At 68.3% G+C, this 57,405-nt stretch carries 46 protein-coding genes and 1 riboswitch (2 of these 47 cut by a window edge); of the genes, 31 read left to right on the top strand and 15 right to left on the bottom strand.

What is annotated here, in order from left to right; genetic code table 11:
• The 3 genes in view from tatA to tatC are tightly spaced (at most 15 nt apart) and all read left to right on the top strand, a layout consistent with a single transcriptional unit that may run on beyond the window.
• Positions 1-196 carry the 3' portion of a Sec-independent protein translocase subunit TatA gene (gene tatA / locus Q5Z10_RS21040; RefSeq protein WP_303637277.1) on the top strand. 32 nt of this gene lie to the left of the window's left edge, so 196 of the gene's 228 nt are visible here — the last part of the coding sequence; its start codon lies off the left edge, out of view; the stop codon is at positions 194-196.
• A gap of 15 nt (positions 197-211) precedes the next feature.
• Positions 212-688 carry a Sec-independent protein translocase protein TatB gene (gene tatB / locus Q5Z10_RS21035; RefSeq protein WP_303637276.1) on the top strand — a complete coding sequence of 159 codons (477 nt, stop codon included), beginning with the start codon at positions 212-214 and terminating at the stop codon, positions 686-688.
• Positions 685-1,434 carry a twin-arginine translocase subunit TatC gene (gene tatC / locus Q5Z10_RS21030; RefSeq protein ID WP_303637275.1) on the top strand — a complete coding sequence of 250 codons (750 nt, stop codon included), beginning with the start codon at positions 685-687 and terminating at the stop codon, positions 1,432-1,434. Before tatB ends, tatC begins: the two co-directional genes overlap by 4 nt.
• Positions 1,435-1,522: 88 nt before the next feature.
• Here the strand turns inward: tatC and Q5Z10_RS21025 are convergent, their stop codons facing one another.
• From Q5Z10_RS21025 to Q5Z10_RS21015, 3 genes are read right to left on the bottom strand one after another with little or no spacing between them, the layout of a single operon-like run.
• Positions 1,523-2,434, bottom strand: a complete 912-nt coding sequence (locus Q5Z10_RS21025) for a BPSS1780 family membrane protein (RefSeq protein ID WP_303637274.1) — start codon at positions 2,432-2,434, stop codon at positions 1,523-1,525.
• Positions 2,435-2,484: 50 nt separating this feature from the next.
• The gene (locus Q5Z10_RS21020) at positions 2,485-3,231 is read right to left on the bottom strand and encodes a glutamine amidotransferase (RefSeq protein ID WP_303637273.1); all 747 of its coding nucleotides are present in this window, start codon (positions 3,229-3,231) and stop codon (positions 2,485-2,487) included.
• On the bottom strand, positions 3,203-5,038 hold the full coding sequence (locus Q5Z10_RS21015) for a GspE/PulE family protein (protein WP_303637272.1): 1,836 nt from the start codon (positions 5,036-5,038) through the stop codon (positions 3,203-3,205). The genes Q5Z10_RS21020 and Q5Z10_RS21015 overlap by 29 nt, the downstream gene beginning before the upstream one ends.
• A gap of 82 nt (positions 5,039-5,120) precedes the next feature.
• Here Q5Z10_RS21015 and glyQ point away from each other — a divergent pair, with 82 nt between their 5' ends.
• The 6 genes from glyQ to Q5Z10_RS20985 all read left to right on the top strand — a co-directional run bounded on the left by glyQ (position 5,121) and on the right by Q5Z10_RS20985 (position 19,917).
• On the top strand, positions 5,121-6,032 hold the full coding sequence (glyQ, locus tag Q5Z10_RS21010) for a glycine--tRNA ligase subunit alpha (protein WP_303637271.1): 912 nt from the start codon (positions 5,121-5,123) through the stop codon (positions 6,030-6,032).
• Between the two features lie 70 nt (positions 6,033-6,102).
• Complete coding sequence (glyS, locus tag Q5Z10_RS21005) at positions 6,103-8,178, top strand: glycine--tRNA ligase subunit beta (protein ID WP_303637270.1); 2,076 nt, start codon at positions 6,103-6,105, stop codon at positions 8,176-8,178.
• A gap of 244 nt (positions 8,179-8,422) precedes the next feature.
• Entirely contained in the window at positions 8,423-10,219 is a 1,797-nt protein-coding gene (locus Q5Z10_RS21000) for an autotransporter assembly complex protein TamA (protein WP_303637269.1), read from the top strand.
• A complete protein-coding gene (locus Q5Z10_RS20995) occupies positions 10,216-14,076 on the top strand; it encodes a translocation/assembly module TamB domain-containing protein (RefSeq protein ID WP_303637268.1) in 3,861 nt (1,286 codons plus the stop codon). The genes Q5Z10_RS21000 and Q5Z10_RS20995 overlap by 4 nt, the downstream gene beginning before the upstream one ends.
• A 120-nt stretch (positions 14,077-14,196) precedes the next feature.
• Positions 14,197-16,344 carry a S46 family peptidase gene (locus tag Q5Z10_RS20990; protein WP_303637267.1) on the top strand — a complete coding sequence of 716 codons (2,148 nt, stop codon included), beginning with the start codon at positions 14,197-14,199 and terminating at the stop codon, positions 16,342-16,344.
• Positions 16,345-16,473: 129 nt separating this feature from the next.
• A complete protein-coding gene (locus Q5Z10_RS20985) occupies positions 16,474-19,917 on the top strand; it encodes a hybrid sensor histidine kinase/response regulator (RefSeq protein WP_303637266.1) in 3,444 nt (1,147 codons plus the stop codon).
• A gap of 50 nt (positions 19,918-19,967) precedes the next feature.
• Here the strand turns inward: Q5Z10_RS20985 and Q5Z10_RS20980 are convergent, their stop codons facing one another.
• The 3 genes from Q5Z10_RS20980 to acs all read right to left on the bottom strand — a co-directional run bounded on the left by Q5Z10_RS20980 (position 19,968) and on the right by acs (position 23,721).
• On the bottom strand, positions 19,968-20,543 hold the full coding sequence (locus Q5Z10_RS20980; RefSeq protein ID WP_303637265.1) for a manganese efflux pump MntP: 576 nt from the start codon (positions 20,541-20,543) through the stop codon (positions 19,968-19,970).
• An 89-nt stretch (positions 20,544-20,632) separates the two neighbouring features.
• Positions 20,633-20,722: riboswitch (yybP-ykoY riboswitch) on the bottom strand.
• A gap of 268 nt (positions 20,723-20,990) precedes the next feature.
• Positions 20,991-21,656 (bottom strand): response regulator transcription factor, encoded by a 666-nt coding sequence (locus Q5Z10_RS20975; RefSeq protein WP_006477308.1) that lies wholly within the window; start codon positions 21,654-21,656, stop codon positions 20,991-20,993.
• 121 nt (positions 21,657-21,777) lie between these two features.
• Positions 21,778-23,721: an acetate--CoA ligase gene (acs, locus tag Q5Z10_RS20970; RefSeq protein WP_303637264.1), complete on the bottom strand. Its 1,944-nt coding sequence runs from the start codon at positions 23,719-23,721 to the stop codon at positions 21,778-21,780.
• A 245-nt stretch (positions 23,722-23,966) separates the two neighbouring features.
• On the opposite strand from acs, the gene Q5Z10_RS20965 reads away from it, so the two are divergent.
• The 4 genes from Q5Z10_RS20965 (at position 23,967) to xth (ending at position 29,560) form a co-directional block, all read left to right on the top strand.
• Positions 23,967-25,394, top strand: coding sequence for a DcaP family trimeric outer membrane transporter (locus Q5Z10_RS20965; protein ID WP_303637263.1), 1,428 nt, complete (start codon positions 23,967-23,969; stop codon positions 25,392-25,394).
• A gap of 61 nt (positions 25,395-25,455) precedes the next feature.
• Entirely contained in the window at positions 25,456-27,117 is a 1,662-nt protein-coding gene (locus tag Q5Z10_RS20960) for an MFS transporter (protein ID WP_303637262.1), read from the top strand.
• Positions 27,118-27,289: 172 nt separating this feature from the next.
• Positions 27,290-28,696, top strand: coding sequence for a coniferyl aldehyde dehydrogenase (locus Q5Z10_RS20955; protein WP_303637261.1), 1,407 nt, complete (start codon positions 27,290-27,292; stop codon positions 28,694-28,696).
• Between the two features lie 96 nt (positions 28,697-28,792).
• Positions 28,793-29,560, top strand: coding sequence for an exodeoxyribonuclease III (gene xth, locus Q5Z10_RS20950; protein ID WP_303637260.1), 768 nt, complete (start codon positions 28,793-28,795; stop codon positions 29,558-29,560).
• Positions 29,561-29,637: 77 nt separating this feature from the next.
• Here the strand turns inward: xth and Q5Z10_RS20945 are convergent, their stop codons facing one another.
• Positions 29,638-29,889 (bottom strand): GlsB/YeaQ/YmgE family stress response membrane protein, encoded by a 252-nt coding sequence (locus tag Q5Z10_RS20945; RefSeq protein ID WP_303637259.1) that lies wholly within the window; start codon positions 29,887-29,889, stop codon positions 29,638-29,640.
• Positions 29,890-29,973: 84 nt separating this feature from the next.
• Between Q5Z10_RS20945 and Q5Z10_RS20940 the strand changes: the two genes are divergently transcribed.
• From Q5Z10_RS20940 to Q5Z10_RS20900, 9 genes are all read left to right on the top strand, one after another.
• Positions 29,974-30,573 carry a 4'-phosphopantetheinyl transferase family protein gene (locus Q5Z10_RS20940; protein ID WP_303637258.1) on the top strand — a complete coding sequence of 200 codons (600 nt, stop codon included), beginning with the start codon at positions 29,974-29,976 and terminating at the stop codon, positions 30,571-30,573.
• A 39-nt stretch (positions 30,574-30,612) separates the two neighbouring features.
• Entirely contained in the window at positions 30,613-31,251 is a 639-nt protein-coding gene (gene rsmG / locus Q5Z10_RS20935; RefSeq protein ID WP_303637257.1) for a 16S rRNA (guanine(527)-N(7))-methyltransferase RsmG, read from the top strand.
• A 111-nt stretch (positions 31,252-31,362) separates the two neighbouring features.
• Positions 31,363-32,160: a ParA family protein gene (locus Q5Z10_RS20930; protein WP_303637256.1), complete on the top strand. Its 798-nt coding sequence runs from the start codon at positions 31,363-31,365 to the stop codon at positions 32,158-32,160.
• The gene (locus Q5Z10_RS20925) at positions 32,160-33,083 is read left to right on the top strand and encodes a ParB/RepB/Spo0J family partition protein (RefSeq protein WP_303637255.1); all 924 of its coding nucleotides are present in this window, start codon (positions 32,160-32,162) and stop codon (positions 33,081-33,083) included. The genes Q5Z10_RS20930 and Q5Z10_RS20925 overlap by 1 nt, the downstream gene beginning before the upstream one ends.
• 96 nt (positions 33,084-33,179) lie before the next feature.
• Positions 33,180-33,914, top strand: a complete 735-nt coding sequence (locus tag Q5Z10_RS20920; protein ID WP_303637254.1) for a suppressor of fused domain protein — start codon at positions 33,180-33,182, stop codon at positions 33,912-33,914.
• Between the two features lie 46 nt (positions 33,915-33,960).
• Positions 33,961-34,926: an NAD-dependent epimerase/dehydratase family protein gene (locus Q5Z10_RS20915; protein WP_303637253.1), complete on the top strand. Its 966-nt coding sequence runs from the start codon at positions 33,961-33,963 to the stop codon at positions 34,924-34,926.
• Between the two features lie 90 nt (positions 34,927-35,016).
• Entirely contained in the window at positions 35,017-35,739 is a 723-nt protein-coding gene (locus Q5Z10_RS20910) for a glycosyltransferase family 2 protein (RefSeq protein WP_303637252.1), read from the top strand.
• A complete protein-coding gene (locus Q5Z10_RS20905; protein ID WP_303637251.1) occupies positions 35,739-36,080 on the top strand; it encodes a lipid-A-disaccharide synthase N-terminal domain-containing protein in 342 nt (113 codons plus the stop codon). The genes Q5Z10_RS20910 and Q5Z10_RS20905 overlap by 1 nt, the downstream gene beginning before the upstream one ends.
• 661 nt (positions 36,081-36,741) lie before the next feature.
• The gene (locus Q5Z10_RS20900) at positions 36,742-38,514 is read left to right on the top strand and encodes a DUF885 domain-containing protein (protein WP_303637250.1); all 1,773 of its coding nucleotides are present in this window, start codon (positions 36,742-36,744) and stop codon (positions 38,512-38,514) included.
• Between the two features lie 101 nt (positions 38,515-38,615).
• On the opposite strand, the gene Q5Z10_RS20895 is transcribed toward Q5Z10_RS20900, so the two are convergent.
• The 5 genes from Q5Z10_RS20895 to Q5Z10_RS20875 all read right to left on the bottom strand — a co-directional run bounded on the left by Q5Z10_RS20895 (position 38,616) and on the right by Q5Z10_RS20875 (position 45,214).
• Entirely contained in the window at positions 38,616-41,825 is a 3,210-nt protein-coding gene (locus Q5Z10_RS20895; protein ID WP_303637249.1) for an efflux RND transporter permease subunit, read from the bottom strand.
• Between the two features lie 10 nt (positions 41,826-41,835).
• Positions 41,836-42,999: an efflux RND transporter periplasmic adaptor subunit gene (locus tag Q5Z10_RS20890; RefSeq protein WP_303637248.1), complete on the bottom strand. Its 1,164-nt coding sequence runs from the start codon at positions 42,997-42,999 to the stop codon at positions 41,836-41,838.
• The gene (locus Q5Z10_RS20885) at positions 42,996-44,249 is read right to left on the bottom strand and encodes a TolC family protein (RefSeq protein ID WP_303637247.1); all 1,254 of its coding nucleotides are present in this window, start codon (positions 44,247-44,249) and stop codon (positions 42,996-42,998) included. Before Q5Z10_RS20885 ends, Q5Z10_RS20890 begins: the two co-directional genes overlap by 4 nt.
• 56 nt (positions 44,250-44,305) lie before the next feature.
• Positions 44,306-44,650, bottom strand: a complete 345-nt coding sequence (locus Q5Z10_RS20880) for a hypothetical protein (RefSeq protein ID WP_303637246.1) — start codon at positions 44,648-44,650, stop codon at positions 44,306-44,308.
• Positions 44,651-44,815: 165 nt separating this feature from the next.
• Positions 44,816-45,214, bottom strand: coding sequence for a RidA family protein (locus Q5Z10_RS20875; RefSeq protein WP_303637245.1), 399 nt, complete (start codon positions 45,212-45,214; stop codon positions 44,816-44,818).
• A gap of 109 nt (positions 45,215-45,323) precedes the next feature.
• Between Q5Z10_RS20875 and Q5Z10_RS20870 the strand changes: the two genes are divergently transcribed.
• A complete protein-coding gene (locus Q5Z10_RS20870) occupies positions 45,324-46,250 on the top strand; it encodes a LysR family transcriptional regulator (protein ID WP_303637244.1) in 927 nt (308 codons plus the stop codon).
• Here Q5Z10_RS20870 and Q5Z10_RS20865 read toward each other — a convergent pair.
• The gene (locus Q5Z10_RS20865; protein WP_303637243.1) at positions 46,216-47,430 is read right to left on the bottom strand and encodes a glycosyltransferase; all 1,215 of its coding nucleotides are present in this window, start codon (positions 47,428-47,430) and stop codon (positions 46,216-46,218) included. The two genes, Q5Z10_RS20870 and Q5Z10_RS20865, sit on opposite strands and share 35 nt — an antisense overlap.
• A gap of 282 nt (positions 47,431-47,712) precedes the next feature.
• On the opposite strand from Q5Z10_RS20865, the gene rpmB reads away from it, so the two are divergent.
• From rpmB to Q5Z10_RS20830, 7 genes are all read left to right on the top strand, one after another.
• On the top strand, positions 47,713-47,949 hold the full coding sequence (gene rpmB, locus Q5Z10_RS20860; RefSeq protein ID WP_005411638.1) for a 50S ribosomal protein L28: 237 nt from the start codon (positions 47,713-47,715) through the stop codon (positions 47,947-47,949).
• A 10-nt stretch (positions 47,950-47,959) separates the two neighbouring features.
• Entirely contained in the window at positions 47,960-48,127 is a 168-nt protein-coding gene (gene rpmG / locus Q5Z10_RS20855; RefSeq protein WP_170272460.1) for a 50S ribosomal protein L33, read from the top strand.
• A 208-nt stretch (positions 48,128-48,335) separates the two neighbouring features.
• Positions 48,336-49,754 carry a cardiolipin synthase gene (gene cls, locus Q5Z10_RS20850; RefSeq protein ID WP_303637242.1) on the top strand — a complete coding sequence of 473 codons (1,419 nt, stop codon included), beginning with the start codon at positions 48,336-48,338 and terminating at the stop codon, positions 49,752-49,754.
• Between the two features lie 34 nt (positions 49,755-49,788).
• Positions 49,789-51,210, top strand: a complete 1,422-nt coding sequence (locus Q5Z10_RS20845) for an FAD/NAD(P)-binding protein (protein ID WP_303637241.1) — start codon at positions 49,789-49,791, stop codon at positions 51,208-51,210.
• Positions 51,211-51,219: 9 nt separating this feature from the next.
• A complete protein-coding gene (gene uvrD / locus Q5Z10_RS20840; protein ID WP_303637240.1) occupies positions 51,220-53,412 on the top strand; it encodes a DNA helicase II in 2,193 nt (730 codons plus the stop codon).
• Positions 53,413-53,509: 97 nt separating this feature from the next.
• Positions 53,510-53,836, top strand: a complete 327-nt coding sequence (locus Q5Z10_RS20835; RefSeq protein ID WP_303637239.1) for a low molecular weight protein tyrosine phosphatase family protein — start codon at positions 53,510-53,512, stop codon at positions 53,834-53,836.
• Between the two features lie 178 nt (positions 53,837-54,014).
• On the top strand, positions 54,015-54,569 hold the full coding sequence (locus Q5Z10_RS20830; RefSeq protein WP_303637238.1) for a hypothetical protein: 555 nt from the start codon (positions 54,015-54,017) through the stop codon (positions 54,567-54,569).
• Between the two features lie 50 nt (positions 54,570-54,619).
• On the opposite strand, the gene Q5Z10_RS20825 is transcribed toward Q5Z10_RS20830, so the two are convergent.
• Positions 54,620-54,778 (bottom strand): hypothetical protein, encoded by a 159-nt coding sequence (locus Q5Z10_RS20825; protein WP_303637237.1) that lies wholly within the window; start codon positions 54,776-54,778, stop codon positions 54,620-54,622.
• Positions 54,779-54,851: 73 nt separating this feature from the next.
• A complete protein-coding gene (rtcR, locus tag Q5Z10_RS20820; protein ID WP_303637236.1) occupies positions 54,852-56,414 on the bottom strand; it encodes an RNA repair transcriptional activator RtcR in 1,563 nt (520 codons plus the stop codon).
• 213 nt (positions 56,415-56,627) lie between these two features.
• Between rtcR and Q5Z10_RS20815 the strand changes: the two genes are divergently transcribed.
• Positions 56,628-57,405 carry the 5' portion of an RNA-binding protein gene (locus Q5Z10_RS20815; RefSeq protein ID WP_303637235.1) on the top strand. Its footprint extends 770 nt past the window's final position, so only the first 778 of its 1,548 coding nucleotides appear in the window; its start codon is at positions 56,628-56,630; its stop codon lies beyond the right edge, outside the window.

Here is a 57,405-nt window from a genome sequence, read left to right as displayed (position 1 = left end):
CGTGCTGGCCATCGTCCTGCTGGTGTTCGGCACCAAGCGCCTGACCAGCGGCGCCAAGGACCTCGGTTCTGCGGTCAAGGAATTCAAGAAGGGCATGCGCGACGAAGACAAGCCGAACGCGCAGCTGGGCGACGAGTCGCGCAGCCAGGACGCCGCGCGCACCGCGCAGGACGAGCACGACCGCAACGCACGTTGATCCGGAGCGGTCGCGGTGTTTGATATCGGCTTCAGCGAACTGCTGGTGATCGCAGTGGTCGCCCTGGTGGTGCTCGGCCCCGAGCGCCTGCCCAAGGCGGCCCGCTTCGCCGGGCTGTGGGTGCGCCGTGCGCGCAACCAATGGGATTCGGTCAAGCAGGAACTGGAACGTGAACTGCAGGCTGACGAGATCAAGCGGCAGATGCAGGACGTGCGCCAGGGCATGCAGGAGACCGAGAACCAGCTGCGCGCCAGCGGCGAAGCCGTGCGCCGCGAGGCCGAGCAGATGCAGCAGCACAGCGACACGCTGACCCGCGAGGTACGTGCGCCGGCACCGGCGGACCTGCCGCCCCACCTGGCCGACAGCCCCGTTCCTGCACCGGCCGCGCCGGAAGGCGGCAGCGTGGCGGCGCCGGAGACCGGCAGCGCCACGACCGCACCCCCCGCGCAGACGTCGGCCGACGTGCCTGCCCTCCAGGAGCGCCGGCCATGAGCGATCAGGACTTCGGCGAAAGCTCGCTGGTGGAACATCTGGTGGAACTGCGCGGGCGCCTGGTGCGTGCGCTGCTGGGGCTGGGCGTGGTGCTGCTGGGCCTGTTGCCGTTCACCCAGCGGCTCTACAACGCCCTGGCCGAACCGCTGGTCTCGCAGCTGCCGAACGGGCAGACGATGATCGCCACCAACCCGGCCGGCGCCTTCTTTGCTCCGCTGAAGCTGACCTTCTTCGTCGCCCTGTTCGTGGCGGTGCCCTGGCTGCTGTACCAGCTGTGGGCGTTCGTCGCGCCCGGGCTGTATGCGCGCGAGAAGCGCCTGGCGGTGCCGCTGCTGGTGTCGTCGGTCCTGCTGTTCTACACCGGTTGCGCGTTCGCGTACTTCCTGGTGTTGCCGGCGGTGTTCCACTTCCTCACCACCTTCAGCCCGGACGTGATTGCGATCACCCCGGATGCGAACGCCTACCTGGATTTCGTGCTGGCGATCTTCTTCGCCTTCGGCGGCAGCTTCGAGCTGCCGGTGGCGATGGTGATCCTGGTGCTGCTGGGCTGGGTGACACCCCAGCAGTTCAAGGAAGGCCGCGGATACGCGATCGTCGGCATTTTCGTGGTGGCGGCGGTGCTGACCCCGCCGGACGTGGTGTCGCAGCTGATGCTGGCGATCCCGATGTGCCTGCTGTACGAACTGGGCATCCACGCCGCGCGCTGGCTGGTGCCATCGTCGGTGGTGAAGAAACCCGCCGCGTGATGCGGCCGCGCCGGGCCAGGCCCGGCGTTGCTGAAGCCGATGGAGTCTGCGCCCGCCGGGCATGGCCCGGCGCCACCGCGCGACCGGGTCAGGCGTGGAAGATGTCGCTCGAGGTCGGGGTGGTCGGCACCGGCGGCGCGCCGCGGCTGCCACGGTGCACGAACATCTGCTTCCAGGCGGCATAGACCGCGCCGACATAGAGCGGCATCAGCACCGTGGTGAACGCCAGCTGCGCGATGAAGGCCGCCGCCAGCGGGCCGCCAAGCAGCATGCCGAGCTGGACCACGATCACGAACAGCACGTAGACGCAGAAGGCGGCGATCAGGCCGAGCAGGGTGAACACGGCGGTCGCGCCGATGTTCTCGATGCAGCCCTGCAGGCTCAGGCGCAGCGCGTGCATGCCGCTCTGGCGGTCGAACACCACCAGCGCCGGCTGGGTGAACATCGCCAGGGTCAGCGCGACGGCGGTGCAGAACACCAGCAGCATCCACAGTGCGATGCGTTGCGCCGGCAGGTTGGCCACCAGCTCGGCGGCGGTTTCCGGGCTGATCTGCTGCCCGCTGCGGCCCAGCTCCTGCATCTTGGTCATGGTATCGCTGAAGGCCGCAAAGCCTTCGCGGCCGATCATCAGGTACAGCAGCGCGCCGAGCAGGAGCACCGCCAGCACCTGGATCGCCAGCGGCACCAGCAGGTGGCTGACGCGGCGGTCGCGGATCGGCTGCAGCAGGTGCGAGGCCAGGCCCGGGCGGCCCTGGTCGATCTCGCCCATGGCGTACAGCATGCCGCCGAACATCACCGGCGAAATCACCAGCGTCATCATCTGCAGGGCCAGGCCGGCGGCACCGGGCAGCATCGTGCCCAGCAGGGTGACCACCCAGTTCACCAGCAACCAGGCCAGGCCGATCCGGGCCAACTGCAGCGGCGCACGCCGATACAGCGAGAACGTATCCAGCAACCACTGGGCGCCCGCCGAAGCTGGCAGCTTGCGAATCTCTTTCATGGACATCCGGGGAGGGACAGGAGGGGCCGGGCGGCTGCCCGTGCCGCCGATTATCCCTGTTTTGCCGCCGGCTGGGCTGAAGACAGCCGCGCCTGGCGGACAAACCGGCGCAACAGCTGGCGGGCCAGCGGCGCGGCGCTCACCGCACGCTCGATGCTGCGCGCGCAGCCACCGTGGCGGCCGATGCAGTCGGCGCGGGCGCGGATGTAGCCGCGCATGTGGTGGGTGGCGAACTCGGGATGGAACTGCACGCCCCACGCCTGGCGACCCCAGCGGAAGGCATGGCAGCCATCCAGCGGCGAACGGGCCAGCACCGCCGCGCCATCGGGCGCGCGCAGCACGGTCTGCAGGTGGGTGGCGTGGGCGGCGAAGCGGGTCGGCAGGCCCTGGAACAGCGGATCCTGCTCGGCCTGGGGATCCAGCGCCAGTTCGATGGTCCCCGATTCGCGCCCGGCCGGGTTGTAGGCCACTTCGCCGCCCAGTGCATGCGCCAGCAGCTGGTGGCCGTAGCAGATGCCGAACACCGGCACATCGTCGTGCGCGGTCTGGCGCAGCCAGGCGGCACTGCGCTCGCTCCATTCGGCGTGGTCGGTGACGAAGGCGGCCGAGCCGGTCACCAGCACCCCGGCGAAGGCACCGGCAGCGGGCAACGGGTCACCGTGCTCGACGTCGACCACCACCGTCTCGTGTTCCTCCAGGCCGGCGGCGACCCGGATCCAGTGCGGAAAGCGCCCGTACCGGCGCAGCGACGGCACGGGGCGGCCGGTTTCAAGGATCAGGAAAGGCGCTGGATTCATCCGGGGGCGGCAGCACTGACAGGACTTCCTCGATTGTAGTCAGCCCCTGCGCCACCTTTTCAAGCCCGGCCTGGCGCAGGGTTCGCAGTCCTTCAGCACGCGCGGCGCGGTTGAAAGCGGCCAGATCCATGTCCGCGCGGATCAGCCTGCGCAGCCGCGAACCCAATGGCAGCAGCTCATACAGGCCGACGCGGCCGAGGAATCCGGTGCGCCGGCACTCCAGGCAGCCGACCGGCCGGCAGGGCGTGGCGGCATCTGGATATGCCGCTTCGCTATCAGCGAGCACCGCCCAGTCGGCCCGGCCCAGCGTGTGCGGCTGCTTGCAGTGCGGGCACAGCGTGCGCACCAGGCGCTGGGCGAGGATGCCGTTGACGGTGGAGGCCAGCAGGTAGTGCGGCACCCCGATGTCGAGCAGGCGGGTGATCGCCGAGGGCGCGTCGTTGGTGTGCAGGGTGGACAGCACCAGGTGGCCGGTCAGCGAGGCCTGGACCGCCATCTGCGCGGTCTCCAGGTCGCGGATCTCGCCGATCATGATGATGTCCGGGTCCTGCCGCAGCAGCGTGCGCACGCCGCTGGCGAAATCCAGGTCGATGTTGGTCTGCACCTGCATCTGGTTGAACTCGGGCGCGATCATTTCGATCGGGTCCTCCACGGTGCAGACGTTCACGTCCGGCGTGGCCAGCCGCTTCAGCGTCGAATACAGGGTGGTGGTCTTGCCCGAGCCGGTCGGGCCGGTGACCAGCACGATGCCGTGCGGGCGCTCGACCAGCGCATTCCAGCCGGCCGCCTCCTGCGGGCTGAAACCCAGCTGGTCGATGCTCTTGAAGGCGGCATCCGGGTCGAAGATGCGCATCACGCACTTCTCGCCGAAGGCGGTGGGCATGGTCGACAACCGCATTTCCACCTCACGGCCGCCGGGCGAGCGGGTCTTGATGCGGCCGTCCTGCGGGCGCCGGCGCTCGGCCAGATCCATGCGGCCGAGCACCTTGATGCGGCTGACCACGGCGGTCATCACCGCCGGCGGCACTTCGAACACCTTGTGCAGCACGCCGTCGATGCGGAAGCGCATGCGCCCCATGTCGCGGCGCGGCTCCAGGTGGATGTCCGAGGCGCGCTGCTCGTAGGCGTACTGCAGCAGCCAGTCGACGATATGGACGATGTGCTGGTCATCGGCGTTGACATCGCCGGTACGGCCCAGCTCGACCAGCTGCTCGAAGCTGGGCAGGGTGGTGCTGGTCTCGCCCCGCACGTCGCCGCGCGCACCGCGCACCGAGCGCGTGACGCCGAAGAACTCCATGGTGTAGCGGTGCAGGTCGAGCGGATTGACCACGGCCAGATCGATGCGGCGCCGGGTCAGGTGCTGCAGGTCGCGCAGCCATTCCTGCGCCAGCGGCTCGCTGGTTGCCACCAGCACGCGTTCGGCATCGACCGCCAGCGGCAGGAAGCGGTGGCGGCGGGCGTAGGCGTGCGAGGCCACCGCGGTGACCGAGGCGACGTCGACCCGGGTCGGGTCGATGCGCAGATACCGGCTGCCGGTGCGCTGGGCCAGCCATTCGGTGAGGCGCTCCAGATTCAGCTCGCCCCCGTCGCTGGCGGCCAGCTTGAGATTGGACAGCAGCACCAGCGGATGCACCTCGCTGGCATTGCGGGCGCCCTGCGCGGAAAACCGTATGCGCTCGCGCTCCTGCGCGGCAACCACGCCGTCGGCCAGCAATGCGGCCGCCACCTGTTCGAACTGCAGGCGCCCGGGCGGCAGCGGTACCGCCCCTGTCTGGCCGGGCGTACCCGCAGGCAGCCGATGATCCATTACCTGCTCCTTCCGGGTACGGAATGCCCCGCAGGTCGGCCGTTATACTAGCGCACCCCTCTGCCGGCCAAGACTCGTCCGCATGTCCGCGACCCCGACCGTTCCGATCACCTTCCAGGGCCTGATCCAGACCCTGAACCAGTTCTGGGCCCAGCAGGGCTGCGTGCTCATCCAGCCGCTCGATCTGGAGGTGGGCGCCGGTACCTTCCATCCGGCCACCTTCCTGCGCGCGATCGGTCCGGAAGGCTGGAATGCGGCCTACGTGCAGCCCTCGCGCCGCCCGACCGATGGCCGCTACGGCGAGAACCCGAACCGCCTGCAGCGCTACTACCAGTACCAGGTGGCGATGAAGCCGGCGCCGGACAACATCCAGCAGCTGTACCTGGATTCGCTGAAGGCGCTGGGCATCGACCCGCTGGTGCACGACCTGCGCTTCGTCGAGGACAACTGGGAGTCGCCGACCCTGGGCGCCTGGGGCCTGGGCTGGGAAGTCTGGCTCAACGGCATGGAAGTGACCCAGTTCACCTACTTCCAGCAGGCCGGTGGCCTGGAGTGCCGCCCGGTGCTGGGCGAGATCACCTACGGTCTCGAACGCCTGTGCATGTACCTGCAGAACTGCGACAACGTCTACGACCTGGTGTGGACCTACGGTCCGGACGGCCAGCCGGTGACCTACGGCGATGTCTACCACCAGAACGAGGTGGAGCAGAGCACCTACAACTTCGAACATGCCGACGTGGAAGAAATGTTCCACCGTTTCGACGCCTGCGAGCGCGAAGCGCAGAAGCTGGTGGAAGTGAACCTGCCGCTGCCGGCCTACGAGCAGGTGATGAAGGCCAGCCACACCTTCAATCTGCTCGATGCGCGCCGCGCGATCAGCGTGACCGAGCGCCAGCGCTACATCCTGCGCGTGCGCGCGCTGGCCCAGGCGGTGGCCCGGGCCTACTACGAGCAGCGCGAGAAGCTGGGCTTCCCGGGCGCGAAGAAGGCCTGACGGCCGCTCTCCCCTTACTCCGGGGCGCCGGACGCGTCGCGCGCTGCGCCCCCACCACAGGATTGAAACGATGAGCCAACTGTCCCCCCTGCTGATCGAACTGGGTACCGAGGAGCTGCCGGTCAAGGCGCTGCCGGGCCTGGCCCAGGCCTTCTTCGATGGCGTTGTCGACGGCCTGCGCAAGCGCGGCGTCGCACTGGAACTGGGCGATGCCCGCCCGCTGTCGACCCCGCGCCGGCTGGCCGTGCTGCTGCCGGGCGTCGGCCTGGAACAGCCCGAACAGCACAGCGAAGTGCTGGGCCCTTACCTGAACATCGCACTGGACGCCGAAGGCCAGCCGACCAAAGCCCTGCAGGGCTTCGCGGCCAAGGCCGGGATCGACTGGACCGCGCTGGAGAAGACCACCGACAACAAGGGTGAGCGCTTCGTGCACCGCGCGGTGACGCCGGGTGCGCGTACTGCCGCGCTGCTGCCGGAGATCCTGCGTGAAGCCATCGCCGGCATGCCGATTCCCAAGCCGATGCGCTGGGGCGACCACAGCTGGGGCTTCGCCCGCCCGGTGCATTGGCTGGTGCTGCTGCACGGCGGTGACGTGGTCGAGGCCGAGCTGTTTGGTCTGAAGGCCGACCGCATGAGCCGTGGCCACCGCTTCCTGCACGACAAGACGGTGTGGCTGACCCAGCCGCAGGACTACATCGAGTCGCTGCGCGCGGCCTACGTGCTGGTCGATCCGGCTGAGCGCCGCGCCCGCATCGTGGCCGAAGTCGAAGCGGCTGCCGGCAGGGCCGGTGGCAGTGCGCGCATCACCGAAGACAACCTGGAGCAGGTGGTGAACCTGGTCGAGTGGCCGTCGGCGGTGCTGTGCAGCTTCGAACGTGCGTTCCTGGCGGTGCCGCAGGAAGCGCTGATCGAGACCATGGAGATCAACCAGAAGTTCTTCCCGGTGCTGGATGACGGCGGCACGCTGACCGAGAAGTTCATCGGCATCGCCAACATCGAATCGAAGGACGTGGCCGAAGTGGCCAAGGGCTATGAGCGGGTGATCCGTCCGCGCTTCGCCGATGCCAAGTTCTTCTTCGACGAGGACCTGAAGCAGGGCCTGGCGGCCATGGGCGAAGGCCTGAAGACGGTGACCTACCAGGCCAAGCTGGGCAGTGTGGCCGACAAGGTCGCGCGCGTGGTGGCACTGGCCGAGGTGATCGCCGCGCAGGTGGGCGCCGACCCGGTACTGGCCAAGCGTGCCGCGCAGCTGGCCAAGAACGACCTGCAGTCGCGCATGGTCAACGAATTCCCGGAACTGCAGGGCATTGCCGGCCGCCACTACGCCGTGGCCGGTGGTGAGTCGCCCGAGGTCGCGCTGGCGATCGACGAGGCCTACCAGCCGCGGTTCGGTGGTGACGATATCGCGCTGTCGCCGCTGGGCAAGGTGCTGGCGATCGCCGAACGCGTGGACACGCTGGCCGGTGGCTTTGCCGCCGGCTTGAAGCCGACCGGCAACAAGGACCCGTTCGCCCTGCGCCGCAATGCACTGGGCCTGGCCCGCACGATCATCGAAAGCGGCTTCGAGCTGGACCTGCGCGCGCTGCTGGCCAGCGCCAACGCCGGCCTGGCCGCGCGCAACGTGCAGGCCGATGTCGGCGAACTGTACGACTTCATCCTCGACCGCCTGAAGGGCTACTACGCCGACAAGGCCGTGCCGGCCACCCACTTCAACGCGGTGGCCGAGCTGAAGCCGGCCTCGCTGTACGACTTCGACCGGCGTCTTGACGCGATCGGCACGTTTGCCGCGCTGCCGGAGGCCGAGGCCCTGGCCGCGGCCAACAAGCGCATCCGCAACATTCTCCGCAAGGCCGAAGGCGACATTCCGCAGCAGATCGACACCTCGCTGCTGCAGGAAGACGCCGAACGCGCGCTGGCCGAAGCGGTGACCGCGGCCATCGACGACACCGGCGCCAGCCTGCACCAGAAGGACTATGTGGCGGTGCTGGCCCGCCTGGCGCGCCTGCGTCCGCAGGTCGATGCCTTCTTCGATGGCGTGATGGTCAATGCCGAAGACCCGGCGCTGCGCGGCAACCGCCTGGCCTTGCTGACCCTGCTGGGCGAGCGCCTGGGCAAGGTGGCGGCGATCGAGCATCTGTCGAGCTGATCGCTCACCGCAGGTAGCGCCGGGCCATGCCCGGCGGCTTTTCCGCGGGCCGCGCTGGGCGCTCGCCGGGCATGGCCCGGCGCTACCGGGCGGATGTCCATCGGGGTCATTGCCGGCATCGCGCGCGATGCCGGCATCGTCTTCCCCGCTTGCGATGATCGCCACAACCGGGCGTATTTTGACCGCCACTTAACAACCGATCGCCAATGGCGTGATGCATTTCGCATCGTCACCTCCGGTCGGTATGCTGTGCCGCATGCAGCCAACGAAATACGCCCTGCCCCTGATGTTCCTCTCGCTTGCCGCCACGTCCGTGGCCCATGCGCGCGGCACCATCGACAAGGTGGACATCCAGGGATTGGACAAGGGCGACGACGCCGCAATCATCGAGAACATCCAGGAATCGCTGTCGCTGTACGACACGATCGGCAAGCAGCAGGGCGAGTCACGCCTGGAATACCTGCTGTCCCAGGCCGAGCGCCAGACCCGCCAGGCGTTGGAGCCGTTCGGGTACTACAACCCGGTGATCAAGGTCGAGGCGCCACGCCAGGACGAGCGTGTCACCGTGCTGATCCATGTCGAAAAGGGTGAGCCGGTGCGGGTGCGCCGCGAGCACATCGACATCACCGGGCCGGCCATGTACGACCAGTACCTGCAGGACGACCTGGCCGCCTTCAAGCCGCGCAAGGGCCAGCGCTTCGAACACACCCAGTACGAAGCCAGCAAGATCACCGTGACCCGCCGCCTGGCCGAGCGTGGCTACTTCGATGCCGACTATACCCAGCGCCAGGTGCAGATCACCCGCGCCGAGAATGCCGCTGACATCGACCTGACCTGGGACAGTGGCCGCCGCTACAACATGGGCCCGGTGACCTTCGAGCAGGACTATTTCGTCGACAAGCTGTTCGATCCGCTGGTGTACTGGGAGCAGGGCAGCTACTTCCACGAAGGCAAGCTGGACCGGCTGCGCGAGTCGCTGACCAAGCTCGATTACTTCAGCGTGATCGACATCCAGCCGCGCCCGGACCAGGCCGACGAGAACGGCGAGGTGCCGGTCGATGTCAAGCTGACACGGGCAAAGCGCAGCATCTATTCCTACGGCCTGAGCTACGGCAGCGAGAGCGGTGCCGGTGTGCGCGGCGGCCTGGAGCGGCGCTACCTGAACAGCCGCGGCCACAAGATGAACACCCAGCTGGACTACGCGCAGAAGCGCAAGAGCCTGATCACCAGCTACCGGATTCCTGCGTTCGCCTGGCTGGATGGCTGGTATACCTTCGCCGCCAGCGCATACGACGAGCAGACCGATTACATCGACCTGCGCAACTTCAAGCTGATCGCCAGCCGCAGCGGCGAGATCAACGAGCACTGGACCGCGATCGCCTCGATCAACGCGCTGCGCGAGCGCTGGCGCTATGCTTCGGGCACCGAGTTCACCGACGCGGTCTACAACACCTCGACCCTGGTCTACCCGCAGATCGTTGCCGACTACGTCAACGTCGATGACGAACTGTTCCCGCGCAAGGGCATCAGCGGCACCGGCACGCTGCGCGCCGGCGTCGAGGGTGTGGGGTCGGATACCAGCTTCGTGCAGGCCAATGCGGTGTTGCGCTGGTACATCCCGGTGGGCCAGACCAACCGCCTGATCCTGCGCGGCGAAGGAGGCACCACCTGGACCAGCGATCTGGTGGCGATGCCGCCCAGCCTGCGCTACTTCGCCGGTGGCGACCGCAGCATCCGCGGCTACGCCTATCGTGAAGTCGGGCCACGGACGCCGGCACCGGACAAGTACGCGCTGGGTGCCAAGCACCTGGTCGTGGGGTCGGCCGAGTATGAGCACTACTTCAACGGCGGCCCATGGGGCGCGGCGGTGTTCGTCGACACCGGCAGTGCCTTCGATACCGACATCGACCTGCATACCGGCGTCGGCTTCGGCGTGCGCTGGAAATCGCCGGTGGGCCCGGTGCGCGTCGACATCGCGCACGGCCTGAACAACCCGGATTCGCAGTTCCAGCTGTACCTCAACATTGGAGCGGACCTGTGAACACGCCCGCACCGACGCCGTCGCCGAGCACGCCGCCGCCCCGCGTGCGCTTCTATCGCCGCCGCCGCTTCTGGGCATGGTCCGGAGCCGGCGTGATCGGCCTGGTGCTGTTGGCCCTGCTGGCGGTGTACTGGCTGCTGCAGACCGTGGCCGGCCGCGATGTGCTGCTGGCGCAGGTGGTGGCCCGGCTGCCAGTGGGTGCCAGCTTCACCTGGGACAAGGTGGACGGGCCGGTGGCAGGGCCGTTGACGCTGTACAACGTCGACTTCCGCTATGACGACATCCATTTCCATGCCGAGCGTGCGCACCTGGAACCGGACCTGCGACCGCTGCTGGGCCGCAAGCTGCTGCTGGACAGGCTGGAACTGACCAACGCCACGCTCAACCTGGCCAAGAGCGAGGAGCCGTTCACGCTGCCGTCGTGGCCTGATTCGCTGCCGCAGATCGAAATGCCGCTGGCGATCCAGGCCGATGTGATCGCCATCGACGGTTTCCGCATCAGCCAGGCCCATGAACCGGTGATCGACATCCGCCGCGTGCGCGGTGGCATCGAGATCGCCAATGGCGAGTTCCAGGCCCGGAAGCTGGTCGTGGACAGCGACATGGGCGATTTCACCGCGCAGGGTCGCTACATCCCGGCCGACGACTACGACACCGACCTCACCGTCACCGCGGTGCTGCCGGCACCACGTGGGCGTACCGCAGCCACGCTGGGACTGGTCGCGCGTGGCGACCTGGCGCACATGGAAGTGGCCGTGGCCGGCCGTGCGCCCAAGCCACTGCGCGCGATGCTGGTGTTCGACGGCCGTACCGACCCGACCTGGAATGCCACCGTGCGCAGCGAGGAACTGGACCTGGCGCTGCTGTCACCCGCGCTGGCCAGTTCGGCCATCGCGCCGCTGGCGCTGGACTTCACCGCATCGGGCAAGGGCGGCAACGCCAACCTGCGCGGCACGCTGAAGCAGGGCGAGCAGCAACTTGAACTGGCACCGTCGGTGGTCTCGCTGCAGGACCAGGTGCTGAAGGTCTCGCCGCTGGTGGTCCAGGGCCTGGGCGGCGAAGCACGCCTGGAAGGCACCGCCGATTTCAGCGAAGAAGGCCAGCAGAAGCTCAATTTCTCGGTGGTCGCGCACGATCTGACCTATGTCCCGGCACCGGACCCGAACACCGCCGGCAGCGCGCCGGTACCGGTGACGCTGAAGGAAGCGCGCTTCGGCCTGGCCGGAACCCTGAAGGCCTGGGCGGCGATCGGCCGCGCCGACGTCGAGCGGGAGAAACAGAAGGCACAGCTGCGCTTCGACGTGCGCGGCAATGACCAGTCCGCCGCGATCCGCGAGCTGCTGGCGCAGACGCCCGGTGGCCAGCTGCAGGTGGAAGGGCAGGTGGCCTGGTCGCCGCAGCTGGACTGGGATGCCAAGGCCACGCTGAAGGATTTCGACCCGGGCTACTTCGCACCGGGCTGGGACGGACGGCTGTCGGGCAACCTGGCCTCCAAGGGCCGCCAGCTGCCGCCTCCGGCCAATGCGCCGCCCGGCACCGCAGGCACACTGGAAGCAACCGTGGACCTGCCCGCGCTGAAGGGCACCCTGCGCCAGCGCAACGTCGACGCGCAGGGCAAGTTCGCGCTGCAGGGCGACCAGGGCCAGGGCGAGCTGAAGCTGGCCGTCGGCAGCAGCCGGGTGACCGCCTCGGGCAAGGTCGGCGATCGGCTGGACATCGAGGCGCGCTTCGAGCCGCTGCAGCTGAGCGATCTGCTGCCGGGCGCCGATGGCGGCCTGCGTGGCCAGGTGCAGGTGAAGGGGCCGCGTGACGCGCCGGACATCAGCGCCGACCTGGTCGGCAATCATCTGAACTGGGATGGCTATGGCGCCGCGGATCTGAGCATCAAGGGCCGGCTGCCGTGGCGGGGCGACAGTGGCACGCTGGCGATCCAGGGCCAGCAGGTCAACGCCGGCATGCTGCTGGAACGGCTGAACATCGATGCACAGGGCAGTGTGTCCAACCTGCGCCTGGCAGCGCAGGCCCACAATGAGCTGGGGGCCGTTGATCTGCAGGGCAGCGTGCGCCAGCAGGGCGCGCAATGGCGCGGTGAACTGGCCACGCTGCGCATCGCGCCGTCCAAGGGGGACGCGTGGGCGCTGCGAGCGCCGGCCGCATTCGCCATCAACGGCGGCACCTATACGCTGGGTGAAACCTGCCTGGGTGCGGCGACCGGCGGCGCGCTGTGCGCGCATGCCAACTGGCCGCGCGAAGGACTGGTGGTGCGCGGCGATGCGCTGCCGCTGTCGCTGGTGCAGCCGTGGCTGCCACCGCAGGCGGGCCGCCGCATCTATGTGCGTGGCGAGTTGACCCTGGATGCGCAGATCCGCCCGCGCGGCAATGCGTGGGAGGGGCATGTGGAAGTGCGTTCGGCCGAAGGTGGCATCCGCCTGGGCGAGAACCGCAACCGCGTGGGCGACAACCGTGGCGAACTGGTGCGTTATGACCAGTTCTCGCTGAAGCTGGACATGACCCCGGCCAGCATCAAGGGTTATCTGGGCATGGGCTTCCAGGGCAACGGCTTCGTCGATGCGAAGATGCAGACCGGCTGGGAAGCCAGTGCCCCGTTGAACGGCGAGCTCTACCTCAACATGTCGCGGCTGTACTGGCTGGAGCTGTTCTCGCCGGACATCGTGCGCCCGACCGGTTTGATCGAAGGTCACGTCAGCCTGCGTGGCACCCGCGGCCAGCCCTCGCTGGGCGGCGACGCGCAGCTGAGCAACTTCAAGGGTGAATTCCCGGCACTGGGCCTGACCTTCGACCAGGGCAAGGGCAGCTTCGTCGCCCAGCCCGACGGCTCGGCCAAGATCACCGCGCAGGCCAATTCCGGGCAGGGCACGCTGTATGTCGATGGCGGCCTGTCCTGGTTCGGTGATGCACAGCCGCTGCAGTTGAACATCCACGGCGAGAACGTGCTGCTGTCCAACACCAGTGAACTGCGCATCGTCGCCAACCCGAACCTCGACTTCACCCTGGCCCAGGCCGCGATGGAGCTGCGTGGCGTGGTGCACGTACCGGAAGCGGACATCGACCTGGAGCGCCTGGATCGCGGCACCTCGGTGTCCGAGGATGTGGTGGTGCTGGACCCGGCCGATCCGGAAGAATCGCGTACCTCGCCGCTGGACATGGAGCTGACCGTCAGCCTGGGCGACAAGGTGAAGATGACCGGCTTCGGCCTGAAGGGTGCACTGACCGGCAAGATGCAGGTGTGGGCCAAGCCTGGCCGTGAGATGACCGCCAATGGCGGCCTGGAAGTGAGTGGCCGCTACAAGGCGTACGGCCAGGACCTGACCATCACCCGCGGCAACCTCAACTGGAATTACAACGCCGTTTCCGATCCGCGCATCAACATCCGTGCCGAACGCCGGATCGGCGATGTCACCGCCGGCATCGACGTCACCGGTCGCGCGCAGCAGCCGCGTGCCGATGTCTGGTCCGATCCGGCGATGTCGCAGTCCGAAGCGCTGGCCTACCTGGTGCTCGGCCGCAGCATGACCGGCGCCAGCAGCGACCAGGCGCAGCAGGTCAATGCGGCATCGGCGGCGCTGTCGGCCGGCAGCGGCCTGATCGCCTCGCAGCTGGGTGCCAAGCTGGGCCTGGACGACGCCGGCGTAAGCCAGTCACGCGCGCTGGGCGGCTCGGTGATCGGTGTCGGCAAGTACATCTCGCCCAAGCTGTACGTGGGCTATGGCGTGTCGCTGGTCGGCGCGGGCTCGGTGATCACGCTGAAGTACCTGCTGCGCCGTGGCTTCGATATCGAAGTGGAATCGAGCACGGTGGAAAACCGTGGTTCGCTGAACTGGCGACGGGAGAAGTAAGGATGCGGCAGTGCCGGCCAGCGGCCGGCACCGCCGGATGCGTACCCCAACCATCGGCCGTTGCCCCATGCGGTCGCAGCGGCTATGGTCCCGGGCTGTTCTGTCGTACCGGATTGCCTCATGTCACCACGCAAAGCGCTTCCCACCGCCCTGGCCCTGGGCCTGACCCTTGCCGCCGGCGCCCACGCCGATGAAGGCATGTGGATGCCGACCCAGCTGCCGGAACTGGCCAAGCCGCTGCAGGCGGCCGGCTTCAAGGGCAACCCGGCCGACCTGGCCAATGTCACCGCGCCGCCGCTGAGCGCGGTGGTGCGCGCCGGTGGCGGCACCGGTTCGTTCGTCTCCGCCGATGGCCTGCTGCTGACCAACCACCATGTGGCGATGGGCGTGATCCAGTACAACAGCTCGCCCGAGCACGACCTGATCAACGGTGGCTTCATCGCCAAGGACCGTGCCGACGAGCGCCCGGCCAACCCGGACTTCCGCGTGCTGGTCACCGTCGGCTTCGACAAGGTGACCGACCAGGTGCTGGCCCAGGCCCGAGGCAAGACCGGGCGCGCCTACTTCGACGCCGTGGATGCGGCCAGCAAGCAGATCGTGGCCGAGTGCGAAAAGGACGGCAGCGTGCGCTGCTCGGTGGCCAACATGTACTACGGCACCGATTTCTACCGCATCGCCCAGCTGGAACTGAGCGACGTGCGCCTGGTGTATGCACCGCCGCGTGCGATCGGCAACTACGGCGATGAGATCGACAACTTCATGTGGCCGCGCCACACCGGCGATTTCACCCTGCTGCGCGCCTATGTTGGCAAGGACGGCAAGCCGGCCGCCTACAGCAAGGACAACGTGCCCTACCAGGCGCCGGCGCACCTGCAGATGTCGGTGGAGGGGCCGAAGGAAGGCGACTACGCGATGCTGGCTGGCTACCCGGGCATCACCTACCGCCACCGCACCGCTGCCGAATTCGCCGGCCAGATCGATGCCGTGCTGCCGCGCCGGGTCTCGGTGTTCCAGCAGATGATCGACACCATCGAGGCCGCCAGCGCCAAGGATGCGCAGGCGCGCACGCGCTATGCCTCGCAGCTGCAGTCGCTGAAGAACAACCGCAAGCGCGCCGCCGGTGAACTGGAAGGCCTGCTGCGCAGCGATGCGAAGGCCCAGCGTGCTGCCGACGAGACGGCGATGCTGGCCGCCACCGACCGCAAGTACCAGGCCGACATCAAGGCGCTGCTGGGCAGCCTGTCGCAGGGCGCGGCGGTGGGCGAGCGCGACCTGCTGCTGGAGCAGATGGCCGCGCAGAGCCAGCTGCTGCGCTCTGCGCTGCTGCTGGAGCGCCTGCGCATCGAGTCGGCCAAGCCCGACGCGCAACGCGAAAGCGGCTACCAGCAGCGCGACCAGGCGATGATCGAAGGCGTGCTCAAGCAGGTGCAGCGCCGCTACGCGCCGGAGGTCGAGAAGGCGCTGCTGACCACCCTGCTGACCCGCTACCAGCAGCTGCCGGACGCGCAGCGCGTGGCCGAGTTCGACGCCGCCTTCGGCCGCACCCCGGCCCAGCTGGCCAAGGCCCTGGACACCCTGTATGCCGGCACCCAGCTGGGCGAGGAGGCACAGCGCCTGTCGCGCTTCGCCGCGGCGCGCGAAGGCAAGGCGCTGGCCGCCGACCCGCTGATCGCCGTGGCCGGCCCGCTGGTGGCCGCGCAGCTGCGCATCGAGAACGAAAGCAAGACCCGCGAGGGCGAGCAGCTGCGCCTGCGCCCGGCCTACATGCAGGCGCTGTTCGCCTGGCGTGCCAAGCAGGGCCGAGCGGTGTATCCGGATGCCAACCGCACCCTGCGCATCAGCTATGGCAAGGTCGAGGCGCTGCACCCGCGTGATGGCGTGAGCTATTCGCCGGTGACCACGGTGGCCGGCATCGTCGAGAAGAACACCAATGCCTATCCCTTCGATGCACCCAAGCCGCTGCTGGCGGCGATCGCCAAGGGCGATTTCGGCAGCACCGCCGACCCGGCACTGAAGACCCAGACGGTCAACTTCCTGACCAACCTGGATACCACCGGCGGCAACTCGGGCTCGCCGGTGCTCAATGCCAAGGGCGAACTGATCGGCCTGAACTTCGACAGCAACTGGGAGTCGGTCAGCGCCAGCTGGTGGTTCGACCCGCGCTACAAGCGTGCCGTGCACGTGGACATGCGCTATCTGCGCTGGCTGCTGGCCAAGGTCTACCCGGCACCCGGCCTGCTGAAGGAAATGGGCGTCCCGGCCGAATAAGGCCGGTTGCGGGCGGGTACCCACCGCTTCCCGGTGGGTGCCCACCCACGGTCGTGACCCACCGTCATGACCTACCCTCACGGCCAAGGGTCGTGATCTACTGGCTCCTCCTCCGACGGAAACGCACGCGTGGTCTCCAGCTGGATCCTGCTGCTGGTCTCGGTTGCCTATGCCGCGCTGCTGTTCGGCGTGGCGTGGTGGGGCGACCGTCGGCCGATGTATCCGGACCGGCCCTGGCTGCGGCCGGTGGTCTACAGCCTGGCGCTGGCGGTGTACTGCTCGTCGTGGACCTTCTACGGCGCAGTCGGTACCGCCGTGCGCAACGGCGTGGGCTACCTGCCCATCTACATCGGCCCGCTGCTGCTGCTGCTGTTCGGCTGGCGCATCATCGAGCGCCTGGCGCTGATCGCGCGCAGCCAGAACGTGGTCTCCATCGCCGATTTCATCTCCTCGCGCTTCGGCCGCTCGCGGCGGCTGGCCGCGCTGGTGGCGATCATCGCCCTGATCGGCATCGTTCCCTACCTGGCCCTGCAGTACAAAGCGGTGGCGATGAGCCTGCAGGTGCTCACCGGCAACACCGGCCCGACCGGCTTCTTCAGCGACCCGGCGCTGTACGTGGCGCTGTTGATGGCACTGTTCGCCACCCTGTTCGGCACCCGCCAGGTCGATGCCACCGAACACCACCACGGCATGATGCTGGCGATCGCGCTGGAATCGGTGATCAAGCTGGTGGCGATGGTGGCCGTGGGCGTGTTCGCCTACGTCTGGCTCAGCGACCGCAATGAAGCGGTGGTGGAGTCGGTGCATACGCTGTTCACCGGCCTGCCACCGGTCGGCTTCATTTCGCAGACACTGCTCAGCTTCCTCGCCATCGTCTGCCTGCCGCGCCAGTTCCATGTGGCGGTGGTCGAGTGCGGCGATGTGCGCGATGTGCGCCGCGCCCGCTGGATGTTCGGCGGCTACCTGGTGCTGATCTCGGCGATGGTGCTGCCGATCGCCACCGCCGGCGTCAGCCTGTTCGGTACCGGCGGCAGCGTCGCCGACGACTCGATGGTACTGGCGCTGCCCCTGGCCGAAGGCCGCAACGCCCTGGCGCTGATCGCCTACGTGGGCGGCTTCTCGGCGGCCACCGGCATGGTCATCGTGTCCTCCATCGCGCTGGCTACCATGGTCAGCAACGACCTGGTGATGCCGGTGCTGCTGCGCCGCAGTGGCGACCACCAGGAAGCCGCCGACGTCGCCTCGCGCGTGCTGTGGATCCGCCGTCTGGCGATCCTGCTGCTGGCACTGATGGCATACAGCTACTACCGCAGCAGCAGCAACGACAGCACCCTGGCCTCGTATGGCCTGATGGCCTTCGCCGCGGTGGCGCAGTTCGCACCGGGCCTGATCGGCGGCCTGTACTGGCGCGGGGCCAGCCGTCGTGGCGTCGAGACCGGCATGCTGCTGGGCTTCGCCACCTGGCTGTACACGCTGCTGTTGCCGGCGATGACGATGGCCGGCTGGATGGACGCCGGGTGGGTACAGAATGGCCCGTTCGGCATCACCTGGCTGCGTCCGCAGCAACTGTTCGGCATGACCGGCTGGGATCCGCTGACCCACGGCACGTTCTGGTCACTGCTGGTCAACGCGGCGACGATGATGCTGGTGTCCGCGCGCTGGCGCCCGGGCGTGGACGAGCGCCTGCGCGCGGCACCGTTCCTGGATCCGTACGCCGAGCGCCCGTCGGTGGCCGGCGGCTGGCCTGGCCATGTGCACGTGGGTGATCTGCTGGCGCTGGCCTCGCGCGTGGTCGGCGAGCGCCATGCGCGCCGCTCGTTCTTCGAACAGGCACAGTCACTGGGCCGTGAGCTGCAATCCTCGGCACCGGCCGACCGGCCCTGGGTGCAGTTCACCGAGCGCCTGCTGGCTGCATCGATCGGCGCGGCCTCGGCGCGCCTGCTGCTGACCAGCCTGCTGCGCGGTTCAGGCATGGACCTGGGCGAAGTGGTGGCGGTGCTGGACGAGGCCGGGCAGGAGCTGCGCTTCAACCGTGAAATCCTCTCCACCACGCTGGAGAACATCAGCGCCGGGGTCAGCGTGGTCGATCCGGACATGCGCCTGACCGCATGGAACCGCCGCTACCAGGACATGTTCGGCTATCCCGACGGCATGCTGTACGTCGGCCGCCCGGTGGCCGACCTGATCCGCTACAACGCCGAGCGCGGCGAACTGGGCGAGGGCGATATCGAAGTGCAGATCAACCGCCGCATCGGCTACATGCGCGCCGGCTCGCCGCACGTGTTCGAGCGCACCCGCAGCGACGGCAAGGTGATCGAGATGCGTGGCCAGGCCCTGCCCGGAGGGGGCTATGTCACCAGCTACAACGACATCACCGACTACAAGCACGCCGAAAAGGCGCTGCTGGAAGCCAACGAAACGCTGGAACAGCGCGTGGCCGAGCGCTCGCACGAAGCGGAAGCCGCGCAGCAGTCCAAGACCCGCTTCCTGGCCGCGATCAGCCACGACGTGCTGCAGCCGCTGAACGCGGCACGCCTGTTCGCCTCCGCGCTGCGTGACAGCGACCACGTGAGTGATGAGCAGAAGCACCTGGCCGAGCGCGTGGACGCGTCGCTGCGCGCCGCCGAGGAACTGCTCGACGGCCTGCTGGACGTGTCGCGGCTGGATGCCGGCGGCCTGCACCCGGTCATCGGCGAGTTCGATGTGAGTGCGCTGATGCGCGAGCTGGCCGCCCAGTACACCCCGGTGGCCGCCGGCCGTGGCCTGCGGCTGGACCTGTCCGCGCGCGCGGCCTGGGTGCGCAGCGACCGCCGCCTGCTGCGCCGCGTGCTGCAGAATTTCCTGGCCAATGCGCTGCGCTACACGCGGCAGGGCCGCATCGTGCTGGCCGTGCGCCATCGTGGCGATGAAGTGGAACTGCAGGTGTGGGATACCGGTCCGGGCATTCCCGAGCACCACATGCGGCAGATCTTCGACGAGTTCCACCGCTATCAGCAGCCGTTCGACTGGGGCGAGCAGGGCCTGGGACTGGGCCTGTCGATCTGCCAGCGCATCTCGCGCCTGCTCGATCATCGCCTGAACGCCCGCAGTCGCGTCGGCACCGGTTCGATGTTCTCGATCACCCTGCCACGGGTGGCGCCGTTGCCGGGCTACACCGAACCGGTGGCGTCGACGCAGATGGCACCGCAGGTCCGCAGCGATTCGCTGGCCGGCCTGCGCGTGCTGTGCGTGGACAACGACGCGGAGATCCTCGACGGCATGCGCGCGCTGCTGGGGCGCTGGCAGGTGCAGGTGATCACCGCATCGACGGTGGACCAGGCTCTGCAGCGGGTGGCCGAACGGCCACAGGTGATGCTGGTGGATTACCACCTGCACGATCGCATGGACGGGCTGGATGCCCTGGTGGCGCTGCGCGAGGCGGCCGGCTATGCGCTGCCGGGCGCATTGCTGACCGCCGACGGCCGCGATGAACTGAAGCGGATGGCGCGCGAGCGCGGCTACCGCGTCCTGACCAAACCGATCAAGCCGGCCTCGCTGCGTGCGTTCCTCGGCGCCCTGCGCGACGCCCGGTAGAGCCACGCCCGGCCGAGATGCGGCGACCGCTGGCCACGGTGAACGACGCGCTACGCCGCGCCGTGCAGGTGTTCGTACAGGATCGTGGCGCCGATGATCACCAGGATCACGCCGCCGACGATCTCCGCACGCTTGCCGACCATGCTGCCCAGCACGCGGCCGAGCATGATGCCGGCGGTGACCATGGTCAGCGTGCACAGGCCGATGACGGCTGCCATGACGCCGATGTGCACATCGATGAAGGCCAGGCCGATGCCCACCGCCATCGCATCGATGCTGGTGGCCAGTCCGGTCAGAGCCAGCTTCCAGAAGCCGTGGTGCTGCGAAGGATCCCCGTCGTCCTCGCCGCTGTCCGGGCGCAGGCCGTTGTAGATCATGTGGATGCCCAGCGCGCCGAGCAGGCCGAAGGCGATCCAGTGGTCGAAGGCTTCGACGTACTGCAGGGCGGCACGGCCCAGCAGCCAGCCGATGACCGGCGTGATCGCTTCGATGACACCGAAGATGAGGCCGGCGCGCAGCGCATCGCGGAACACCGGCCTGCGCATGGCCGCGCCCTTGCCGATTGCAGCGGCGAAGGCGTCGGTGGACATGGCGAAGCCGATCAGGAGGATCGAAACAGGAGACATGGGCGGCAGCGCTGGGTCGGGCTAGGACGGACGCACGGCCTGCGCTCGCGCCCAACCTGACGTTGCGCGCGCGGGCCGCTGGTCTCGCCAACCATCATGGTTGTCCACGCCACGGCGCACTGGCCGAGTATGTTGACGTGGACGATTCCTGCGAAGGAATCCGGCTACTCCCCAAGGGGACGCGAAGCTTAGCACCGCGATTCGCGCGTGGCGCATTTCCAGGCAAACGCGCAGGCAGGGCTGGTTTGTATAGCGACGGCTATATCAGGGCCTACGGTAGCGCCGGGCCACGCCCGGCGAGCGCAGCGGTGACGCGGAATCCGGTAGCGCCGGGCCATGCCCGGCGAGCGCAGCGGTGAAGCGGAATCCGGTAGCGCCGGGCCATGCCCGGCGAGCGCAGCGGTGACGCCTTTTCAGGCAGATACCGGCCAGCGGCCGGCACTACCTTCAGTCTTCTTCCGGCGGCAGCACGATGGCGTCGTCGTCGATCGCCAGCTTGCCGGCCATCAGCACCGCCTGGGTGCGGTTGGTCACGCCCAGCTTGCGCAGGATCGCGGTGACGTGCGCCTTGATCGTCGCTTCGGAAACATTGAGGTCGTAGGCGATCTGCTTGTTCAAGCGGCCCGCGCCGAGCATCTGCAGCACGCGGAACTGCTGGGGCGTGAGTTCGCGCAGGCGCTGGCCGACTTCGCGTTCCTCACTGCCGGTCGGCGGCACGTTGTGCGCTTCCGGCGGTGCCCAGGTCTCGCCATCGAGAATGGTGCCCAGTGCATGCCCGATGGTGTCCGAGTCGGCCGACTTGGGAATGAAGCCCAGCGCGCCATGATCGAGCGCGCGGCGCATCACCGTCGCCTCCTCGCGTGCCGATACCACCACCACCGGCAGGTGGGGATGCAGCGAGCGCATGTGCACCAGCGCGTTGAAGCCCTGCGCCCCCGGCATGTTGAGGTCCATCAGGACCAGGTCGGCGTCGTTGTGCTGGTCGGCCAGCGCATACAGCGCTTCCACGCTGTCCGCTTCGAACAGCTGCACGCCCGGGATGACCCGCTGCACGGCCCCACGCAGGGCTTCGCGGAACAGCGGGTGGTCATCGGCAATCAGGAGGGTGGTCATGGGTCGAGCTTATCGATCAGGAAAAAGAGCAACGTGACGGCCGGTGCAGGACGGTCTGGACAGGGCCGGGTCCCTCCTCCCGGCCTTGTCCCCGGCGCGTCCTGCGCCTGCAGTCACGCCATCAACGGACCTTGCGTTCGTCCACCAGCGACGCCACCACCGACGGATCGGCCAGGGTCGAGGTGTCGCCCAGCTGGTCCGGCGCGTTCTCGGCGATCTTGCGCAGGATGCGGCGCATGATCTTGCCCGAGCGGGTCTTGGGCAGGCCCGGTGCCCACTGCAGGTGGTCCGGTGTGGCGATCGGGCCGATTTCCTTGCGCACCCAGGCCACCAGTTCCTTGTGCAGTTCGTCGCTGGGTGCCTCGTCGGCCACCAGGGTGACATACGCATAGATGCCCTGGCCCTTCACGTCGTGCGGGAAGCCGACCACGGCCGCTTCGGCCACCTTCGGGTGCGAGACCAGCGCGCTTTCCACTTCGGCGGTGCCGATGCGGTGGCCGGACACGTTGATCACATCGTCCACGCGGCCGGTGATCCAGTAGTAGCCGTCTTCGTCGCGGCGGCAACCGTCGCCGGTGAAGTAGCTGCCCGGGTAGGTACGGAAATAGGTATCGATGAAGCGCTGGTGGTCGCCGTACACCGTGCGCATCTGGCCCGGCCAGGAGTCACGGATGATCAGGTTGCCCTCGGTGGGGCCATCCTTGATCTCGCCATCGGCGTTGACCAGCGCGGGCTGCACGCCGAAGAACGGCAGCGTGGCCGAGCCCGGCTTGAGGTCCATCGCGCCGGCCAGCGGCGAGATCAGGATGCCGCCGGTCTCGGTCTGCCACCAGGTATCGACGATCGGGCAGCGGCTGTCGCCGACCACCTCGTAGTACCAGCGCCAGGCTTCCGGATTGATCGGCTCGCCGACGCTGCCGAGCAGGCGCAGCGACGCACGCGAGGTCTTCTTCACCGGCTCCTCGCCCTCGCGCATCAGTGCACGGATGGCGGTGGGCGCGGTGTAGAAGATCGACACCTTGTGCTTGTCGATCACGTTCCAGAAGCGCGAGGTATCGGGGTAGTTCGGTACGCCCTCGAACATCAGCGAGGTCGCGCCGTTGGCCAGCGGGCCGTACACGATGTAGCTGTGGCCGGTGACCCAGCCGACGTCGGCGGTGCACCAGTAGATGTCGTCCTCGCGCAGGTCGAACACCGCTTCATGGGTGTAGGCCGCATACAGCAGATAGCCGGCGGTGGTGTGCAGCACGCCCTTGGGCTTGCCGGTGGAGCCGGAGGTGTAGAGGATGAACAGCGGGTCCTCGGCGTTCATCGGCTCCGGTTCGCAGCTGGCCGGCTGGCTGTCGACCACATCATGGAACCAGCGGTCGCGCGGCGCCTGCATGTCCACCGCGCCGCCGGTATGGCGCACCACCAGCACGGTCTCGACGGTATTCGTGCCGGGCAGCTTCAGTGCCGCATCGACATTGGCCTTCAGCGGAATCCTGCGGCCACCGCGCAGGCCCTCGTCGGCGGTGATGATCAGCTTGCTCTGGCAGTCGCTGACACGGTCGGCGATCGAGTTCGGCGCGAAGCCTCCGAACACCACCGAATGGATCGCGCCGATGCGTGCGCAGGCCAGCATGGCCACGGCGGCGTCGACGATCATCGGCAGGTAGATGGTGACCCGGTCGCCCTTCCTGACGCCCAGGTTGCGCAGCGCATTGCCGAGGCGGCAGGTGCGCTCGTAAAGCTCGCGGTAGGTCACGTGCTGGGCCGGTGCATCGGGACTGTCCGGTTCGAACAGCAGCGCGGTCTTGTCGCCGCGCTTGTCCAGCTGGCGGTCCAGGCAGTTGACGCTGGCGTTGAGCTCGCCGTCCTCGAACCACTTGATGTGGAAATCGGCCAGGTCATAGCTGACGTTCTTGATCCTGGTCGGCTTGCGCGACCAGTCCAGCCGCTCGGCGGCCTTGCCCCAGAACGCATCCGGATCGGACACCGAGGCCTGGTACTGCTGTTCATAGGAGTTCTTGTCGATACGCGCCTTCGCGGCGAACTGCGGATCGACGGGGTAGAGATCAGCCATGGCACCCTCACTTGCACGTTGACTTTGTATGTGCAGCCGCAGCATTGCCGCGACCGTTCCCCCTCAGTTTGCCCCATCCACCCCCGGCCGCGTCACCACAGTGCTTAGACCATGGTCGAAAGTGAGCGCCCTGCAGGGCCGGCTTCGACCAATGGCCAATAGCCGGTGCGCCCGGACGCCCCGCAGTCTCGGCTCGACCGTGCCCCACGCGCGGCATCACCTTGCCACTTGGGAGAGAGGGCAACATGAGCCACCGTACGTTGAAAGCCGTGCGCAACCCTTTGGCGGCCTGCCTGTTGGTCGCCCTGGTCGCACCGGGCATGGCGTTCGCCGAGACCGCCAAAGAGAAAGCGCTGGAAGCACGCGTCGCCGAACTGGAACGCCAGGTCCAGCTGCTGCTGTCGTCGCAGCAGCAACAGCAGACCCAGATCGTGCAGACCCAGCAGGCGGTCACCGAAGTCCGCACGGTGCAGGCCGAGCAGAAGCCGGTCGCACAGGTGCCGGCCGGCAAGCAGCCGATCCAGGTCACCACCATCACCCCGGGTGCCGCGCCTGGCACCACGGTCAAGATCGGAGGCTTCATCAAGGCCGACTTCCTGGCCACCCAGACCAGCGACGGCCAGCTGGCCGACGATGCCACCGGGCGTGCGCTGTACCTGCCGGGGCAGACCCCGGTGGCAGGCGCCGGCGGCAGTGGCAAGCGCTCGGACGTGGACTACAACGCCCACGCCAAGTTCTCGCGCTTCAACCTGGGCATCGACAATGTGAGCGAGTCGGGCAACAAGGCCGGCGCATTCTTCGAGATGGACTTCTTCGGCAACTCGCTGGGCAACCAGACCGCCACCAACACCTACGGCGTGACCCTGCGCCATGCGTACATGTACTGGAACAACTGGCTGGCCGGCCAGACCTGGTCCAACTTCATGGATGCCGCCGCGCTGCCGGAAGCGGTCGACTTCGTCGGCCCCACCGATGGCGTGATCTTCGTGCGCCAGGCCCAGGTGCGCTACACCAACGGCGGCTTCAGCGTCGCGCTGGAAAACCCGGAAACCACCACCCTTACCGGCACCCGCAATCCGGTTACCGGCGCCTGGACCAATGCCAGCGCCAATTCCGATCGCGGCAGCCTGCCGGACCTGACCCTGCGCTACGGCTGGAAGGGCGACTGGGGCACCTTCGGTGTCGGCGGTATCGTCCGTCAGCTGAAGGTCGACAACCAGGCCACCGGGGCCAAGGCCGACAAGGTGGCCGGTGGCCTGACCCTGGGCGGCAAGTGGGTGATGGGCGACAGCGATTCACTGCACTACCAGTTCACCGGTGGCGAGGGCATCGCGCGTTACATCGGCCTGGGCATCACCGCCGATTCGGCCTATGACATTGCCCGCGATGAGCTCAACCCGACCGGTGTGATCGCCGGCTACGTCGGCTGGCGCCACGCGTTCTCGCCGAAGCTGCGCACCAACCTGATCTACGCGCGCAGCGACTACGACAACGACAGCATCCTCGGCCCGCTGGTGACCAAGAGCGTGCAGAGCATCCGCGGCAACATCTTCTATTCGCCGCTGCCCAAGGTCGATATCGGTGCCGAGTACATGTACGGCGTGCGTGAGATCGAGGATGGCCGCAAGGGTGACATCAACCGCCTGCAGTTCACCACGAAATACAGCTTCTGACTGAGTGCCGACCCACGGTCGGCACCTACCAACAACGATTGCTTCGGAGGGGAAGCGTCCCATGTCCAGTACATCCAGCACCGTCCACAAGGCGGGCACCCTGACCAAGGGCCACAAGAAGGTCATCTTCGCATCGAGCCTCGGTACGGTCTTCGAGTGGTATGACTTCTTCCTGTATGGCTCGCTCGCGGCCATCATCGCCAAGCAGTTCTTCAGTGGCGTCAATGAAACTACGGGCATGATCTTCGCCCTGCTGGCCTTCGCCGCCGGCTTCTTCGTACGCCCGTTCGGCGCGGCCTTCTTCGGCAGCCTGGGCGACCGTATCGGCCGCAAGTACACCTTCCTGGTCACCATCCTGATCATGGGCATCTCGACCTTCCTGGTCGGCGTGCTGCCCAACTACGCCTCGATCGGCTTTGCCGCACCGGTGATCCTGATCATCCTGCGCCTGGCCCAGGGCCTGGCGATGGGCGGCGAGTACGGCGGTGCCGCCACCTACGTGGCCGAGCATGCGCCGGACGACAAGCGTGGCCTGTACACCAGCTTCATCCAGTGCACGGCCACGCTCGGCCTGTTCATGTCGCTGCTGATCATCCTGGCCTGCCGCTACTTCCTGGGCAACGAGGCCTTCGAAGCCTGGGGCTGGCGCATTCCGTTCCTGGTCTCGATCCTGCTGCTGGGCGTCTCGGTGTGGATCCGCCTGCAGCTGAGCGAGTCGCCGCTGTTCCAGCAGATGAAGTCCGAGGGCAAGGGCTCCAAGACCCCGTTCCGTGACAGCCTGAAGGGCGGCAACCTGAAGCTGATGCTGCTGGTGCTGCTGGGTGCCGCAGCCGGTCAGGCGGTGGTCTGGTACGGCGGCCAGTTCTACGCGCTGTTCTTCCTGAGCAGCATGCTGAAGGTCGATGCCACCACCTCCTACCTGCTGATTGCCGCCGCGCTGGCGCTGGGCGTGCCGTTCTTCATCTTCTTCGGCTGGCTGTCCGACCGTATCGGCCGCAAGAAGATCATCCTGGCCGGCTGCCTGCTGGCGGCCGTCACCTACATCCCGATCTTCAAGGGCCTGACCCACTTCGCCAACCCGGCCATCGAAGAAGCCCGCAGCAGCTCGCCGGCCCTGGTGGTTGCCGACCCGACCACCTGCTCGTTCCAGTTCGATCCGGTCGGCCTGCGCAAGTTCACCAGCTCCTGCGACGTAGCCACCGCTGCGCTGACCAAGGCGGGTGTGCCGTATGACGTACAGCCGGCCGCTGCCGGTTCGCTGGCCATGGTGAACGTGGGCAGTGCCAGCGTCACCTCGTACGAGGCCGCCGGCCTGAGCAAGGAAGAGGGCAAGGCCAAGGCCGATGCGTTTGGTGCCGAGCTGAAGGCCGCGCTGACCAGCGCCGGCTATCCGGCCAAGGCCGATGGGTCGCGCATCAACTACGCCGGCACGATCTTCATGCTGTGGCTGCTGGTGCTGTACGTGACCATGGTCTACGGCCCGATCGCCGCCTACCTGGTGGAACTGTTCCCGACCCGCATCCGCTACACCTCGATGTCGCTGCCGTACCACATCGGCAACGGCTGGTTCGGTGGCTTCCTGCCGGCGATCTCGTTCGCGCTGGTGGCCGGTACCGGCAACCTGTACTACGGCCTGTGGTACCCCATCATCATCGCGCTGATGTCGGTGGTGATCGGCGGCCTGTTCCTGCGCGAGACCAAGGACGTGGATATCACCAAATAACGGTGATCGACATGGAGTGAAGGAAAGGCCGCGGTGCAGACCGCGGCCTTTTCGTTTCGGTAGTGCCGGGCGCTGGCCGGCAACTGCACGAAGTTGCCGAAGATCCATGAGGTTGCCGGCCAGCGGCCGGCACTACCGGCTGTCTCACGCGCGTACGCCGTATAGTCGCGGAATGACCACTTCAGCCGCCGAACTTCCCGCTGTTCTGCACACCCTGCGCAGCGCCTGGCAGGCCCAGCGCCCTTCGCTCGACCAACGCGAAGCCGACCTGCGCCGCCTGCGCGAGGCGCTGAAGCCGCGCCTGGACGAAATGGCCCGGGCCATCGCCGAGGACTTCGGCCACCGCGCCCACACCGAATCGAAACTGGCCGATGGCATGAGCGTGCTGTCGGCCATCGACCACCTGCGCCGCCATCTGCGGCGCTGGTCGAAGCCGCAGCGGGTCAGCGCCGGCTGGCGGCTGTGGCCGGCGCGCGCGCAGCTGCGCGCGACGCCGCTGGGCGTGGTCGGGGTGATCTCGCCCTGGAACTATCCGGTCACGCTGGCGCTGGTGCCTTTGGCTACCGCCATCGCCGCCGGCAACCACGTGCTGCTCAAGCCTTCGGAACACACGCCGCGCACCAGTGTGTTCCTGGCCGATCTGCTGGCCAGTGTGTTTCCGCCCGATCGCGTGGCGGTGGTGCAGGGTGGGGCGGACGTGGCCGCGGCGGTGTCCTCGCTGCCGCTGGACCACCTGGTATTCACCGGTTCTACGGCGGTGGGCCGCAAGGTGATGGCCGCCGCTGCCGAACATCTGGTGCCGGTCACGCTGGAACTGGGCGGCAAGTCGCCGGCGATTGTCTGTCGCGATTTTCCGTTGGAGAAAGCCGCCGCACGATTGGCCACCGGCAAGTGGTTCAACGCCGGCCAGACCTGCATCGCACCGGATTACGTGCTTATCGACACCGCGCGCCAGCGTGAGTTCGTGCAGGCGTTGCAGCAGCAGGTGCGCGAGCGCTACGGCGATTTCAGCGAGGCCGCTGACTACACGCGCATCATCAACGAGGGCCAGTACCAGCGCCTGCAGGGCTATCTGGCGCAGGCGCGCGAACGCGGCGTGCCGGTGATCCCGTTGGCGCAGGTGGACGCCGCGCGCGCCGACCGCGAGCGCCTGTTGGTGCCGACCGTGGTGTTGGACCCGCCGGACGACCTGGACCTGATGCGCGATGAGATCTTCGGGCCGATCCTGCCGGTGCGGGCGTACCCGGATCTGGATGCGGCGCTGGCCGACGTGCTGTCCCGCGACCGGCCGCTGGCGCTGTATCCCTTCAGCCATGACACGGCGACGGTGGAGCGCATCCTCGGCCAGGTGGTGGCCGGTGGGGTGACGGTCAACGACACCCTGCTGCACTTCGCCGCCGATGGACTGCCGTTCGGCGGGGTAGGGGCCAGCGGCATGGGCGCCTACCACGGGCGCGCCGGGTTCGATGCGATGAGCAAGCGGCTGCCGGTGCTGTGGCAGTCGCGCTGGGCCGCCAGCGACCGGCTGCGGCCGCCGTATTCGAAGATTGCGGGGATCTTGAAGCTGCTGCTGCGGTGAACCCACGCATGGCGTGGCTCTGCCGGGGCATCGCCGCCGGGCAGGGTCCGACGCTTCCGGGGCGCCCATCAAGGCTCACGCGGGTAGAATGCCCGCATGAAGATCGCCTCGTGGAACGTCAATTCGCTCAATGTCCGCCTGCCGCACCTGGAGCAGTGGCTCAAGGAGTTCGGCCCGGACATCGTCGGCATCCAGGAAACCAAGCTGGAGGACCACAAGTTCCCCGATTCGGCGCTGATCGCCGCGGGCTACCGCAGCGTGTTCGCCGGCCAGAAGACCTACAACGGCGTGGCGCTGCTGTCGCGTGAGCCGGCGCAGGACGTGCAGATCGGCATTCCCGGCTTCGAGGACGAGCAGAAGCGGGTCATCGCCGGCACCTTCGGCGACCTGCGGGTGATCAACCTGTACGTGGTCAACGGCCAGGACATCGGCACCGACAAGTACGACTACAAGCTGCGCTGGCTGGAGGCGGTGCATGCGTGGGTCGCGCAGGAACTGCAGCGCCACCCGAAGCTGGTGGTGATGGGCGATTTCAACATCGCTCCGGACGCGCGCGATGTGCACGATCCGGAGGTGTGGAACGAGAACCACATCCTGACCTCGACCGCCGAGCGCGGCGCACTGAACAAGCTGCTGCAGCTGGGCCTGCACGATGGCTTCCGCCTGCACAACGATGAGGCGGGGGTGTTCAGCTGGTGGGATTACCGGGCGGCCGGTTTCCGCCGCAACCTGGGCCTGCGCATCGACCTCACCCTGGTGTCGGACGCCCTGAAGGCCAGCGCCGTCGCCTCGGGCGTCGACCGCGAACCGCGCACCTGGGAACGCCCCAGCGATCATGCGCCGGCGTGGGTGCAATTGGGTTGACGGTAGCGCCGGGCCACGCCCGGCGAGCGCAGCGGTTCCTGCAACCCGCCGGGCATGGCCCGGCGCTACCGTTCAGATCACCGTATGCTCTTGCGGGTGAACAGGTTGACGATCGCCAGCAGGATCACCGCACCGATCAGCGAGAACAGGAAGGTGCGCAGGGTGATCGCTTCGTTGATGCCGCCGCCGAACAGCCAGCCGGAAATCAGCGCGCCGACGATGCCCACCACGATGTTGAGGATGATGCCCTGCTGGCCATCGCGCCGCATGATGATGCTTGCCAGCCAGCCGACGATGCCGCCGACGATCAGCCAGATGATGATGCCCATGATCGCTACTCCGGTGGGAAACCGAGATCAGTTGACGCGCACCGCCGTGAACCCGTTGTGCAATCCCGTGACGGGCGTGTGCGGATGAGCCTGCCAGCCACCCTCGAGGGCCCCTGGCGGTTTGGCCCGGTCACCGTCTGGCGGTGCCCGCACGTGCCCGGCCAGCGCGGCGAGCCACAGGCGCGGCAGGTACTGGCGCAGGCGCTGGGGGGCGAACCCGACCAGCTGCCGCTGCTGCGCGACGACAAGGGTCGGCCCGAGCTGGCTGGCGACTGGGCCCACTACGGCACCGGCTGGAGCCATAGCGGTGATGTGCTGCTGGTCGCGCTCGGCGAAGGCGTGCGGCTGGGTGTGGACCTGGAACTGCTGCGGCCGCGCGCGCGCCTGCTGGAGATCGTGCAGCGCTTCTTCCATCCTGACGAAGTGGCCTGGTTGCAGGGGCTGGATGAGGCCGCGCGTGAGCATTGGTTCTTCCGCGTGTGGTGCGCCAAGGAAGCGATGCTGAAGGCACACGGGCAGGGCATCTCGTTCGGCCTGCACCGCCTGCAGCTGGCGCCGGGGGCCGATGGCGCGCTGCACCTGCGCTGGTGCGATCCGGAACTGGGCGAGGCCGCGCGCTGGCACCTGCACGAATGGCAGGCCAGCGGGCAGTTCCGCGCTGCGTTGGCCTGGTATCCCCAGTGAACCGGCGAACCGTCGGCGAAAACCGGCGATAATGCCGGCATGAGCGAACACGATCTTCCCGCCGGCGTTGCCGCCACGCTGCAGCAGGGCCTGGCCAGCATGGGCCTGGCCGCCGACCTGGCCCCCCCGCTGCTGCGTTACCTGGCGCTGCTGCACCGCTGGAACGGCACCTACAACCTCACCGCCATCCGCGACCCGCAGGAGATGGTCACCCGCCACCTGCTCGACTCGCTGGCGATGCAGCCGTTCGTGACCGACGGCAGTCTGGCCGACCTCGGTACCGGCCCCGGGCTGCCGGGCATTCCGCTGGCGATCGCCTGCCCCGGCCTGCAGGTCACCCTGGTGGAGAGCAATGGCAAGAAGGCGCGTTTCATGCGCGAGGCCGTGCGCCAGCTCGGCCTGGGCAACGCCCGGGTGGCCGAGTCGCGCGCCGAAGCCCTGGACGAGCCGGGCCGCTACGACCAGCTGACCGCACGCGCGATGGATACCCTGGCCGGCATCGTCCGCGTCGGTGGCCACCTGCTGCGCCCCGGTGGCGTGCTGCTGGCCATGAAGGGCGTCTACCCGCATGAAGAGATCGCGGACCTGCCGGCCGGCTGGCAGGTCCGCGGGGTGACCCCGCTGAGCGTGCCCGGCCTGACCGGTGAACGGCATCTGGTCACGGTTACAGGCCCTTGACCCCGCCGCCGGCCCCTTGTGGAACAACGGGTTGGCGATCCACGATTTCCGCAAGCGGCCGGTTGTACGCATAATGACCGGTCCCAGCACACGTCGACGAGGCACACCCGCATGGCCCGCATCATCGCCATCGCCAACCAGAAGGGTGGCGTCGGCAAGACCACGACCGCCGTCAACCTGGCCGCTTCCCTGGCCAACGCACCCAAGCGCGTGCTGTTGGTCGACCTGGATTCGCAGGGCAACGCGACCATGGGCAGTGGCGTGGACAAACGTGAGCTGGCCGCCTCCACCTACGATCTGCTGCTGGGTGAATCCAGCGCTGCCGATGTACGTGTGCAGACCGCCGAAGGCTACGACCTGCTGCCGGGCAACATCGATCTGACCGCCGCCGAGATCCAGCTGATGGCGCAGAGCGAGCGCGAGCAGCGGCTGAAGCGCGCGCTGGCGCCGATCCGCGACGAGTACGACTACATCCTGATCGACTGCCCGCCGGCGCTCTCGCTGCTGACCCTGAACGCCCTGGCCGCCGCCGATTCGGTGATCGTGCCGATGCAGTGCGAGTACTACGCGCTGGAAGGCCTGAGCGCGCTGGTGGAAACCATCGAAGCGCTGCGCGCCAACCTCAACCCGGCGCTGGAGATCGAAGGCGTGCTGCGCACCATGTTCGACGTGCGCAACAACCTGGCCAACGCGGTCTCGGCCGAGCTCACCGAGCACTTCGGCGACCGCGTGTTCCGCACCATCGTGCCGCGCAACGTGCGCCTGGCCGAGGCGCCCAGCCATGGCCAGAGCATCGTCGGCTACGACCGCGCCTCGCGCGGTGGCGTCGCCTACCTCGGCCTGGCCGGCGAGATCATCCGCCGCAACAACGAACGCAACAAGGCCGCCAAGGCCGTGGAGACCGTCTGATGACCAGCAGCAAGCCGGCAGCCAAGAAGCGAGGCCTCGGCCGTGGCCTGGATGCCCTGCTGGGGCCGAAAGGCGCCGTCAGCCAGGTGCAGGCCAGCACCGCGGTGATCGAGCCGTTGCCCGGTGAGGTGCTGCGCAAACTGCCGGTGGGCCAGCTGCAGCCGGGCAAGTACCAGCCGCGCCGCGAGATGGACGAAGGCAAGCTGTCCGAGCTGGCCGACTCGATCCGGTCGCAGGGCGTGATCCAGCCGATCCTGGTGCGCCAGCTGCCGGCGGGCAACTACGAAATCGTCGCCGGCGAACGCCGCTGGCGTGCGTCGCAGCTGGCCGGGCTGGACGAAGTGCCGGTGGTGGTGCGCGAGCTGGAAGACCGCACCGTCATCGCGATGGCGCTGATCGAGAACATCCAGCGCGAAGACCTCAACCCGCTGGAAGAAGCCGAAGCGCTGCAGCGGCTGATCAGCGAATTCACCCTGACCCATGCCGAAGCGGCAGAAGCGGTCGGCCGTTCGCGTGCGGCGGTGTCCAACCTGCTGCGCCTGCTGGAGCTGCCGATCGCGATCCGGCTGCTGCTGGAAACCCGCCGTCTGGAAATGGGCCATGCCCGTGCGCTGCTGACCCTGGCCCCGGAGCTGGCCGGCAAGCTGGCCCAGGAAGCGGCCGATGAAGGCTGGTCGGTGCGCGAAGTCGAGCGCCGCGCGCAGGCGTTCGCTGCCGGCAAGGTGCCGAGCAACCGCCCGGTGGCCAGCCCGAAGGTGCAGCAGGCCGACATCGCTTCGCTGGAAACCGAGCTGTCCGAAGCGCTGGGCACCAACGTGGCGATCAGCCATGGCCGCGGTGGCAAGGGCAAGCTGATCATCCACTACGCCAATCTGGACACGCTCGACGGCGTGCTGGAACGGCTGCGTACGCGCCAGGGCTGAAGCCCGGCGCAGTGACGGGGGACGCGGCGCGCCGGGTCCTGCCGGTGACAGGGAACGTACTGCCGCGCGCGCCGCGGCTTCATCAGGGAGCAGGACATGAGCAACGAATACGGCGACGTCAGCCCGGACGGCACCCAGATCCTGGTGCACCAGCGCGAAAAGGACTTCGTGCCCGCCGTCGGCGAAGAGCAGCACATCGAGGCGATCAGCGCGCACATCGAGCGCCATCTCGGGCCGATCGCCACCGTCCTGCACGAGATCATTTCCGACCTGGTGCATATCGACGTACACGTGGTGCCTCCCAATGACCACTGCCCGCATGTGCGGCTGGTGACGTCGGGCATGAGTGACCTGCCGATGACCGTGCCCGCCGAGGTGGAGGCGGACGTGCCGCGCTACATGGAACTGATGGTGACCCTGCCGGCCGACTGGCCGATCTCGCAGGAGGCCTTCGAGGACGAACGCAACTACTGGCCGGTGCGCCTGCTGAAGGGCATGGCGCGGCTGCCGCACGAGTACGACACCTGGCTGGGCTATGGCCATACCATCCCCAACGGCCACCCCAGCGAGCCCTACGCGCCGGGTGCCGGCTTCGATGGTGTCATCGTGCTGCCGCCGGTGACTGCCCCGGAGGACTTCGCTGCGCTGGAACTGGAAGACGGCAGGACCATCTGCTTCATGTCCCTGGTCCCGCTGTACCCGGAAGAGATGGACCTGAAGCTGAAAAAGGGCGCCGAGGCCCTGCTGGACCGCTTCGATGCCAAGGGCATCCAGGATGTGATCGAGCCCGGGCGCGTCAACGTGGCGAAGAAGCGTTTCGGTTTATTCTGAGACCGGTAACATCAGCGGCCTGTACGACTGCTTCCAGGCCCCTGCCATGACCGTCCTGCTCACCGGCGCTGCCGGCTTCATCGGTGCCTACACCGCCCGCGCCCTGCTGCAGCAGGGCCAGCCAGTGGTCGGCCTGGACAACTTCAACGATTACTACGACCCGCAGATCAAGCGCGACCGCGTGGCCGCGCTGTGCCCCACGCTGGACCTGCGCACGCTGGACCTGACCGACCGCGACGGGCTGGCCGCGCTGTTCGATGAGGTGCAGCCGACGGCGGTGATCCACCTGGCCGCACAGGCCGGCGTGCGCTACTCGCTGGAAAACCCGCACGCCTACGTCGACAGCAACCTGACCGGCTTCGTCAACATGCTGGAACTGTGCCGCCACCGCGGGGTCCAGCACCTCGTGTACGCCTCCAGCAGCTCGGTGTATGGCGATTCGGCCACGCCGCCGTTCTCCGAAGACCAGCGCGTGGACCAGCCGCGGTCACTGTATGCCGCCACCAAGGCGGCCAACGAACTGATGGCCTACACCTATGCGCAGCTGTTCGGCCTGCCTGCCACCGGCCTGCGCTTCTTCACCGTGTATGGGCCGTGGGGACGGCCGGACATGGCGCCGTTGCTGTTCTCGCGCGCGGTGCTGGCCGGGCGGTCGATCGACGTGTTCAACGAAGGCCGCATGCAGCGCGATTTCACACATGTTTCCGACATCGTTGCCGGTATCCTCGGCGCCCTCGCGCATCCGGCCAGTGGTCCGGTGCCGCACCAGGTGTTCAACCTCGGCAACCATACGCCGGTCGAGCTGGAGCGCTTCATCGGCGTGATCGAGCAGGCGGCCGGCCGCCCCGCGCAGAAGGTCTACAAGCCGATGCAGCCGGGCGACATGGTGCGCACGATGGCGGATACACGGCGCGCGCATGACGCATTTGGCTACGATCCGGTGATGCCGATCGAACAGGGTCTGCCGCCGGTGGTGCAGTGGTGCCGCGAGTATTTTGGTGATCGCGCCTGAGGAAGGACCCTCACACCGCCGGATTCATCTTCGGATAACCTCGGCGTCGGAGAATGCGCGGTCTTTGTCCCTTCCCTGGCCGAGTCCCCCATGAGCCAACCCGAGCTGTCCGTCGTCGTTCCAGTGTTCAACGAGCGCGACAACGTCGCGCCGCTGGTGGCAGAGATCCTCGCCGCACTGCGCGGCCGGCTGCCGTTCGAGATCGTCTACATCGACGATCATTCGCGCGACGACACGCTGGCGGTGCTGCAGTCCCTGAAGGCCAGCACCCCGGAGCTGCGGGTGCTGCACCACGTCACCCAGAGCGGGCAGAGCACGGCAGTGCGCACCGGGGTCAAGCATGCGCGTGCGCCGTGGATCGCCACCCTGGATGGCGATGGCCAGAATGATCCGGCCGACATCCCCAGGTTGCTGGCGGCCCGCGATGCCGCCCAGGCCCAGGTGAAGCTGTTCGCCGGCTGGCGCGTCAACCGCCAGGACAGCGGCAGCAAACGCTGGGCCAGCAAGTGGGCCAATGCGATCCGGGCGCGCATGCTGCGCGACGATACCCCCGATACCGGATGCGGCATCAAGCTGTTCGAGCGCAGTGCGTTCCTCGACCTGCCGTACTTCGACCACATGCATCGCTATCTGCCGGCGCTGATGCAGCGTGCCGGGTGGCAGACCACCAGTGTGCCGGTCAACCATCGCCACCGCACCGCAGGGGTTTCCAAGTACAACAACCTGGGCCGCGCGCTGGTCGGCATCCGCGACCTGCGCGGCGTGGCCTGGCTGATCACCCGCAGCAAGCGCACCGCGGTGGAGGAGCGTTGATGGAGCTGCATTGGCTCGACCAGCCGCTGACCTGGCTGTACTGGACCGGCCTGCATGTGACCGGCTGGAAGCTGATCGGCTATACCGGCGCGCTGATGTTCGGCGGGCGCTGGCTGGTCCAGTTCATCGCCTCCAAGCGCGCCGGCAAGCCGGTGATTCCGCGCCTGTTCTGGTACATGAGCGTGGTCGGCAGCCTGATGACGCTGAGCTACTTCCTGTTCTCGGCAAAGCAGGACTCGGTAGGCGTGCTGCAAAACCTGTTCCCGGCGTTCACGGCGTTGTACAGCCTGCAGCTGGACATCAAGCACCGCGGCTGGAAGCGGGACAAGGGCAGCCACTGAGTGCTGGCCGGGGCCGGATCGCCCTCCGGTAGCGCCGGGCCATGCCCGGCGGCTGTGGGATGGCGGCCAGCATCGGCCGCGCTGCGCGCTCGCGGGGCATGGCCCCGCGCTACAAGCGGGACAAGGGCAGCCACTGAGCGCTGGCCGTGGGCCGGGTCGCCCTCCGGTAGCGCCGGGCCATGCCCGGCGGCTGTGGGAGGGCGGCCAGCATCGGCTGCGCTGCGCGCTCGCGGGGCATGGCCCCGCGCTACAAGCGGGACAAGGGCAGCCACTGAGCGCTGGCCGTGGGCCGGGTCGCCCGCCGGTAGCGCCGGGCCATGCCCGGCGGCTGTGGGAGGGCGGCCAACATCGGCCGCGCTGCGCGCTCGCGGGGCATGGCCCCGCGCTACAAGCGGGACAAGGGCAGCCACTGAGCGCTGGCCGGGGCCGGATCGCCCTCGGGTAGCGCCGGGCCATGCCCGGCGACTGTGGGAGGGCGGCCAGCATCGGCCGCGCTGCGCGCTCGCGGGGCATGGCCCCGCGCTACCACGCGCCTTCGGCGCTGGGGCCCGGCCTGCGGCCGTTCCCGGTCCTGCCTGCGTTGCAGGCAGGACCTTCGTCCCATGCCAGCGGCAGTGCGGGGTGCCATCATCGCGGTCTGCCTTCCCGGGAACCTGTGCTTGTGAAAACCCGTCTTGCCGTTGCCCTGCTGATCGCCCTGTCCGCTCCCGCCGTGGCATCCGCCGCACCGCCTGCTGCTGCGGCACCGGCGGCACTGGCCGCTGAATCGGCCGCCGATGCCGCCTTCCGCGCGCTGTACGAGAAGGAATGGAAGTGGCGCCAGGAAGGCGGCGGCGAAGCCAGCGAGGACGGCGATGCGCCGGCCACGGCCACCCGCCTGCCGGATGTGGGTGCGGCCGCGCAGCAGGCACGCCTGAAGGTGTGGGACCAGACCCTGGCCGCGCTCAACCAGATCGACCCGAAAACGCTCTCGGCCGACAACCAGATCAACTACGCGATCTACCACGACCAGATCTTCAACCTGGCCGAGGAGGTGCGCCTGCGCGGCTACGAGATGCCGTTCAACGCCGATTCCTCGTTCTGGTCGAACCTGTCCTTCATGGCCCGGCGCGAGATGAAGACCGCGCAGGACTTCCGCAACTACATCGCGCGCCTCAACGATGTGCCGCGCTACTTCGGCCAGCAGACCGAGAACATGCGAGCCGGCCTGAAGCGCGGCTTCAGCGTGCCGCGCGCGGTGCTTGATGGCCGCGAGGTCTCCATCGCCACCGTCGCCGAGCTGAGGGATCCGACCGAGTCGCCGCTGTACGCCCCGTTCAAGAAGCTGCCCGGCAACATCCCGGCGGCCGAGCAGGCCGCGCTGCGCGAACAGGCCGCGGCGGCCATCAGCGACAAGGTAGTGCCAGCGTTCCAGCAGCTGCGCGTGTTCTTCGTCAACGAATATGTGCCGCAGGCGCGCACCACCCTGGCCGCCGAGGCGATGCCCGGGGGCAAGGCGTATTACAGGCAGCAGATCCACGAGTACACCACGCTGGACCTGTCGCCCGATGAGATCCACCGGATCGGTCTGGGCGAGGTGGCACGCATCCAGAAGGAAATGAACGAGATCATCAGGCAGGTCGGCTTCAAGGGCAGCTTCGCCGAATTCCTGACCTTCCTGCGCACCGACCCGCAGTTCTATGCCAAGACCCCGAACGAGCTGCTGTACCGTGCGGCGTGGATCTCCAAGCGCATCGACGGCGTCATCGGCAAGTACATGACCCTGCCGCGCGCGCGCTTCACCATCGTGCCGGTGCCGCCGGACATCGCCCCGTTCTGGACCGCCGGCCGTGGCGGCATGGGAACCTACTGGCTCAACACCTACAACCTGCCGGCGCGGCCGCTGTACAACCTGCCGGCGCTGACCCTGCATGAGTCCGACCCGGGCCACGCGCTGCAGGGGGCACTGGCGGCCGAACAGGGCGAACAGCCCGAATTCCGCCGCAACGCCTACATCTCCGCCTATGGCGAAGGCTGGGGCCTGTACAGCGAAAAGCTCGGCGTGGAGATGGGCATCTACGAAACCCCCTATGAGGATTTCGGTCGCCTGACCTATGAGATGTGGCGTGCCGCGCGCCTGGTGATCGACACCGGCGTGCACAGCAAGGGCTGGACCCGCCAGCAGGCCATTGCCTACCTCCGCGACCACACCGCACTGAGCGAGCATGAAGTGACCACCGAGGTGGATCGCTACATCTCCTGGCCGGGCCAGGCGTTGAGCTACAAGCTGGGCGAGATCGCCATCGTGCGCCTGCGCGCGCAGGCCGAAAAGGAACTGGGCGACAAGTTCGACATCAAGGGCTTCCATGATGCCGTGCTCAAGCAGGGCTCGGTGCCGCTGCCGGTACTGGAACAGCAGATCCAGGCCTACATCGCCGAGCGCAGGAAGGCCTGAGCCGAAGGTCAGCGCAACGCGCGGGGTAGCGCCGGGCCATGCCCGGCGAGCGCGCAGCGCGGCAGACGGGGCCCGATCGCAGGATCCGGCCCCGTCGTCGTTCAGCCCACCTCCCGCGGTCTGGCCACCCGCGCGGCAAACGTCGGCAGCACCAGCAGGGTCAGCACTGTCGCGGTGATCAGGCCACCGATCACCACCGTCGCCAACGGCTTCTGCACCTCCGCGCCCGAGCCGCTGGCAATCGCCATCGGTATGAAACCGACGATCGCCACCAGCGCCGTGGTCAGCACCGCGCGGATGCGGCTGGAGGCGCCGTTGATCGCCGCCTGCAGCGGCACATCGCCCGCATCCAGGCGCTCGCGGATCGCCTGCATCAGCACCAGGCCGTTGAGCGTGGCCACGCCCGAGACGGCGATGAAGCCGACCGCCGCCGATACCGAGAACGGCATGCCACGCAACAGCAGCGCGAGGATGCCGCCGACCAGTGCCAGCGGCACGCAGCTGAACACCAGCACCGCTTCCTTGCCGCTGCGCAGGGCCATGAACAGCAGGCTGCCGATCAGCAGGAACACCACCGGCACCACCGTCGCCAGCCGCTTCTCCGCGCGCTGCAGGTTCTCGAACTGGCCGCCCCAGGTCAGGTAGGCACCCGGGGGCAACGCCACATCGGCCACCGCCGCCTGTGCATCGCCGACAAAGCCGCCCAGGTCGCGACCGCGCACGTTGGCCTGCACCACCACGCGGCGGCTGCCGTTGTTGCGGCTGATCTGGTTGGGCCCTTCGCTGACCGTGATGCGGGCCACCGACGACAGCGGAATCACCTGGCCACCCGGCGTGGCGATCGGCAGCGATGCCAGCTGGTCCGGATCGTTGCGGGCGGCATCGTCCAGCCGCACCACCACGTCGAACCGGCGGTCGCCTTCAAAGATCCTGCCGGCGGTGCTGCCGCCGATGCCGGTGGACAATGCGTCGCTCACCTCCGCCGCGCTCAGTCCGTACTGCGCTGCAGCCACGTGGTCGATCTTCACGTTGAGCGTGGGCAGGCCGGAGATCTGCTCCACCCGTACATCGGCCGCGCCTTCCACTGCACGCAGTTTCAGCGCGACCTGGTCGGCCACCTTCTGCAGCTGGCTGAAGTCATCGCCGAAGATCATCACCGCCAGATCGGTACGCACGCCGGAGATCAGCTCGTTGAAGCGCAGCTCGATCGGCTGGCTGAACTCGAAGCTGTTGCCCAGCTGCTGCCCGGCCAGCGTCTCGAAACGTGCCACCAGCGCTTCCTTGTCCAGCTTCGGATCGGGCCATTGCGCGCGCGGCTTGAGCACGATCACGCTGTCGGAGATGTTGGTCGGCATCGGATCGATCGCCGCCTCGGCGGTACCGGTGCGCGAGAACACCGTGTCCACCTCCGGCTGTTGCGCAATCGCCTTCTCCAGCGCCAGCTGCATCGCCAGCGACTGTTCCAGCGAGGTCGACGGCACGCGCAGGGCCTGCATCGCCACGTTGCCCTCATCCAGCGTCGGCATGAACTCGCGACCCAGCAGGCCGAACGACCCGATGCCCACCAGCAGCATCAAGGCGGCCGCGGCGGCCACGGCACGCGGTCGTGCCACGGCCCGGCCGATGACCGGCTCGATACGCCGGCGCAGCGCGCGGATCAGGCGCGTTTCGTGCTCGCCGTCCGCGTTGTGGACCTCGCCTTCCTTCAGCTTCGGCTCGCGCACCAGCAGTGCGGCCATTGCCGGCACGAAGGTGAAGGAGAAGACGAAGGCGCCGACCAGGGCCAGCATGAAGGTGGCCGCCATCGGATGGAAGGTCTTTCCTTCCACGCCTTCCAGGGTCAGGATCGGCGCGAACACCAGCAGAATGATCAGCTGCCCGAACGCGGCCGGCCGGGCCATCTTGCGCGCCGAATCGGCGGCCACGCGCAGTCGCTCCATCGCGGTCAACGCCCGGCCCAGTTCGGCACGGCGCTGGGCCAGCATCAGCAGCGTGGATTCAATCACGATCACCGCGCCATCCACCAGGATGCCGAAGTCCAGCGCACCCAGGCTCATCAGGTTGCCGCTGATGCCGAAGCGGTTCATGCCGATCACCGCGAACAGGAACGACAGCGGAATCACCAGCGCGGTGATCGCCGCGGCACGCAGGTTGCCGAGCAGCAGGAACAGCACCACCACCACCAGCAGCGCGCCTTCGGTGAGGTTCTTGGCCACGGTCTTGATGGTGGAATTGACCAGCACGCTGCGGTCCAGCACCGGTGCCGCCACGATGTCAGCCGGCAGCGACTTGTTCACCTGTTCAAGGCGTGCGGCCGCGGCCTGCGCCACGGTGCGGCTGTTGCCACCGGCAATCATCAGCGCGGTGCCGAGCACGGCCTCGTGGCCATTGCGGCTGGCCGCACCCAGGCGTGGCGCGCGGCTCAGTGCCACCTCGGCCACATCGGCCACCCGCACCACCACGCCATTGCGGGTGGCCACCGGTGCCTGTGCAAGATCCTCGGTGGTCAGCGCCAGCCCATCGGCCCGCACCACCAGGCCTTCGCCGGCACGCTGCACGAAGCCGGCGCCGGCCTGCACGTTGGCGCGCTGCAGGGCAGTGACCAGATCGGCCAGGCCGAGTCCGTGCGCGGCCAGCTTCGCACTGTCCGGATGCACACCGTATTCCTTGACGTAGCCGCCGACCGTATCGACGCCGGCCAGCCCCGGGCTGGAGCGCATCTGCGGCGCGATGATCCAGTCCTGCACGGTGCGCAGATAGGTGGCGCGTTCTTCCGGCGTGCGCAGCAGGTCGCCCTCCGGCGTGCGGTAGACCTCGCCGGCCTGCCAGCCGGCTTCACCGGGCTTGGCCAGCCTGGCCGGATCGAAGGCGGTGAAGTCCACCGTCCACATCAACACTTCGCCGAGGCCGGTGGTGACCGGCGACAGCATCGGCGAGGCACCGTCGGGAAGGTCTTCCGACGCGTCGCGCATGCGTTCGGCCACCTGCTGGCGCGCGAAGTAGATGTCGGTTGCGTCGGTGAAGATCGCGGTCACCTGCGAGAAGCCATTGCGTGACAGCGAGCGCGTGGTGGTGAGTCCTGGGATGCCGGCCAGCGCGGTTTCCAGCGGATAGGTCACCTGCCGCTCGATCTGCTCGGGCGGCAGTGCCGGGGCCACCGTGTTGATCTGCACCTGGCGGTTGGTGATGTCCGGTACCGCGTCGATCGGCAGCGTACCCAGCTGGAACAGGCCCACGGCGGCGATCAGCGCCGCCAGGAACACCACCAGCCAGCGGTGGCGCACCGCGCTTTCAATGATCAGCTTGAACATGGTCGCCTCCTCAGTGGCCGTGCTCGGCTTCACCCTTGGCCAGTTCGGCCTTGAGCAGGAAGGCGTTGGCGCCGACGATGCGTTCGTTGCCGCTCAGCCCACCCAGGATCTCGATGCGGTCGCCGGCACGCCGCCCGGCCAGTACCGGCTGCGCCCTGAAGCCGCCTTCGACAGCGACGAACACCGCGCTGCTGCCATCGACGTTCTGCACCGCATCGGCGGGCACGCTCAACGCTCCGTCGCTGGCATCGGTCAGCACCACCGCCGAGACCGGCGAACCGGCCGGCGGCAATGCAGCATCGACCGGCGTGGCACGGATCACCGCCACGCCACCCTGCTGGCGCACATCGGCGGCCGAGCCGGTGACGGTGGCGGTGAAGCTGCCACCCGGCACGCTCACTTCCAGCTTCATGCCCGGTGTGACCTGCGCGGCCAGCGCCGGCGGTGCGGTGAACACCAGCTCGTTCATCGTCGGATCGGCGATGTCGGCCACTGCGCTGCCGGCGGCGACCACGCCACCCGGGGTGACCTGCACGTTGCCGACGATGCCGGCCACCGGGCTGGTGATGCGCACGCGGCCACTGGCATCGGGCGCACCATTGGCGGCGGCCTGCGCCTGCGCGGCGGCGGCCTGGGCCTGTGCTGCCAGCGAGCGGGCGCGCGAGGCTTCCAGCTCCTGACGGGCAACCACGCCCTGGTCGACCAGCGCCCTGTCGCGGCCATAGGCCAGGCGCGCGGCTTCGGCTTCGGCCGATGCGGCCAGCGCATTGGCGCGGAACACCGCCGCCTCGCCACTGACGACGATCGCCAGCGCCTGGTTCTGCTTCACCGCGGTGCCCGGCGCGACCAGCACGCGTTCGACGCGGCCGGTCACGGTCGAGGCCACCGATGCACGCGCACCGACCGAGGGCTCGACCCGCCCGGCGAGGCGGGTTGAACCGCCGCCGCCACGACCGACGGCGACCACGTCGATAGCGGAGGCCTTGATCTGTTCCGGAGTCAGCAGCACCACGCCCTCGTCGGCATCAGCCGGGGCCTTGGCGGTGTCTGCTCTGGCGTCTTTGCTGTCGGTGGCATCGGCCGCTTCGGGCGTCTGCGCATTGCCGGCGCAGCCGGCCAGGAACACGGCCAGCAGCACGCCGCCGATCAACGGGAAAGTACGGAAGAGCGTCATGGGGCCTCCACAAAGGGTGCGCGCCCTTCAAGGCGGGCAAGATCGATTTCCGCAGCGACGCGCGACAGGCGCGCATCCACGGCGGTACCGCGGGCGGTGATGAGGGCGCTGCGCGTGCTGCGCAGTTCCAGCTGCGAGATGCGTCCGGCATCGAAGCCGATGCGCGCCAGCCGATACGCCTCCTCGGCAGCGGCCACGCTCTCATCGGCCGCGCGGGTACGGCTGCCGGCCGCCTTCAGTCCAGCCACGGCGGAGAGGCGCTCGGCCTCGCTGTCGCGGCGTTGCTGGTCCAGGCGGGCGTCGGCCGCGCGCTGCTCGGCATTGGCGGCGCGGATGCCACCGCGGTTGCGGTCGAACAGCGGGATGCTGAGGCTGAGCCCGAGGTTGTAGGCGCGTTCGCCGCCTTCGCGGAAACGGGTCTGCGCGGCGGTGATGCTGAGGTCGGGCAGGGCGCGCTTGCGCTCCACGTCGATCAGCCTGCCCGCCGCGTCGGCTTCGGCTTCGGCGATGCGCACCGCCAACGCCGCCCCGGTGGCGCCGCGCGGCAGCGGCGGAGTGCGGTCGAGCAGGCTGCTGTCGACCGACTGCACCGGCGCATCCAGCAGTGCGGCACCGGCCAGGCGTGCCAGCGCGGCATCGCGGAAGGCCTGTGCTTCATCCAGCGCAGCGCTGGCATTGGCCACCTCGCTCTGCGCCTGTACCGCGCGCAGCTGCGGTTCGCGACCCTGCCTGACCATCGCGTTGATGGCGTTTGCGTCATCGCGGGTAAGGGTCAGCGCTTCTTCGGCCAGGGCATGGCGGCGCAGTGCACTTTCCGCCTGTGCATAGACCACCGCCAGCTGGCTGGCCATGTCACTGCGGCTTTGCGCACCCCGCAGGGTGGCCGCCTGTGCCTCGGCACGGGCGGCGCGGACACGCGCGCCGCGCTGGCCCCAGATCTCCAGCGGCTGGGACAGGGTAAGCACGCTGTCGGCCCTGCCCATGCCGCCGTAGGAGCCGGTGCCCCAGGCGTTCTCGGCCGACCAGGAAAGGGACGGATTGGGCAATGCACGGGCCTGGTCGGCGCGCGCATCGGCGGCCTCGGCCAGCGCCGCACCGACGCGGGTGCCGGGCAGCTGGTCGAGGCGTTCAAGCAGGGTGTCGTAGGAGGGAGCGGCTTGCGCCATCACCGATGCCGCCGGGGCCAGGCCCAGCAGCACAGCGACGACCAGCCCGGCCGCACGCGGCGACCGAGGTGTCAGGATCGACATAGGGGGATTCCGGTTGTGAGTGAAACGGGAGCCCGCACTCGCGGGACGCGCTCAACTCAGGTCCGGGGGGGACGTGCCAGTTCGTCCTGCGCGACCGCATAGGTCGCGACATCGCCAGCATTCATCCAGCGCGCCGGTTGCGGCGTGCCGAACACGGTGATGCTGCCGGCGGGCAGGCTCAGGTTGGAATGGTGGCAATGATTGTGGCTGCAGGCACCGGTGTGCGTGCCGTCATTGTCACTGTCGCCGTCTGCATCCTCGGCGCCGCTGTCCACGTGCATGACCGTGCTGGAGTGGGGTTCCACCGCACATGCCAGCACATCGGCCACCGGCACGACCACGAATGCCGCCATCAGCAGCATCAGCAGGGTCGAACGGAGGTGGCGGGCAATCCAGCGCATGGAGGGGAGGCTAGCAAGCGGTTTTCGCCGGATACAATATCAACGGCCACTTCGGGAATCCGTCGGAATCTCCCGTTCAGGTGGGCCGCGCACGTCCGCTCTGATCTGAAAGGTGTCGACCGTGGCCGGCACGTCGTTCGGCGTGTTGCCGGCCAGCGGCCGGCGCTACCGGTCTGCAGGCAGCTTGGCGATCACCTTGATCTCGAACTGGAACCCATACAGCCAGGTCACGCCGATTCCGGTCAGGGTGGGGTGCGGCGCCTCGCCCCAGTACTCGGGCACGATCGCCCAGGCCTTCTCGAAGTTCTTCTCCGGATCCACCAGGAACACGGTCACGTCGATCACGTCATCGAAGCTGCAGCCGGCGGCGGCCAGCACGGCATTGAGGTTGTCGAAGGCGCGGCGTACCTGGGTTTCGAAATCCGGCTCTGGCGACCCGTCCTCGCGGCTGCCCACCTGCCCGGAGACGAACAGGAAACCATTGGATCGGATCGCTGGCGAGTAACGGTTGCGCTCGTACAGCGCCTGGCGGCCGGCGGGGAAAACGACATCACGTTGTGACATGGGGAAGATCCCGTGGGAGAGAACGCCATCCTCCCCGCAGGCGCTGTCTGGATAAACCGCGATGATGCGCCTAGATTGATTGGCAATTCCAAACAATCACGGTGCCCGCATGGACCGCTTCGAGGCGATGCGGGCCTTTGCCCGGGTGGTGGAGACGGGCAGCTTCACCCGTGCCGCGCACACGCTGCAGCTCAGCCGTACCACGGTGACCCAGCTGGTACAGCAGCTGGAAGCGCACCTGCGGCTGCGCCTGCTCCACCGCACCACGCGCCGGGTCAGCGTCACCGCCGACGGCGCCGCGTACTACCCGCGCATCGCCCGCCTGCTCGCCGACCTGGACGAAGTGGAGGGCGGCCTTGGCGATGCCGCCACCCAGCCGCGCGGTCGCCTGCGCGTGGACGTGCCGGGGCCGTATGCACGGCTGCGGCTGGTGCCGGCGCTGCCGGATTTCCAGGCGCGCTACCCGGAGATCCAGCTGGACATCGGCGTGAGTGACCGCGAGGTCGATGTCATTGCCGACAACGTCGATTGCGTGATCCGTGGCGGCACCCCGGCCGACCCGGCGCTGGTGGCGCGGCCGCTGGCGGCGTTGCCGATGGGTTTCCACGCCAGCCCGGGGTACGTGCAGCGCTTCGGCCTGCCGGCCGACCCACGCGCGCTGGAAGGGCCCGACCACCACACGGTCGGCTTCCTCAGCCCGCGCAGTGGCCGGGCGCGGGTGTTCAGCGCGCAGCGCGGCGATGAGCGCGTCGAGGTGCAGGGCCGCTATGGGGTCGGCTTCGACGACGGCAACGCCTATCTGGCTGCTGCGCTGGCCGGTCTGGGCGTGGTCGCGCTGCCCCGCTACATGGCCGAGCCGCATCTGGCGCGCGGCGAGCTGCTGCCGGTGCTGCAGGACTGGCAGCTGCCGCCGATGCCGATGCACGTGATGTTCCCGCCGAACCGGTACATGAGCCAGCGCCTGCGGGTATTCATCGACTGGGTGGTCGAGGCGCTCGGCGCTACCGGGGACGCAGCCAGTGCTCGATCAGGGTGACGCCGCGTGCCACGCCCTGCTCCTCCGCCATCGACGCGCCCAAGGCAGCCGCGCGTGCACGCGTAGCAGGGTCTTCGGCGAAGGTGATGGCCGCCGCCAGCGTTGCTGCATCCAGTCGCTTCGGTGACAGCGGCGCGGGTGCGACGCCCAGCCGATGCAGGCGATCGGCCCAGAAGAACTGGTCCGCAGCGAATGGCATCACCAGCGACGGGATGCCGGCGCGGCAGGCCGAATGCGTTGTGCCGCTGCCACCGTGGTGGATGGCCAGGGCACACCGCGGGAACAGCGCTTCGTGCGGCGTCGGGCCCAGCACGTGGACCGCGTCGGGCAAGGTCATCGCAGGCAGCCCCACCCAACCCGGGAACAGCAGCACGCGGCGTGGTGCCAATGCCTGCAGCAGTGCCGGCAGCACGCGTTCGCGGTCGAAGCCGGTCATGCTGCCGAAGCCCAGATAGACCGGGGGTGGTCCCGCATCAAGGAAGGCCTGCAGTGCGGCCGGTGGCTGCCATCGGGCAGCCGGGGCCGACCACTGGCCGCACACGACGTGGTCGGCCGGCCAGTCCGAAGGTGTCGGCAGCAGCTGCGGCGAGATGCCGTACAGCATCGGCAGGCCGGTCCACAACGCGCGCCGTGGTGGCTGTCCCAGCTGCTGGCGTGCGGCGTTGACCGGCCGCCGGAACTGGCGCCAGATCAGGTCGTTGACCAGTCCGTAGCTGGCCCGGTTCACCCAGCCCGGCGAACGGCCGGGTGGCAGGAACGGGGAGCGGAATGCACGCGTCGGGGTGAGCGGAATCATCCCGGTGCCGATCACCGGTATACCGCGGCGTTCCCCCACGCTCATGCCGACAAAGGCGGCCAGGCCACCGGTCAGAATCGCATCGCACCCCTCGGCCGCCGCATCCGCCTGGCGCATCCAGCCACTGACGTGCTGCAGCGCCATCCGTGCCAGACCGGTACTGGCGGCGGCGACACCGTTGCCGCGCGAGACCAGTGCCACCACTTCACCATGGATGTCACCTTCCAGGGCCGCATGGGGCACATCCAGCGCCTGCGCACTGGCCAGGGTGCCGCCGTCGGCCAGCAGCATCACCTGGTGGCCCGCGGCGATCAGGCCATGGCAGAGCATCACCAGCGGGCGCGTATCGCCTTCGGTGCCGTAGGTCAGGACCAGCAGCCGCATCGGGACTCTCCGCAACAGGACGTGCAAGTATGGCCGTTCACGCCCTCGGCCGGCCCGGCCCTGTTCAGCCGCTCCCTGTGGGTAAGTTGCGCAACGCCTTGATTGCGTGCATAATGCGCGGCTCGCTGTGTCCGGTTTCGTGCCGGGCGGCGGCGCCGGGAGCACGTCCCCGGCCGCCCAACGCCAGCGTAACCCCTTGATTCTCTTGACGTGTGGCGGGCAACCGCCGAGGCCGCCGTCTCCCGGGCTACGGGCTGACACAACTTACTATCGAGGTGCGCCATGTCCCGCGTATGCCAGGTTTCCGGCAAGCGAGTGCAGACGGGTAACAACGTCTCGCACGCCAACAACAAGACCCGTCGTCGTTTCCTGCCGAATCTGCACGAGCGCCGCTTCTGGGTTGCCAGCGAGAACCGCTGGGTGAAGCTTCGTGTTTCCGCGCATGCACTGCGCACCATCGACAAGAACGGTATCGATTCCGTTCTGGCTGAGCTGCGTGCGCGCGGCGAAAAGGTCTGAGGAGTAGACGATCATGGCAGGCAAGCGCGATAAGGTCCGTATGATTTCGACCGCCGGTACCGGTCACTTCTACACGACCGACAAGAACAAGAAGAACACCCCGGGGAAGATGGAATTCTCCAAGTACGATCCGGTCGTGCGCAAGCACGTCCCGTACAAGGAAGGCAAGATCAAGTAATCCGCGAGGATTGCTGGTCGCTTCCGGAAAAACCCGCCCTCGTGGCGGGTTTTTTTGTGCCTGCCGCTCCCGCCGGGGCGGGGGCGTGCATGTAGCATCGAGCCACGCTCGACGGCACTCCAGGCGGGCGCAAGGCAATCTGAGCGCGGCTCGACTCTACAAGGTTGGCTGGGCAGAATGACCCGACACCTCCCGACGGGCGCGCCTGATGCTGTTCGAGTGGCTGCTGGGTTCCTACCTGCTGTTGATCGACTGGCTGATCCGGTTGGTGGCGCTGTGCTGGATTCCCGCCCGCACCACGCCGGGCGCGGCACGCAGCTGGCTGCTGCTGGTCGGCTTCGTGCCGCTGCTGGGCCTGCCGCTGTACCTGCTGTTCGGTCACCCGTGGCTGTCGCGCGAGCGTATCCGCCGCCAGGCCGAGGCCTCGCAGGTGATCCGCGAGGAGCAGGCGCTGCAGCGCCGCCTGCGCTGGACCCCGCAGGCGGACACCGCCAGCGCCGAGGTGGTGCCGCTGGTGCAGCGCCAGGGCGACTTCATGCCGGTGCATGGCAACGCGGTCGATCTGCTGACCGACTACCACGACTCGCTGCACACCCTGATCGCCGACATCGACCAGGCCCAGGACCGGGTCCACCTGCTGTACTACCTGATGTTCGACGACGCCGTCGGTGAGGCCATCGTCGAGGCGCTGCAGCGTGCGGCCGCGCGCGGCGTCCAGTGCCGTGTGCTGCTGGATGCGGTGGGCGCCAAGCGCGGGCTGCGCGCGTACCGCAAGCGGCTGCGCGCGCGCGACATCGAAGTGCGCGCGATGCTGCCGGGGGGCCTGCGCTGGCGCCGCAGCGGGCGCATGGACCTGCGCAACCACCGCAAGATCGCGGTGATCGACAACGAAGTGGGCTACGTCGGTTCGCAGAACCTGGCGCGCCCTGAGTTCGTGGCCGGCCATCCCAACCGTGAACTGGTGGCACGCGTGCGCGGGCCCGCCGTGGCGCATCTGGAGGCCGTGTTCGCCAGCGACTGGTACATCGAGACCGGGCAGCGCCTGGAGGTCATCGCTGACGTGCCGGTGTGCAGCGACGACATCGCCACCCAGCTGCTGCCCAGCGGCCCGGCCTACCCCTACAGCAACGCGCGCGACGCGGTGGCGGCGCTGATCCACCTGGCCCGGCGCCGGCTGGTGATGGTCACCCCGTACTTCGTGCCCGATGAGGCGACCCTGAGCGCGCTGCGCATCGCCGCGCTGTCCGGGGTGCAGGTGCAGCTGATCCTGTCGGCCAGCAACAACCAGCGGCTGACGTCCTGGGCCCAGGAGGCCTACTACGATGAACTGCTGCGCTGTGGCGTGAGCATCGCCCTGTACGAGCCGCAGTTCCTGCACGCCAAGCACATGAGCGTGGACGAGGACATCGCCGTGCTCGGCTCGATCAACATGGACATCCGCTCGTTCGCGCTCAATGCCGAGATCGGCCTGATCTGCTACGACCGCGCCCTGGTGAAGGAGCTGCGCGCCATCGAGGACGACTACCTGCGGCAGTCGCGCCTGCTGGAACTGGAGCAATGGCGCAGAAGGCCCACCTGGCGCCGCAGCCGGGAGGGCATCGCGCGTCTGGCCGACGCGCTGATGTAGCCGCCACGCGGCGCGCTCCGGCCTGTCGGCAGCGATGGCCTACAATCCATCCATGACTGATTCACCGCATAACGGCGCGCTGGACCTGGCGATCATCGGCGGCGGCGCCGCCGGCGTACTGGTGGCGATCCAGGTGCTGCGACAGGCCCGCAGCGCCCTCGCGCTGGCCCTGTTCGAGCCTGCATCACAACTGGCGCAGGGGATTGCCTACGCCACGCCATGGCCGGAGCACCTGCTGAACGTGCCTGCCGCGAAGATGAGCGCCTTCCCCGATCAGCCCGGCGATTTCCTCGACTACCTGCAGGTGATCGACGCCTGTCCAGGCGACGCCCGCGAGGTGCTGGGCGAGCGATACGTCGGCCGTCATCTGTTCGCCCGCTACCTGCAGCAGCGGCTGCAGGAGGCGCAGGCCGCCAGCCCGGCACGCCTGCAGGTGGTGGCGCAGCCGGTACTGGCAGTGCACCCGGATGACCACGGCTATCGCCTGCACCGGGGTGACGGCACGGCGTGCCATGCCGCGCAGCTGGTGATCGCCACCGGCAACAGCATGCGGCCGCTGCCGGTGCAGGGCGCCGATCAGCTGCCCGCCGATGCGGTGATCGAGGCCTGGGACTACGACGGCGTGCGCACGCTGGCCGGTGACAAGGCGATCGCCATCGTCGGCTCCGGCCTGAGCATGGCCGACACCGTGCTGGCGCTGGTCGCCGCCGGCCATACCGGACCCCTGCATGTGATTTCGCGTCATGGCCTGCTGCCATTGCCGCATGCACCGGGCGGCCTGCCCGGCTTCGACCCGCTCACGCTGCTGCCGATGAACCTGCGCCAGCGCCTGCGCGCGTTGCGCGGATTCGCGCGCCAGGCGCAGGCCGACGGCCTGCCCTGGCAGGGCGTGATGGACCGCATCCGACCGCACGGGCAGGCGCTGTGGTGCAGCCTCGATGAGGCCGACCAGCGTCGCTTCCTGCGCCACGTGGTGCGCTATTGGGACGTGCATCGCCACCGCATTGCCGAACAGGTCAATGCGCAGCTGCAGGCGCTGCAGGACCGCGGCCAGCTGCATGTCCACCGGTCCCGCCTGCAACGTGTCTGGCGCGAAGGCGATGCGCTGCGGCTGACCGGCCGCGATGCTTCCGGCAACGACCAGCACTGGACCCTGGGCGGGGTGGTCAATGCCACCGGGGTGGAAACCCGCGCGGCGGCGTTGCGCAATCCGCTGCTGCAACAGCTGCAGGCCGATGGCCTGGCCCGCCCGGGCCCGCACGGACTGGGCCTGGACAGCGACGCCGAAGGCGACCGCCTGCGGTCTGCCAGCGGCCAGCCCCAGGCCCGGCTGGGCGTGCTGGGCAGCCTGCGCATCGGCAGCCTGTGGGAAAGCCTGGCGGTGCCTGAACTGCGTCAGCAGGCGCAGGCGCTGGCTGCCCGGGTTGTCGCAGGAGCCGCGACGGCGATGCCGTAAAATGGGGGAATGGATGTTTCCCACCTGCTTGATGGGCTGAACCCGGCCCAGCGCGAAGCCGTCTCCGCTCCCCCTGGCCATCACCTGGTGCTGGCCGGTGCAGGTTCGGGCAAGACGCGCGTACTCACCCACCGCATCGCCTGGCTGCACGAAGTCGAACGGGTGCCGACCCATGGCATCTTCGCGGTGACCTTCACCAACAAGGCCGCTGGCGAGATGCGTCATCGCATCGACGCGCAGTTGCCGCACGGCAGCCGCGGCATGTGGATCGGCACGTTCCACGGCCTGGCCAACCGCCTGTTGCGCCTGCACTGGCAGGACGCCAAGCTGCCCGAAGGCTTCCAGGTGATGGATTCGGACGATCAGCTGCGGCTGGTCAAGCGCGTGGTGCAGGCGCTGGAACTGGACGACGGCAAGTATCCGCCCAAGCAGATCGCGTGGTGGATCAACGCGCAGAAGGACGAGGGCCGCCGCCCGCAGCACATCCAGGCCGAGCCGAACGATGCCTGGCTGGACACCATGCGCCAGGCCTATGCCGAGTACCAGGCCCGGTGCGATCGGGCCGGTCTGGTCGATTTCGCTGAACTGCTGCTGCGCGCGCACGAGCTGCTGCGTGACAATCCGGCGTTGCTGGCGCACTACCGCGCGCGCTTCCGCGAGATCCTGGTGGACGAGTTCCAGGATACCAACGCGATCCAGTACGCCTTCGTGCGCGTGCTCGCCGGCCACGAAGGCCACGTGTTCGTGGTGGGTGACGACGACCAGGCCATCTATGGCTGGCGCGGCGCCAAGGTCGAGAACGTGCAGGGCTTCCTGCGCGATTTCCCCGGGGCGCAGACCATCCGCCTGGAGCAGAACTACCGCTCCACCGCCAACATCCTCAGCGCTGCCAACGCGGTGATCGCGCACAATCCGGACCGCATCGGCAAGCAGCTGTGGACCGACAGTGGCGATGGCGAGCCGATCGACCTGTACGCGGCCTACAACGAGATGGACGAGGCACGCTACATCGTCGAGCGCGCACGGCAGTGGGTGCGCGACGGTGGCAGCTACACCGAGATCGCGGTGCTTTACCGCAGCAACGCCCAGTCGCGCGCGCTGGAAGAGGCCCTGCTCAGCGAGCAGGTGCCGTACCGCGTGTACGGCGGCATGCGCTTCTTCGAGCGCGCCGAAGTGAAGGATGCGCTGGCCTACCTGCGCCTGCTGTCCAACCGCAACGACGACGCGGCGTTCGAGCGCGCGGTGAACACCCCCACCCGCGGCATCGGCGACCGCACGCTGGACGAGGTGCGCCGCGAAGCGCGTGCGCAGGGCATTTCGCTGTGGGAAGCGACCATGCTGGTGACCCAGGGCAGCGCGCTGGCCGCGCGCGCGCGCAATGCGCTGGCCGGGTTCCTGGTCCTGGTCAACGAGCTGCAGGCGCAGACCCGCGAGATGACCCTGGCCGAGCGCGTGGACCACGTGCTGGTGCGCTCGCAGTTGCGCGAGCACTGGAGCAAGGAAAGCCGCAACGCACTGGACTCGGAATCCCGCACCGACAACCTCGACGAACTGGTGTCGGTCGCCTCGCGCTTCGTGCGCCGTGCTGACGACATCGAGGAAGTGGGCGAGAACCTGGACGAGCTGGTCGCGTTCCTGGCCTACGCCGCGCTGGAAGCCGGCGAGGGCCAGGCACAGGCGGGCGAGGAGGGCGTGCAGCTGATGACCCTGCACTCGGCCAAGGGCCTGGAGTTCCCGCTGGTGTTCCTGGCCGGCCTGGAAGAAGGCCTGTTCCCCAGCGCACGCTCGCTGGAGGAAAGCGGGCGCCTGGAGGAAGAGCGCCGCCTGGCCTACGTCGGCATCACCCGTGCGCGGCAGAAGCTGGTGTTGAGCTATGCCGAGTCGCGGCGTATCCACGGCCAGGACAACTACAGCCTGCCGTCGCGCTTCCTGCGCGAGATTCCGCGCGAGCTGCTGCATGAGGTGCGCCCGAAGGTGCAGGTCTCGCGGCCGGCCTCGCTGGGCAGCAGCCGGGTGATGGGGCATGCGTCGATCGAGGCGCCGCCACTGAAGCTGGGCGCGCTGGTCACCCATCCCAAGTTCGGCGAAGGCATGGTGACCGACTACGAAGGCAACGGCGCCCACGCCCGCGTGCAGGTCGAGTTCGCCGACGCCGGCAGCAAGTGGCTGGTGATGGCCTACGCCAACCTGACGGTGATCTGATCGTCGCGTTGCTTCATCTGCAGTGCCGGGCCTGGCCCGGCTCCCCAGGGCGCCGGGCACCGTTGGAAAACGGACCCGGCCCCGATACGCTGCGCCCATGACCCGCAACGTGCTCTTCCTCTGCAGCCAGAACCGGCTGCGCAGCCCCACCGCCGAGCAGGTGTTCGCCGATTGGCCGGGGATTGAAACCGCCTCGGCGGGCCTGCTGGCCGACGCCGAAGAGGTGCTCAGCCCCGAGCTGCTGCAGTGGGCGGACCTGGTGTTCGTGATGGAGAAGGCGCACCGCAACCGCCTGTCCAGCCGATACAGGGCATGGCTGAACGGCAAGCGGGTGATCTGCCTGGATATCCCCGACGACTACGAGTACATGGACCCGGTGCTGGTCGAGCTGCTGAAGCGCAAGGTGCCACCGTTCCTGCGTTGATGGGTTGTTGTAGCGCCGAGCCCATGCTGGGCTGATCCTGGTGGGAAAGGCAGCCGAGCAGGGCTATGCCGGTCGTCCTGACCGGCACCCTTCGTGCCGTCGCAAGCGACGTTGGCAGCGGCGCCTGCCGCTACCTTCGACCCTACAATGGGGCCTGACATCTTCCAGGAACGCCCTCATGACCGAACCCACCCTGCACGTCACCGTGACGTTGAACGCCAGGCTGCAGCCGGCGCATCGCCACGAGCTGTTCGAGGATCCGCTGGACGCGCTGCTGCAGGCGGCCGAGCTGGGCGAGATCACTGGCGGCGGCACCGCGATGTCCGATGAGGGCGAGGTCGAGTACGGTGATATCGAGGTGGCCCTGGCCGATGCGGCCGCTGTGCCGAAGCTGGTGGATCTGCTGGAACAGCTGGGTGCACCGAAGGGCTCGAAGGTGCAGGGGGCGGGCGAGGCCGACTGCACCTTCGGCGTCACCGAGGGGCTGGGGATCTACCTGGACGGCCTGAACCTGCCCGACGAGGTCTACGAGCAGTGTGATTCGAACCATGTGTTCGAGCAGCTGTCCGAGCGCATCGACGGCCTGGGCGAGATCTGCAGCTGGTGGCAGGGTCCGACTGAAACCGCGCTGTACCTGTACGGGCAGTCGTTCGAAGCGATGCGCGCGGCCATCGCCGAGTTCGTGGCCAGCTACCCGCTGTGCCAGAACGCGCGCGTGGTGCAGATCGCCTGACGTGGTGACTGCGGTGGGGCCGGCCAAGTGCCGGCACCTGCCGGATCCGGTCAGCGGGCCGGTATGACGAGGGTGGCAGGCCGCGCGTTGTCGGCCTTGGCCAGCGATTTTCCGAACTGGTAGCCGCCTGCAAACAGGGCCAACGCGGCCACGCAGATCAGCAGCACGATGAAGCCGGTCCTGGAGGTCGAGCGGGGACGGTCCTGCATGACGGCTCTCCGGTCATGCGGCGGGGCGCCGCGCTGGCAGCATGCGCCTGGCCGGGTACAGGAACAAGTGCACCTACCCGGGCCGGCGCACCTGCTCCCAGTCCAGGCCGAATTTCGCCAGGTACTTGCGCAGCCGGTCGGCGTCGTTGGTACTGGCGCGCTGGGTGCGCGATACCGCGAACAGCTCGCGTCCCGCCGCCGACAGGGATTTCGAGCGCGCGCATACCCGGACCACGTCTTCCAGCTGCACGCGGTCGAAACGGTCCAGCGCCTCCATGCCCTCGCCGAGCAGTGCCTCCAGCGGCGAGGGTGCATCGCCGCCGCGCCATTGCGCGCGCAGGCGGGCGATCTCGTCTTCCACGCCTTCGATCTGGATGCGGCCGGCGCTGGCCAGGGTGGCCAGCCGCATGATGGACGCGCCGAGATCGCGGAAGTTGCCGCGCCAGGCGGCCTCCGCACTGGTGGCGAAAGCGAGATAGCGGGCGCGCGCCTCGACGTTGAAACGCACCCGCGCATGCTGCTCCTGCGACCACCGTTCCAGCTCGAACTCGATGTTCGGTTCGATGTCCTCCAGGCGCTGTGCAAGCCCCGGCAGGTGGTAGGTCCACAGGTTGAGGCGCGCCAGCAGGTCCTCGCGGAAGCGGCCCTCCAGCACCGACTGCTGCAGATCGCGGTTGGTGCCGGCAATCAGCTGGAAATCGCTTTCCACTTCGCGGTCGCTGCCCACCGGCAGGAACCGCTTCTCCTCCAGTGCCCGCAACAGCATGGCCTGTTCGTCCAGGCCGAGCTCGCCGATCTCATCGAGGAACAGCAGGCCCTGGTGGGCCGAACGCAGCAGGCCGGCACGGTCGCTGGCAGCACCGGTGTAGGCACCTTTGGTGTGCCCAAACAGCGTGCTCATCGCGCCGTCGCCCCGCAACGTGGCGCAGTTCACTTCGACAAAGCGGCCTGGCAGCTGGTGCTTCAGTTTTTTCAGTTCGAAGACCCGCTTGGCCAGCTGGCTCTTGCCGGCACCGGTCGGGCCCATCAACAGCATCGGCGCGCGTGACCGAGTGGCCACCGTCTCGATCTGCGCGATCATCGCGTTGAACGCCGCGTTGCGGGTGGCAATGCCGCTCTTGAGCAGGTCGCGATCCTGCAGCTGCTGTTGGGCGAAGCGCTGCGCGATGTGGTCGTAGCGCGATAGATCCAGGTCGATGATCGCGTAGGTGCCGGCAGCGCCATCCTGCTTGCGCGGCGGTGATGTCTGCAGCAGGCGGCCGGGGAAGTGCCGGCTTTCGGTGAGCAGGAACCAGCAGATCTGCGCGACATGGGTGCCGGTGGTGATGTGGACGTAGTAGTCCTCCTCTTCCGGCTGGAAGGGATAGCTGGCCAGGAAGTCGTGCAGGGTGGCGTAAACGCCCTCGAACTCCCACGGGTCGGCCAGGTAGGTGTCGTGCCGCTGCACGGTGATCTCCGGCGCGGCCTGCGCCAGATCCTCGCAGACCAGGCGTGCCAGCTTGCTGTAGCGGCGCTCGTCGAGCAGCAGCTCGACGCGGTCCGGCAGAAAATCCTCGTGCATGCCCAGCGAGACGGTGGGGCGCCACTTCTGCCAACGCCCCGGGCCCTCGCCCGCGTCGAGCTGGGTCCCGAGCATCCCGAACACCACCTGCCGCCGTGCCATATCCAATCCTATAAAGAGTGCGCTCAAACTATATAGATTTCCGATCATGCTCGTCGATCAGATCCCGTTTTTCAATAAATAAACCTTAAAAAACAATTGTTTGAGTGATGCACGGAAAAGTTGGCACGGCCATTGCTCTATATCCGGCAAGACACGACGCGGGCTGTTCCCGCACAGGACACCACCATGGCCAACCTTTCGCTCTTCTCCTGGATGCGCCCGCCGCAGCCGCAGCAGGCCGACACCGTCAACGATGCCGGTGGCCTGGCCTATCGCCGCGACCCGCGGGCGGCGCTGGCGCTGTACGCCGCCACCGGGTGCCTGAACAACACCTTCTACAGCGATGCCCAGGCACAGTTGCAGCAGGTGCTGGGGCTGACCGCGCAGGTCGAGCCGCGCTTCATCGCCCGTACCGCGGTCTATGCCCGCCAGGCCGCGCACATGAAGGACATGCCGGCGCTGCTGCTGGCGGTACTGAGCCTGCGCGATCCCGTCGCGTTCGCCGCAGCCTTCCCGCGGGTGATCGACAACGGCCGCCAGCTGCGCACGTTCGTGCAGATCATGCGCAGCGGTCAGGTCGGGCGCCGTTCGCTGGGCTCGTTGCCCAAGCGCCAGGTGCGCGAGTGGATCCAGCAGGCAACGGTGGAGACGCTGCTGCGTGCGGCGATCGGCCAGCAGCCGTCGCTGGCCGACCTGATCCGCATGGTGCACCCGAAGCCGGCCGATGCCGAACGCAAGGCGTTGTATGCGTGGATCGTCGGTCGTCCGTATGACGAGGCACAGCTGCCGGCGCTGGTGCGGGCCTACGAAGCGTTCAAGCGTGAGCCGCGTGGGCTGCCGCCGGCGCTGCCCTTCCAGTACTTCAGCACGTTGCCGCTGGATGCGGCGCAGTGGTCGGCGCTGGCCGAGGCATCGTCGTGGCAGACGTTGCGGATGAACCTCAACACGTTCGCCCGCCACGGGG

It is taken from the genome of Stenotrophomonas sp. 704A1 (assembly GCF_030549525.1).
GTDB classification, from domain to species: domain Bacteria; phylum Pseudomonadota; class Gammaproteobacteria; order Xanthomonadales; family Xanthomonadaceae; genus Stenotrophomonas; species Stenotrophomonas tuberculopleuritidis.
The sequence above is the reverse complement of the archived record's forward strand: the minus strand, read 5'-3'. Positions and strand labels throughout refer to the sequence as shown.

What these genes read in the sequence shown, in the direction of transcription:
- tatC (WP_303637275.1), top strand. Translation starts at nt 685, where the DNA reads ATGAGCGATCAGGACTTCGGCGAAAGCTCGCTGGTGGAACATCTGGTG.
- Q5Z10_RS21025 (WP_303637274.1), bottom strand. Translation starts at nt 2,434, where the DNA reads ATGAAAGAGATTCGCAAGCTGCCAGCTTCGGCGGGCGCCCAGTGGTTG.
- Q5Z10_RS21020 (WP_303637273.1), bottom strand. Translation starts at nt 3,231, where the DNA reads ATGAATCCAGCGCCTTTCCTGATCCTTGAAACCGGCCGCCCCGTGCCG.
- Q5Z10_RS21015 (WP_303637272.1), bottom strand. Translation starts at nt 5,038, where the DNA reads ATGGATCATCGGCTGCCTGCGGGTACGCCCGGCCAGACAGGGGCGGTA.
- glyQ (WP_303637271.1), top strand. Translation starts at nt 5,121, where the DNA reads ATGTCCGCGACCCCGACCGTTCCGATCACCTTCCAGGGCCTGATCCAG.
- glyS (WP_303637270.1), top strand. Translation starts at nt 6,103, where the DNA reads ATGAGCCAACTGTCCCCCCTGCTGATCGAACTGGGTACCGAGGAGCTG.
- Q5Z10_RS21000 (WP_303637269.1), top strand. Translation starts at nt 8,423, where the DNA reads ATGCTGTGCCGCATGCAGCCAACGAAATACGCCCTGCCCCTGATGTTC.
- Q5Z10_RS20990 (WP_303637267.1), top strand. Translation starts at nt 14,197, where the DNA reads ATGTCACCACGCAAAGCGCTTCCCACCGCCCTGGCCCTGGGCCTGACC.
- Q5Z10_RS20980 (WP_303637265.1), bottom strand. Translation starts at nt 20,543, where the DNA reads ATGTCTCCTGTTTCGATCCTCCTGATCGGCTTCGCCATGTCCACCGAC.
- Q5Z10_RS20975 (WP_006477308.1), bottom strand. Translation starts at nt 21,656, where the DNA reads ATGACCACCCTCCTGATTGCCGATGACCACCCGCTGTTCCGCGAAGCC.
- acs (WP_303637264.1), bottom strand. Translation starts at nt 23,721, where the DNA reads ATGGCTGATCTCTACCCCGTCGATCCGCAGTTCGCCGCGAAGGCGCGT.
- Q5Z10_RS20965 (WP_303637263.1), top strand. Translation starts at nt 23,967, where the DNA reads ATGAGCCACCGTACGTTGAAAGCCGTGCGCAACCCTTTGGCGGCCTGC.
- Q5Z10_RS20960 (WP_303637262.1), top strand. Translation starts at nt 25,456, where the DNA reads ATGTCCAGTACATCCAGCACCGTCCACAAGGCGGGCACCCTGACCAAG.
- Q5Z10_RS20955 (WP_303637261.1), top strand. Translation starts at nt 27,290, where the DNA reads ATGACCACTTCAGCCGCCGAACTTCCCGCTGTTCTGCACACCCTGCGC.
- xth (WP_303637260.1), top strand. Translation starts at nt 28,793, where the DNA reads ATGAAGATCGCCTCGTGGAACGTCAATTCGCTCAATGTCCGCCTGCCG.
- Q5Z10_RS20945 (WP_303637259.1), bottom strand. Translation starts at nt 29,889, where the DNA reads ATGGGCATCATCATCTGGCTGATCGTCGGCGGCATCGTCGGCTGGCTG.
- Q5Z10_RS20940 (WP_303637258.1), top strand. Translation starts at nt 29,974, where the DNA reads ATGAGCCTGCCAGCCACCCTCGAGGGCCCCTGGCGGTTTGGCCCGGTC.
- rsmG (WP_303637257.1), top strand. Translation starts at nt 30,613, where the DNA reads ATGAGCGAACACGATCTTCCCGCCGGCGTTGCCGCCACGCTGCAGCAG.
- Q5Z10_RS20930 (WP_303637256.1), top strand. Translation starts at nt 31,363, where the DNA reads ATGGCCCGCATCATCGCCATCGCCAACCAGAAGGGTGGCGTCGGCAAG.
- Q5Z10_RS20925 (WP_303637255.1), top strand. Translation starts at nt 32,160, where the DNA reads ATGACCAGCAGCAAGCCGGCAGCCAAGAAGCGAGGCCTCGGCCGTGGC.
- Q5Z10_RS20920 (WP_303637254.1), top strand. Translation starts at nt 33,180, where the DNA reads ATGAGCAACGAATACGGCGACGTCAGCCCGGACGGCACCCAGATCCTG.
- Q5Z10_RS20915 (WP_303637253.1), top strand. Translation starts at nt 33,961, where the DNA reads ATGACCGTCCTGCTCACCGGCGCTGCCGGCTTCATCGGTGCCTACACC.
- Q5Z10_RS20910 (WP_303637252.1), top strand. Translation starts at nt 35,017, where the DNA reads ATGAGCCAACCCGAGCTGTCCGTCGTCGTTCCAGTGTTCAACGAGCGC.
- Q5Z10_RS20905 (WP_303637251.1), top strand. Translation starts at nt 35,739, where the DNA reads ATGGAGCTGCATTGGCTCGACCAGCCGCTGACCTGGCTGTACTGGACC.
- Q5Z10_RS20895 (WP_303637249.1), bottom strand. Translation starts at nt 41,825, where the DNA reads ATGTTCAAGCTGATCATTGAAAGCGCGGTGCGCCACCGCTGGCTGGTG.
- Q5Z10_RS20890 (WP_303637248.1), bottom strand. Translation starts at nt 42,999, where the DNA reads ATGACGCTCTTCCGTACTTTCCCGTTGATCGGCGGCGTGCTGCTGGCC.
- Q5Z10_RS20885 (WP_303637247.1), bottom strand. Translation starts at nt 44,249, where the DNA reads ATGTCGATCCTGACACCTCGGTCGCCGCGTGCGGCCGGGCTGGTCGTC.
- Q5Z10_RS20880 (WP_303637246.1), bottom strand. Translation starts at nt 44,650, where the DNA reads ATGCGCTGGATTGCCCGCCACCTCCGTTCGACCCTGCTGATGCTGCTG.
- Q5Z10_RS20875 (WP_303637245.1), bottom strand. Translation starts at nt 45,214, where the DNA reads ATGTCACAACGTGATGTCGTTTTCCCCGCCGGCCGCCAGGCGCTGTAC.
- Q5Z10_RS20870 (WP_303637244.1), top strand. Translation starts at nt 45,324, where the DNA reads ATGGACCGCTTCGAGGCGATGCGGGCCTTTGCCCGGGTGGTGGAGACG.
- Q5Z10_RS20865 (WP_303637243.1), bottom strand. Translation starts at nt 47,430, where the DNA reads ATGCGGCTGCTGGTCCTGACCTACGGCACCGAAGGCGATACGCGCCCG.
- rpmB (WP_005411638.1), top strand. Translation starts at nt 47,713, where the DNA reads ATGTCCCGCGTATGCCAGGTTTCCGGCAAGCGAGTGCAGACGGGTAAC.
- cls (WP_303637242.1), top strand. Translation starts at nt 48,336, where the DNA reads ATGCTGTTCGAGTGGCTGCTGGGTTCCTACCTGCTGTTGATCGACTGG.
- Q5Z10_RS20845 (WP_303637241.1), top strand. Translation starts at nt 49,789, where the DNA reads ATGGCCTACAATCCATCCATGACTGATTCACCGCATAACGGCGCGCTG.
- uvrD (WP_303637240.1), top strand. Translation starts at nt 51,220, where the DNA reads ATGGATGTTTCCCACCTGCTTGATGGGCTGAACCCGGCCCAGCGCGAA.
- Q5Z10_RS20835 (WP_303637239.1), top strand. Translation starts at nt 53,510, where the DNA reads ATGACCCGCAACGTGCTCTTCCTCTGCAGCCAGAACCGGCTGCGCAGC.
- Q5Z10_RS20830 (WP_303637238.1), top strand. Translation starts at nt 54,015, where the DNA reads ATGACCGAACCCACCCTGCACGTCACCGTGACGTTGAACGCCAGGCTG.
- Q5Z10_RS20825 (WP_303637237.1), bottom strand. Translation starts at nt 54,778, where the DNA reads ATGCAGGACCGTCCCCGCTCGACCTCCAGGACCGGCTTCATCGTGCTG.
- rtcR (WP_303637236.1), bottom strand. Translation starts at nt 56,414, where the DNA reads ATGCTCGGGACCCAGCTCGACGCGGGCGAGGGCCCGGGGCGTTGGCAG.